A 57,572-nucleotide genomic window follows, 5' to 3' on the forward strand; every position below is an offset into this window, starting at 1 on the left:
ACTTCGGCGCGAAGTCCCGCTCGCGCTGGCCGACCAAGCACGACACGATCCTGGTCTACGTGAAGGACCCGGAGCGCTACTGGTTCGACTCCGAGGCGGTCGACCGCGAGCCGTACATGGCGCCCGGGCTCGTCACCCCCGAGAAGCGGGAGCGCGGGAAGCTGCCGACCGACGTGTGGTGGCACACGATCGTGTCGCCGACCGGCAGCGAGAAGACCGGCTACCCGACGCAGAAGCCCGAGGGGGTGCTGCGCCGCATGGTGCAGGCGTCGTCGCGCGAGGGCGACTGGGTGCTCGACTTCTTCGCGGGGAGCGGCACCCTCGGCGCGGTCGCCCGTGACCTCGGCCGGCGGTTCGTGCTCGTGGACGACAACCCGGTGGCGGTCGACGTGATGCGGCGCCGGTTGCCGCACGCGACGGTCGATGTCATCAGCTCACTGGCGAAGCAACGTTGTGACAGCGCGACCCGGAGCGGATCAATAGTGGATTCCGACGATGTGTTGCGCGTCGCCGACAGCGGGTAGTGTGAGAAATGTCCGTCGGCAGACGGGCGTGGATCATCTCGGGGGCGATGTGATGACAATCGAGTTCGACGACGGAGCAGCTGACCAGCTCGTAGCGGTGGCGTCGGAGGTCGACCTGCAGCTCGTGACTGGTGGATTCAGTCGACGTTCCGCTGCCGAGCAGGCGATGATCGACTTCTCTGGTTCGTACGCAGACCGCTTCGGCGACGCGGCGTCGGCGGAGGCCACGGACCGACTCACCCTCGCCGCGGCACTCGGTGACCTGGCCGATGCGGTGCGGACGGTGAAGGCCGAAGCGGCACGTGAGCGGGAGCGGCTCGCGGACCTCGCGGCGTGGCGCGATCGGGAGCAGGACCGACAGCGCGCTGCAGCCGACCAGTTCCTTGGTGGGCTCGGTTCGGCGGTCGCCCCGTTCCTCGATCCGCAGCCCTCGAGCGTAGCGATCCGGCCGACACCGATCTCGGCGTCGTTCTCAGCATCTGAGCGTCCACGGACTGCCGGTGGGTCGAGCGCGGGTACGAGTTCTGCGGACCCGGATCGACTCCGTGCTTTCACCGCGTCCGCGCGCTCGTCCGATGGGGGGTTCGCGGACGGCGCGACGCGCCTCCGAAACGCCTGGGCCGCCTTCCGGACCAGCTGCGCATGGGCCGACGTGTCCCGGTCGTCGCTATTCGGTGGCTTCGACCGGTACCTGCAGGAGAACGCTGCAGATGCCGACTGGATTGACCGCATCGCCGACGCCTTCGAACGCGCCGGCAGCGGGCACGCCCTGTCGGACGCGGTCATCGACATCTCTGCCGCCGAAGAGATCCCGTCGGAGTTCCGCGGACTGCTCGCCCCGGGCGTGGACCCTTCCCGCGCCGCCGAGCTGTGGGCGGGGCTCGACCTCGGTACCGCGGAGAACAACGAGCTGGCTGCGCTCCCGACCGACGTCCTCGCCGTGCTCGGCAACCTCGAGGGCATCCCGTACTGGGCCCGGCACGTCGCAAACCAACAGGTGCTCGAGGATCGCATCAAACGAGGCAATCTCGATCCGGTCGAAGACCGCGCGCTCCGGAGCATCAGGGCTTCGCTCGGCGAGGGGCGGTTCCTCATCTCGATGACGGCAGGCGTCCCACCACTCGCCGCATCTCGCTCGGCGACCTCGACACGGCCAAGAACGTCACGTGGGCCGTCCCTGGGATGACGTCGAGCAGTGAACGCATGGAGGGGTGGGTGCAGGCAGCGCAGAACATCAAGGACGAGCAGCGGACCGTCGCCGGTAAGGGGGACCGAGCGGTGATTGCATGGATGGGCTACGACGCTCCGCCCGCCCCGCCGGACCTCGGCGTGTTCAACCAGGAGGCGGCAGAGGCCGGCGCATCGAAGCTCGCGGCTTCCATCAGAGGTCTCGACGCGGTTCGAGCCGGGAACATGCCCCGGACCAATGTCCTGGCGCACTCCTACGGCACGACGACCGCATCGCTCGGTCTCACCCAGGCCGGAGTGCACGTCGACAACTTCGTGTCGATCGCCTCCGCTGGCATTCCGCAGAGCATTCCGACCGCCGACGAGATCCAGGCGGACCATGTCTACGCCGGGCAGGCTCGCGACACGTTGGTCGGGTTCCGCGGCTTCGGCGACCAGTACGCGTACATCGGCCGCGACTTCAGCGTTCCCTACCGCCTCGATCCCACGAACGACAGCTTCGGCGCAGAGACGTTCGGCGCCGACGGTGCGGTCGTCGACACTCCCGCCGGCCCGCAACAACTCAGAGGTGTCAAGGACCACGGCGTCTGGACCAAGCACCACGAGGGGTACCTCGACGTCGGCACGGAGTCGCTCCGAAACGTGGCGCTTGCGACGACGGGGAACGGCGATCGCGTAAGTCCGGCACGATGAACCGAGCCCGGAACAGTGAGACTGACCTGATGGAGCGCGATCGACCATGACCATGCGCAACAGCAAGATCGCGCTGGTCGCGACGACGACCGTCCTGGTCGGACTCGTGACCGGTGTAGTGGAGGAACCGTGGAGACTGAACCGACTCAGACGCCCGAGGACGCGAAGCGAGCGGTGCAGCAGCTCGTCGACGATTCGGCCAGTGCGCTCGGTGGGAACTGGACCGTGGAGGAGGGCCCGCGACTCGGGACGTGCACGGACGAACGCGGCAACGGCGAGGGCGTGAACTACACGATCCTGTCCTCGCGTGCGGAACGCGGTGATATCGAGACCGACGTCAGCACCCTCACGACCCTGTGGAAGCGCGCCGGCCTCGAGACCGAGCCCTTCACCAACGGGGACGGCAGCTACTCCGGTCTCAACGGCAGGGGATCCGGCATCGCGAACATCTCGTTCAACTCGTCCGATCTGGGCGGCGGCGACACGATCAGGGCGACCTCGGAATGCGCGGCCGGCGACTACGTCGAGCTCCGGGAGCAGGAGCGCGGGCAGCGCTGAGCTCGTCACGCCCAGGACGACGCAAGCGACATCGTCGACGTCGTACGACGTCGACGATGTCGCCTCGCAGCGGCGGCCTGCTACTCCGCCGTGTGCCGCCCGTGGTGCTCGGCCGGGGCAGCCGACTGCTCCGACGCGGCGTGCGCGGGATGCGTCCGGATCGTGGCCGTCGTTGCCGGAGGCTCGTCCACCGGCGCCGCTGCGGCGTGCGCACCGTGCGTGGTCGCGTCGGCGAGCGGTGCCCGCGTGCCGTCCTCGGGGTGGTGACCGGTGCGGTCGGCAGCACCCGCGTCGGAGGCGGGCTGTCCGGCGGAGGAGGCGGTGCGTCCAGACCGGTCCTGCGGCTGCTGCACCGTGACGTCCGGCGAGGTCGGGACCGCTCGCATCGACCCCGTGTCCGGGCTGACCAGCGAACCGGTGTTCGCCGCCGCCTGCTGCGCGTCAGCGGTCAGCCGGTCGGTGTCGCCCTTCGCCGCGTTCGCCTGCTCCTGCAGCGCCGAGACCTTGCGGAGCGGCGGGACCCGGAAGAACCACGTCAGCACGAAGGCGAGCAGGATCACGCCGAGGCCGACCCAGTACACGACGACGGCCGACTGGCTGAACCCGACCAGGAACGGACGGGTCAGACGCGCGTCGGCGCCGTTGAGGAACGACGTGTCACTCGTGGCCGAGCCGGCGGACGAGCTGGCCGCGGTGTCGCCGTCCTTCAGCTGGTCGACCAGCTTCGGCGCGACCTCGTCGACCACGGCCTTCCGCTGGTCGGCGTTGCTGTAGTCGATCTGCAGCGTGCCGTCGACGACCTCGGCGTTCGCCTTCGACGCGGCGGTCTCGAGGGCCTGCTGCTCGGCGGCGGACTTGTTCGCGGCGACCTGCTCGGCGATGACCGAGTCGGCGGAGGCAGCGGGGATCCGTCCGGCGGCGACCTGCTGCTGCACCTGCGCGGTGACCTGCTTCGTCACGGCTTCGTCCGCCGCCTGCTTCGCAGCCGCCGCGCCCTTGTCGAGCCCCTGCTGCACGTTCTGCTGCACCGGGTCGACGATCTTCGACCAGATCTGGTCCATGACGCCCTTGTTCTCGGAGGCACTGGCGACCGAGGGGGTGAGGGCTGCGTTGAGCGCCGGCTTCAGGGTGGCCTCGTTCTGCATCGCACCGGTGATGTTCGTCGGCATCAGCGTGAACAGGACCGACAGGAGCACCGCGGTGCCCATGGTGCCGCCGATCTGGCGGAAGAACGTCGCCGCGCTCGTGGCCACGCCGATGTCCCGCGGGGAGACCGAGTTCTGCGCGGCCAGGGTCAGCGTCTGCATGAGCTGCCCGAGCCCGAGGCCGATGCCGAACATGCCGAGCATGAGGAACCAGAGGAGGCTGTCGGCGGTCAGGAAGGTCAGGACCGTGAAGCCGATCGCCGTGAAGGCGATGCCCGTGACCGGGAACACGCCGTAGCGACCCGTGCGAGAGATGATCTGACCGGAGGCGATCGAGGAGATCATCAGGCCGAGCACCATCGGCAGCATCGCGAAGCCGGATTCGGTCGGGGTCACGCCCTTCACGATCTGCAGGTAGAGCGGGATCGTCAGCATCGCGCCGAACATCCCGAAGCCGACGAGCACCGACAGGACCGCGGCCATCGAGAACACCCGCGAGCTGAAGAGCTTGAGCGGCAGGATCGCGTCGTCACCCATCGAGCGCTCGACGATCACGAAGGCGACCAGGCCCAGCGCGCCGATCGCGTAGCAGGCGAACGCACCGGGGGAGTCCCAGCCCCACTCGCGGCCCTGCTCTGCGATGAGGAGCAGCGGGACGAGGGTGACGATGACGAGGGTGGCGCCCCACCAGTCGATGCGGGGCTTGCCGCGCTCGCCGAACTTCGGCAGGTGCAGGAACGTCGTGACCATGAGGAGGGCGATGACGCCGACCGGCACGTTGATCAGGAAGACCCAGCGCCATCCGCTGACGAAGAGGATCTCGGACGCGCCGGCGAACAGGCCGCCGACGAGCGGCCCGATCACCGAGGAGATGCCGAACACGGCGAGGAAGTAGCCCTGGTACTTGGCGCGCTCGCGCGGGGCGAGCATGTCGCCCATGATCGCGAGCGGGAGGGACATCAAACCGCCGGCACCGAGGCCCTGCAGCGCGCGGAAGCCGGCGAGCATGAGCATCGAGGTGGAGAACGACGCGGCGAACGATCCGACGATGAAGATGCCGATCGCGGTGAGGAACAGCGGGCGGCGGCCGAAGATGTCGGACAGCTTGCCGTAGATCGGCGTCGTGATCGTCGAGGCGATCAGGTAGGCCGTGGTCACCCAGGCCTGCTGGTCGAGGCCGTGCAGGTCGTCGCCGATGGTGCGGATGGCGGTGCCGACGATGGTCTGGTCGAGCGCGCCGAGGAACATGCCGGCCATCAGCCCGTAGATGACGAGCAGGATCTGCCGGTGGTTCATCACCGCGTTCGAGGACGTGGTGGGGGCCGCGGGTGCGGTCGCCGTCTGGGTCATGTGCGGGTCTCCCGTGCGTACTGGTGCTCGCGCAGGCGCTCCGACCCGGGCACGGGGAAGGCTTGTTGCGCGCACTGCAAAAATACAACGCGCGCAAACGGATTGTTCCCGTCCGCCTCGTTCCTGTGGACATCGGCAGGGTGGGGCGGAGGACGTGCAGGGACCGCGCCCCGCATACGGAGGAGGCGCCGCCGGACGGATCCGGTGACGCCTCCTGTCGGTCGCCGACGGTGTCAGGCGCCGAGCGCTGCGTCCACGATCTCCTTGGCCTCGCGCTGGACCTGCTCCAGGTGCTCCTGGCCGACGAAGCTCTCCGCGTAGATCTTGTAGACGTCCTCGGTGCCCGAGGGGCGGGCGGCGAACCACGCCTTGTCGGTCACGACCTTGACGCCGCCGACGGCCGCGTCGTTGCCGGGGGCCTTCGACAGCTTCGCGGAGATCGGGTCACCCGCGAGCGTGTCGGCGGAGATCGCGTCGCCGTCGAGCTTCGACAGGCGGGCCTTCTGCTCCTTGCTCGCCGCCGCGTCGACGCGCTGGTAGACCGGGGCGCCGAAGCGCTCGGTGAGCTCGGCGTAGAGCTGCGACGGGGTCTTGCCGGTGACGGCGACGATCTCCGACGCCAGGAGCGCCAGGATGATGCCGTCCTTGTCGGTCGTCCACGCCGTGCCGTCCTTGCGGAGGAACGACGCTCCGGCGGACTCCTCGCCACCGAAGGCCACGGAACCGTCGATGAGCCCCGGGACGAACCACTTGAAGCCGACCGGGACCTCCCACAGGCGGCGGCCGAGCGACTCCGCGACGCGGTCGATGATGCTCGACGACACCAGGGTCTTGCCGATCGCCGCGTCCTCGCGCCACTCGGGACGGTGCGCGTACAGGTACTCGATCGCGACCGCGAGGTAGTGGTTCGGGTTCATCAGGCCGCCGTCGGGCGTGACGATGCCGTGGCGGTCCGAGTCCGCGTCGTTGCCGGTCAGGACGTCGAAGTCGTCCTTCCGCGCCAGGACCGAGGCCATGGCCGACGGGCTCGACGGGTCCATGCGGATCTTGCCGTCCCAGTCGAGCGTCATGAACGCCCAGGTCGGGTCGACCTCGGGGTTCACCACGGTCAGGTCGAGCCCGTAGTGGTCGCGGATGCGCTCCCAGTACGGCAGCGATGCACCGCCCAGCGGGTCGGCGCCGATCTTCACCCCGGCGCGCTTGATCGCGTCGATGTCGATGATGTCCTCGAGGTCCGACACGTACGACCCGAGGTAGTCGTAGCCCTCGGCGGACGTGTCGTCCTGGCGACGGACGTCGGTGTTCCCGCCGGCGATGATCGCGTTCGCGCGGTCCGCGATCCACGACGTGGCGTCGCTGTCGGCCGGGCCGCCGTGCGGCGGGTTGTACTTGAAGCCGCCGTCGCGCGGCGGGTTGTGGCTCGGCGTGATGACGATGCCGTCGGCCGTGTCGCCGTGCTCCTCGCGGTTGTACTTGATGATCGCGTGGCTCAGCGCGGGCGTCGGGACGAAGCCGTCCTGTGCGTCGGCGAGGACGCGCACGCCGTTCGCGGCGAGGACCTGCAGGGCGGTCTGCTCGGCGGGCGCCGACAGGGCGTGGGTGTCGCGCCCGATGAACAGCGGACCGGTGGTGCCCTGCTCGGCGCGGTACTCGACGATCGCCTGCGTGATCGCTGCGATGTGGGTGTCGTTGAACGCGGTGTCGAGCGAGGAGCCGCGGTGGCCCGAGGTGCCGAACACCACCTTCTGCTCGGGGATCGACACGTCGGGGACGCGCTCGTGGTACGCGGCCAGGAGGGCGTCGAGGTCGACGAGGTCGTCTGCGGTCGCGGGTGTGCCGGCGCGGTCGTTCATGCGCCCATCCTGGCACCAGGACCCTCAGCGCGCCGTCACGTGTCGCGCGGGCGCACCGGACCTCCGCGTCGACCGGACCGCGGGTACGGCACGAGCGGCCGCCCGACCGGGGACGTGGGGGGAGTTCCCGGGTGGGCGACCGCTCGCGGTCTGTGGGTGGGGGAGGGGGAGCGGCTGCTCAGGCGGTCCGGAAGGACCCGGTCGCCGTCCGCAGCGAACCGGTGACGGTCCGCGTCGAGGACGTGGCCGTACCGGGACGTCGGAACTGGGTGTCCACGAACCGGCCGAGCGCACGCCCGACACCGGTGCCGGTGTAGCTGCCGACGGGGCGCCACGCGGCCTCGACCGCGTAGGCACCGAGTTCGTCGCGGGTCTCGAGTCCGGAGACGTAGGCGCCGCCGAAGGGGTTCTGTCGGTTGTGCACGGGTGCTCCTCGTCGTCGTGCCGAGGGTCGCCAGCCGTCGGACCGACGACCAGGACGCCGTCGGCTGATGGCCACCACGTTACCCCGTTGTCTTGAACTCTGCAAAACAACGGGGCCAGATCACGCGACGAGTGCGCAGAAGGTCCGCCCGGCCGTGGTCCAGCTCTGCCGAGCCTGCAGTCCCGCGGCCGCGGCGTGCCGCAGGAGTGCATCGACACCGACCTCTGCCCACGGGAACCCCTCGCTGCGGTTGCCGTCAGCGTCCACCACGTGCGCGGTGAAGGTCCGGTCCGCCGATCGGTCGACGTGCGTCTCGACGACGACACTGCCGCCGTCGCGCACGATCTCGCGGCACCGGGCGAGGAGCGCGACCGGGTCGCCGCCGATCCCGATGTTGCCGTCGATGACGAGCGCCGTGTCCCACCGGCCCTCGTCCGGGATGGGGTCGAAGACCGAGCCCTGCACCGCCGTGCCGCCGGAGCGCCGCGCGATGGCGACGGCCTCGTCCGAGACGTCCACGCCGAGCGCGGGGATCCCGAGCGCACGCGCGGCGACGAGCATCCGGCCCGGGCCGCACCCGATGTCGATGACGGGGCCGTCCGCGCCCTCGAGCAGGGAACGATCGACGCGGTCGGCGGCGGCGCTCCAGCGGCCGACGTCCATCGTGACCTCGACGTCGGGGCGCTCCGGGTCGGTCAGGCGGAGGCGGCCGTCGGTCCGGAGGGCACGGGCGTACGGTTCGCCGCCGCCGGCGCCGAACGTGACGGTGTCCTGCATCGTCATCGGGTCCCCCCGGTCGTCGTGGTGAGGGTCGCGTCGCGCTCGGCTCCGAAGGCCACGGCGAAGCGGGACGACGGCGCGAGGGCGGCCACCTGCTCGGCGTCCGCCACGGTGTCGACGTCGAGCAGTGCCGGCAGCGTGCCGACCGACAGCCCCGCGTCGGTGAGGCGCGCAAACTGCACGGCGCCGGTGTCGTCCTGCGACATCGGGACACCGCGGAGCAGGTCGCCGTCGGGCTGCCGCAGGTACAGGGACCAGAAGCCGCCGTCGTCCGCCGGACCGAACCACGCGTCGCGCGCCGGGTCCTCGAAGACGGGCACGAGGTGCTCCGGGGTCGCCTGCGGGGTGTCCATGCCGACGAGGAGCGTCGGGCCGGTCATCGCGTCGAACATGGCACCGAGCCGTTCGTCGAGCCCGCCGTCGACCTGGTGCAGCACCTCGAAGTCGTCGGTGCCGTCGGGCAGCACGACGCCGTCGTACAGCAGCACGCGGCGCGACGCGGGCAGCGCGCGCACCGTCTCGATCGTGTCGGCGAGCGCGGCCGAGGCCACCCGTGCGGCGCCCTCGGGGGTCAGCGCGGGCGTCAGTCGCGTCTTGACCTTGCCCGGCAGGCACTCCTTGGCCACGATGACCACCGTGACGTCCGTCATGAACGTGCTCCTTCCGTGGTGGACCCGGCCGTGTCACGGACCGGACCGGGTGCGACCACACGGGGTCGCGCCTCCCGGCCGTACTCGCGCAGCAGACGGGACATGTCGCGGACGGCGTTCACCGTGCCGCGGAGCGTGCCGGTGACCTTGCTGTCGCCGACACGCTGGGCGTAACCGATGTCGGACTCGTCGACCCGCCAGCCTGCGGCGTGCGCGGCCAGCACCATCTCGAGCGGGTAGCCGCTGCGGCGGTCCTGCAGGTCGAGTGCGACGAGGTCGGCGCGGCGCATGACGCGCATCGGGCCGAGGTCGCGGAGGCGGTAGCCGGTGGCGCGGCGCATGAGGACGGCGAGCACGCGGTTGGCGAAGCGGGCGTGCGGGGCCCAGGCGCCACGCGAGGTCGGGACGCGGCGGCCGAGCGCGAGGTCGGTCCGGCCCTCCGCGACGCGTGCCACGAGCGCGGGGAGTTCGGCCGGGTCCATCGATGCGTCGGCGTCGCAGAAGGCGACGTAGTCCGCGGTCGCCGCGGCCACGCCGGCGGCGCACGCGGAGCCGAACCCCTTGACGGGCTCGGTCACGACGGTCGCGCCGTGGGCTCGGGCGACGTCGGCCGAGCCGTCGGTCGAGCCGTTGTCGACGACGATGGCGCGGTACCCCTCCGGCAGGCGGCCGATGACGCGCGGGAGCGCGTCCGCCTCGTCCAGGCAGGGCAGGATCACGTCGACGGTCATGTGGTCCATTCGGTGCGGGTCGTCGGAACGACTGGCCTCCGCGTCGGTCGCGCGCGTCGCGTCGGCGACGGGCTCGTGGGCGTCGGCTGGCGTGCGGTCCATGGAGAAGACGTAACACGACGACACGGCGTGGGGTACAGGATCGGTGTCCCCCGTGGCGTGTCGAGCGCGGTGAACGGATCGTGTGCCCCGTGTCCGGGGGACGGCCGGGAGGCGCGGGTCGCCACCGCCACCCGGCGCACGCGGGGGCGGCGCCGGGTCGGTGACGGTGCGTCAGCGCTGCACGGCGGCCCGGAGCGGTGCGGTCGCGAAGTCGCGCATCCCCTGCACGAAGTCGACCTGCGCGTGCCAGCCGAGTTCCGACCGGATCCGCTCGGACGACGCCGTCACGTGGCGGACGTCGCCGAGCCGGTACTCACCCGTGACGACCGGCTGCGGTCCGTCGGGGCCGGCGATGGCCGCGGCCATGTCACCGATGGTGTGCACGACGCCGGACCCGACGTTGTAGGCCCGGAACGTCTCGGCGGGCAGGTCCGCCGTCGCGGCGATCGACGCGACGTTCGCGCCCGCGACGTCGTCCACGTGCACGAAGTCCCGGCGCTGGCGCCCGTCCTCGAAGACGCGGGGCGCCTCGCCGCGGGCGAGGGCCGAACGGAAGAGCGACGCCACCCCGGCGTACGGGGTGTTCGACGGCATGCCCGGGCCGTAGACGTTGTGGTAGCGCAGGGCGATCGCGGTGCCGCCGGTCGCGCGCGCCCACGACGACGCCAGGTGCTCCTGCGCGACCTTCGTCTGCGCGTACACGTTGCGCGGGTCGAGGGCGGCGGACTCGTCGATCAGCCCCGGCACGAGCGGTCGGCCGTCGGGACCGATCGGGTCGAAGCGGCCGCCGTCGAGGTCCTCGCGGCGACGGGCCGGCGGACGGGTCGGTTCGCCGTCCGCGGTCTCGTACGCGCCCTCGCCGTAGACGACCATCGAGCTCGCGACGACGAGTCGGCCGATGCCGTGGCGGTCCATGCCGGCGAGGACGTACGCGGTGCCCGCGTCGTTGGACGAGACGTAGTCCGGGGCGTCCTGGAAGTCGACGCCGAGGCCGACCTTCGCCGCCTGGTGGCAGACGACGTCGATGCCGTCGAGGGCGGCCTCGAGCGCGACGGGGTCGCGGACGTCGCCGTGCACGAAGGCCAGCCCCTGCTGCTCGTGCGCGCGGACGACCTCGGCGGGGTCGCCGTGCACGTCGTCGCGCAGGGAGTCGAGGACGCGGACCTCGTGCCCCTCGGCGAGGGCGCGACGGACGATCGCGGAGCCGATGAAGCCCGCGCCGCCGGTGACGAGCAGGCGGCTCATGCGTGGGCCGTCTTCCGCAGGACGCTCTCGCTGGCTGCGGTGGGGACCAGCTCGCGCGGGGTGTAGTCGTCGGGCAGGGCTGCGACCACGTCGCCGATGGCGCGGACGATCACCTCGTTCGCGCGGGCCAGGCGCTCCATGACTGCGCCGTGGGTGACGGGTGCCTCGGCCTCCGGCACCGTGCCGTCGGCTGCCGTCTCGTCCGCTGCGGGGGCGAGGCCCGCGTCGGCGTCCGTCACGAAGGACAGGTTGACCGTGCCGATGCCGAGCTCCGCCGCCAGCGGGACCTCCGGCGTCATCGTCATGTTGATCGTGTGGCCGCCGGCCTCGCGCATCCAGACGGACTCGGCGCGGGTCGAGAAGCGCGGGCCCTGGATGACGACGCACGTGCCCGTCGGGCGGAAGGGCACGTCGAGCGCGGCGATGGCGTCGATCGCGGCGCGGCGGAGCACCGGGTCGAAGGGGTCGGCGAAGGAAAGGTGCTGCACCTGGTCCTCGAAGAACGTGTCCGCCCGGCCCCAGGTGCGGTCGATGAGCTGGTCGGTCACGACGAAGGTGCCGGGCGCGTAGTCCGGGTGCAGGCCGCCCACCGCGCTGGACGAGACGATCGCGCGCACCCCGAGGGACCGGAGGGCCCAGACGTTCGCGCGGTGGTTGATGAGGTGCGGGGCGACCGAGTGCTCGCGGCCGTGGCGCGTGAGGAACGCGACGCGCTTGCCGGCCATCGTGCCGACGGTGATCGGGCTCGACGTCGGGCCGTAGGGCGTGTCCACGGTGATCTCGTCGGCGGTGCCCTCCTCGAAGAGGCGGTAGAGGCCGGAGCCCCCGATCACCCCGATGCGAGCGGTCGTTCCGTCCACAGGTGCGGTCGTGGTCACGTGGTCCTCCACAGGTCCTCCGGATGTCCTCGGCGCGTGGTGCGCCCTGGATACGCTACTGAGGCCCCTCCGGCAGCGACCGGGAACGGGGCGTCCCCACGAGGTTCGGAGGCATCCGTGCGCACGATCGGTCAGCACCGCGACGAGGTCGCCGCGCTCCTCGCGCCCGTGCTCGCCGGACGGGCGGAGGAGACCCTCCCGCTCGACGCGCTGGCGGACGGTGCCGGTGCCGGCCGCGGGTACCGGGTGCTCGCCCGGGCGGTGGCTGCCCCCGTCCCGCTGCCCGTGTTCGACAACAGCCAGATGGACGGGTTCGCCGTGCGGTCGACCGAGGCCGGCCGTGCCGTCCGCGTGGTCGACCCGATCCCCGCCGGTGCCGTACCGGTGCCGCTCGAGCCCGGCACGACTGCGCCGATCATGACCGGGGCCCGTATCCCCGAGGGCGCCGATGCCGTCGTGCCGGTCGAGGCGACACCGCCCGGTGCGTTCCCCGCGGCGCTGGGGCTCGACGGGCTGACCGTCCCCGCCGGGACGACCGCCGGAGCGTTCGTCCGCCGGATCGGCACCGACGTCGCCGTCGGCGCCGAGCTCGCCCCGGCCGGAGCCCCGGTGACCTCGGCGCTCCTCGGTGCCCTGGCGTCGGCAGGTGTCGGCGAGGTGTCCGTGGTCCGCCCGGTCCGGGTGCTCGTCGTGTCCACCGGCAGCGAACTCGCCGACGACGCTGCAGGCGACGGGCTGGACGGTGCGGGTGCGGTGATCCGCGACGCGAACGGTGTCGCGCTCCGTGCGGCCCTGGCCGAGGTCGGTGCGGTCGCCCGCGGTGTGCGGCTCAGCGATGCCCCGGACGCGTTCCTGCCGGGTCTCGAGTCGGCCGTCGGCGACGGGGTCGACCTGGTCCTGACCACCGGTGGGATCAGCGCCGGGGCGTACGAGGTCGTGCGGCAGGTGCTCGAGCCCCGCGGACTCGCCGTCACCCCGGTCGCGATGCAGCCCGGGGGGCCCCAGGCCCTCGGTCTCGTCGACCTGGCCGGTCGGCGGGTGCCGGTCGTGGCGTTCCCCGGCAACCCCGTGTCCGCTCTCGTGTCGTTCGAGGTGTTCCTGCGCCCGGTGCTCGCCGCCGTGGTCGGCGCACCGGACCGCCCGACCGCCGAGCTGCCGGCAGCCGAATCGACGAGCTCGCCCGTCGGCAAGCACCAGCTCCGCCGCGGTCGGGTCGCCGAGGGGCGCGTGCACTTCGTGGGCGGGCCGAGCTCGCACCTGCTCGGGCACCTCGCGGCCGCCACCCACCTCGTCCACGTCCCCCTCGGCACCGACACCGTCGAACCGGGAGACCCGCTGACCGTCTGGAGCCTCCGATGACCGACGACCACCAGAACGGTGCGCGTGACGCCGAGCTCTCGCACGTCCGCGCCGACGGCACCGCACACATGGTCGACGTCTCGGACAAGGACGTCACCGCCCGATCCGCCACGGCCACGGCCACGCTGGTGACCCGCACCGACGTGGTGGAGCGGATCCTCGACGGGTCGCTGCCCAAGGGCGAGGTGATCGGCACCGCCCGGATCGCGGCGCTCATGGCGGTCAAGAAGACGTCGGACCTGGTGCCGCTCTGCCACCCGCTGCCCATCGCCGGGGTCGAGGTGGACATCACCGGCGACGACGACCGCGTGCGGATCGAGGTCTCCGTCCGCACGACCTCGCGCACGGGCGTCGAGATGGAGGCCCTGACCGGTGCGAGCGTGGCGGCGCTGACCGTGTACGACATGGTGAAGGCCGTCGACCGCACGGCCGTGATCACCGATGTCCGGGTGCTCGAGAAGCACGGCGGGCGTTCGGGGGACTGGAGCAACCGATGACGTCCGAACCCACCAGGGGCCGCGCCGGCGTGGTGGTCGTCTCCACGCAGGCCTCGACCGACCCGACGCTCGACCGCACCGGGCCGGTCATCGCCGCGTGGCTGCGCGAGCGCGGGTTCGGCGTCGCCGAGCCGACGATCGTGCCGGACGGCGGCCCCATCGCCGAGACGGTGTCCGCCGAGCTCCTCGCCGATGCGGAGGTCGTGGTCACCACGGGCGGGACGGGCGTGACCCCGACCGACCGCACGCCCGAGGCCGTCGCACCCCTGATCGACCTCGAACTGCCGGGCATCACCGAGGAGATCCGCCGCCGCGGACTCGCCGGTGCTGGGCCGACCGCGCTGCTGACCCGCGGGGTCGCGGGCATCGCCGGTGGCCGGACCGTCGTGGTGACCCTGCCCGGGTCGCGCGGCGGTGTCGCCGACGGGCTCGCGGTGCTGGACGGCGTGCTCGACCACGTGCTCGCCCAGCTGCACGGCGAGGGGCACGCGCCTCGGAGTGCCTCGTGAGCGGCGACCGCGTCGTCGTGGCCGACGTGGTGGACCGGGTGATCACGGTCGACGAGGTCTCCGGCGCCGTCACGACCGACCGCGACGGTGCCGTCGTGACCTTCGCCGGGGTCGTCCGCGATCACGACGAGGGCAAGGGGGTCACAGCACTCGACTACGAACGGCACCCGAGCGCCGGTGACGTCATCGCCGAGGTCGCCCGCTCGGTCGCCGCCGACCATCCCGAGGTCCGCATCGCGGTGCTGCACCGCGTCGGTGCGCTCGGCATCGGGGACGTGGCGCTCGCCGCAGCCGTCTCGTCGCCGCACCGGGCCGAGGCGTTCGCCGCCTGCGCCGCACTGATCGACCTGGTCAAGGAGCGCACGCCGATCTGGAAGCGCCAGGAGTTCACCGACGGCACCGACGAGTGGGTCGCCGCGCTGTGACGGCCGAGGGGACGGCAGCCGGACACCGGTGGGCACTCGCACAGGAGCGCGCGGAGGCCGTCCTCGCGGTGGCCGAGTCCACCGACCGCCAGCGATCGATGGGCGCGGTCGCCTGGGTGCTCGGCGGGTCCGCGGCTGCCGTCGCCGTCCTGGTCGCACTGGGACTCACGTTGCCGCCCGAGGCGCCTGCGAGGTGGGCGGTGTCCGTCAGTGTCGCCGTCGGTGCGGTCGTCCTCCTGATCGTGCAGGTCGTCCGAGGGGCCGTGGCCCGTCGCCGCGACGGGCTGGCGCCAGCACCGGTGGTCGCGCTGCTGCAGACACGCGAGCGGCACGCGGTCCGGCAGGCGTTCCACGGCCGTCGCGCCGTCCCGGACGACCGTCGTGTGGTCGTGGACGCCGCGGCCGTGCAGGCAGCGTCGGGAGCGGAACTGGGTTCGTTGTGCGTCACAGCGGTGCTCTGGGCGAGTGCCGCTGCCGCCGGTGGCACACTCTGGCCGATGTACGTCGCGCTCGCCCTGGTGAACACCGCGGCCATCGTCGTTCCCGCTCTGGACACGCTGGCGGCGCGACGCTGGTTGTCGCAGCACCCGGCCGCGGGCGAGCAGGCCGGCGACGTCGAGACGGTGCGCCCCGACGTGGGCTCCTGAACGGACCCGCAGGAGACCGACGCGCGATCGTGACCGCGCCACCCGATCAGGGCATGGTCCGGCGCTCGGCCGATCCATAGACTCCGGAACCATGAGCGTTCTGCTGTACGGCGCGGGGATCGTGCTGCTCGTCTTCGCCCTGATCGACATCGTCACCCGGGGCGAGGACCAGGTCCGCGGACTCCCGAAGTTCGCGTGGATCCTCATCTGCATCTTCCTGCCCCTGGTCGGCAGCATCGTGTGGTTCGCCGTCGGGCACGACTGGAGCGCGAACGACCGGAACCACGGCCGCTACATCGAGCCGAACCGCCACGAGGACCGGTACGCCAGCCTCGGTCACGCCCGCGCGGCGCACGGCGACAAGCGCGTCACCGGTACCGAGCAGGAGCTCGCTGAGCTCGAGCGCGAGATCGAGTACTGGGAGGCCCAGGCCCGCCTCCGACGTGCCAAGGAGGCGGCTGGCGAGGGCGAGCCGACCCCGGGGAGCTGAGCCGCGCCTCCAGACCGGTGCGGTCCGACCACGCTCCCGCGCCGCCTACCCTTGTCGGGTGGCTCATCTCCTCGGCGCCGAGAACGTGCATCTCGAGTTCCCCACCCGTGTCGTCTTCGACCGGGTCACCCTCGGCCTCGACGAGGGCGACCGCATCGGCGTCGTCGGGCGCAACGGCGACGGCAAGTCGACGCTCCTCGCACTGCTGGCCCAGCGACTCGAGCCCGACGACGGTCGGGTCACCCACCGTCGCGGCCTGACGGTCGGGTACCTCGACCAGCGCGACGTCCTGCCGGCGGGGGCGACCGTCGGCAGCATCGTCGTCGGCGAACTCGCGGAGCACGAGTGGGCGGGCGACCCGAAGATCCGCGACATCATCGGCGGGCTCGTCTCCGACATCCCGTGGGACGCCGTCGTCGACGACCTCTCCGGAGGGCAGCGCCGCCGCATCGCGCTCGCGAAGCTGCTCGTCGGCGACTGGGACGTGCTGTTCCTCGACGAGCCGACAAACCACCTCGACGTCGAGGGCATCCAGTGGCTCGCCGACCACATCAATCGTCGCTGGTCGGCGAACCAGGGCGGCATGGTCGTCGTCACGCACGACCGGTGGTTCCTCGATGCGGTCTCGACCGACACGTGGGAGGTCCACGACGGCATCGTCGAGCCCTTCGAAGGCGGCTACGCGGCGTACATCCTGCAGCGCGTCGAGCGTGACCGGCAGGCCGCGGCGAGCGAGCAGCGGCGGCAGAACCTCGCCCGCAAGGAGCTCGCGTGGCTCCGTCGCGGCGCCCCGGCCCGCACGAGCAAGCCGAAGTTCCGCATCGACGCCGCGAACGCCCTGATCGACGACGTCCCGCCGATCCGCGACACCGTGGCGCTGTCGCAGATGGCGACCGCACGCCTCGGCAAGGACGTGGTCGACCTGCTCGACGTCGGCGTGTCCTTCGGCGACGACGTGATCCTGCGCGACGTCGAGTGGCGGATCGCGCCGGGGGAGCGCACGGGGATCCTCGGTCCGAACGGTGCCGGCAAGTCGACGCTCCTCAACCTGGTCGCCGGCAAGCTCCAGCCGACCACCGGACGTGTCAAGACCGGCAAGACGGTGCAGATCGCCGTGCTCGACCAGCAGCTCGCCGACCTGCAGCAGTTCGCCGACGACCGCGTCCGCGAGGTCGTCGCCCGCAAGAAGACCTCGTACGTGGCGGACGGCAAGGAGATGACGCCGTCGCAGCTGCTCGAGCGGCTCGGCTTCACCTCGGAGCAGCTCTCGACGCCCGTCAAGGACCTGTCCGGTGGGCAGAAGCGCCGCCTGCAGCTCATGCTCATCCTGCTCGACGAGCCGAACGTGCTCATCCTCGACGAGCCCACGAACGACCTCGACACCGACATGCTCGCCGCGATGGAGGACCTGCTCGACACCTGGCCGGGCACCCTGCTCGTCGTGTCCCACGACCGGTACCTGCTCGAACGCGTCACCGACCAGCAGTACGCCGTGCTCGGCGGACACCTGCGGCACCTGCCCGGCGGGGTCGACGAGTACATGCGGCTGCGCGCGTCGGGTTCCGTCCCGCAGACCGCTGCTGCGGCTGCCGCCGCCTCGGCCGGGAGGCCCGACACGGCTCCGGCAGGCGGATCCGGCGGCAGCGGGGCCGGGTCCGGAGCCGCGGCCGGGCCGTCCGGGTCGGTCGCGTCGGCTGCGCCCTCCTTGAGCGGCGCGGATCGTCGCGCGGCGGAGAAGGAGATGTCGGCGCTCGACCGGAAGATCGCGAAGGCGGGGCAGGACCGGCAGAAGCTGCTCGACGCGTTCGCGGCGCACGACCAGTCCGACTACGAGGGGCTCGGTGCCCTGCAGACGCGGCTCGGGGCGCTCGACGCCGAGGTCGAGCAGCTCGAGGAGCGGTGGCTCGAGGTCGCGGAGCAGCTCGGGGTGTAGTCGAGCCGGGTCGCGGGTCACGGGTCACGGGTCGTCGGCTGTCCCTGGTCGTTCCGGTTCTCGCTCGTCGATCGGTTGCTCGCTCGTTGGTCGGTTGCTCGCTCGTCGGTCCGGTTGCTCGCTCGTCGATGGAGCAGAAGACGTCGGGTCCGGCTCGTGGACCCGACAGCTACTGCTCCACGAAGCGAGACGTACGGGCGCGCCTCAGGGGCGAGGCGCCGGCGTCAGTCGCCGAGGCCGAGGATGAGCCGGCGGAGCAGCCCGGAGAGCTGCGCCTGCTCGTCGTCGGACACCCCGGACAGGATCGCGCGCTCGGCACGGAGCAGGTCCGCGATCGCTGCGTCCACCGCCGCACGACCGCTCGTCGTCAGCGACACGAGGATCCCCCGACCGTCTCGGGGGTCGGTGCGTCGGCTGACGAGCCCGCGCGCCGCGAGCCGGTCGACCCGGTTCGTCATCGTGCCACTCGACACGAGGGTCTGCTGCAGCAGCGACTTCGGGCTGAGCTCGTACGGCTCGCCCGCCCGCCGCAGCGCCGACAGCACGTCGAACTCCCACGGCTCGACGTCGCTCGCGTCGAACGCCGCCCGTCGTGCGCGGTCGAGGTGCCGGGCGAGCCGGTCGACGCGGGACAGGACCTCGAGCGGTCCGAAGTCGAGGTCGCCGCGCTCCCGACCCCACGCCGCGACGATCCGGTCGACCTCGTCCTGCTGCGGCATCCCTCCATCTTGGCCGAAGCCGTGGCGCGCGGCCAACGTCCGGGCCGTGGGAGGATGGACGCGCACCTGCTCGGGTGCGTTCCGCCTTGGTGTAACGGCAGCACGACGGCCTTTGGTGCCGTGAGGTCCGGGTTCGAATCCTGGAGGCGGAGCCGAGCCGACCCCTGATCGCTGCTGACGAGCGTCGGGACGGTGATCGTCGTCACGCCGCCGTCGGTCAGGGCGCAAGCGTCGTCGGGGTCGATCCGCTGTCCGTCCGAACGAACGCCTCCTGCGCCTCCGCCGGGGTCAGGACGGCACTGTGCCCACCGCGCCAAGTGCAGGCGCATCGACATGAGCGTTGACACGAGCATTCGCATTGTGTCATCCTCTCCACGCCCGACCATGTGACTTGTGTCATCCGGTCGGTGGGCGTGACGACGGCCGTCGCGTCCGAGGAAGGCGACGCGATGAAGCTCGAGAGCATCCTGCTGGGTGTCCTGGCTCGGCACCCGATGACCGGGTACGACCTGAAGAAGTACCTCGACACCCACGGACGGTTCGTCCGCTCGAACACCCAGATGAGCCAGGTCTACCGGTCGCTCTCCGCCATGGAGGACCGTGGCTGGGTCACCCACGCGGTCGAGGTCCGTCCGGGGGCCACCGACGCGAAGACCTACCGGGTCACGGACGAGGGCATCACGGTCTTCCTCGACTGGCTGACCAGCCCGTACCAACCGCCGACCCGCTTCCAGGACCCGGACTTCGCGGCCCGGCTCGCGTTCGCCGGCTTCATGCGCCGCGAGGAGCTGCTCCGCCTGGTCGACGTCGAGCTGGAGACCCGTCGCGACGAGGTGGCCCGGTACCGCTACCGTGACCGCCGCGAGTCCATCGAGACCTCGGCCCCCTTCGACGTCGAGCTCGCCGACTTCGTGGGCGAGTGGGCGCACGACACCGGTGCCGCCGCCATGGACGCGCACATCGCCTCGCTCGAGCGTCTGCGCGCCGCGGTCCTCGACGCACCGGAGGGTGCCGATGCGGCGGACCTCCGCGCACACCTCGGCACCGGGGAGGCGACCCGGTGAAGGCGATCATGGTCATGTTCGACAGCCTCAACCGTCACATGCTGTCGACGTACAAGGACACCGTCGTCGACGCGCCGAACTTCGCGCGGCTCGCGGAGCGCGCGGTCACGTTCGATGCGTTCTACGCCGGCTCGATGCCGTGCATGCCAGCCCGCCGCGAACTCCACACCGGCCGGCACAACTTCCTGCACCGCTCGTGGGGCCCGCTCGAGCCGTTCGATGACTCGATGCCGCAGATGCTGCGGGACGCGGGTGTCCACACGCACCTGGCGTCTGACCACCCGCACTACTGGGAGGACGGCGGCGCGACCTACCACACGCGCTACACGACCTGGGAGTTCTTCCGCGGGCAGGAGGGCGACCCCTGGAAGGGCGTCGTCGCACCGGGGAGCGCCGTCGGGGGAGCGGCCGGCATGAAACGGCAGGACCAGGTCAACCGGTCCTACATGCCGACCGAGGCCGAGCACACCCAGACCCGCACCGTCGACGCCGGGATCGAGTTCATCGACACGAACGCCGCGGCGGACGACTGGTTCCTGCAGCTCGAGCTCTTCGACCCGCACGAGCCGTTCTTCACGCACCAGCTCTACAAGGACAAGTACCCGCACGACTACGACGGTCCCGAATTCGACTGGCCCGGCTACCAGAAGGTCACCGAGCCGGAACAGCAGGTCGAGCACGCACGCCTGGAGTACGCGGCGCTGGTGTCGATGTGCGACAAGTCGCTCGGCCGGGTCCTCGACGCGATGGACGAGCACGGCCTGTGGGAGGACACGATGCTCATCGTGAACACCGACCACGGCTTCCTGCTCGGCGAGCACGGCTGGTGGGCGAAGTCGGTGCAGCCCTGGTTCAACGAGCTCGTGCACCTGCCGATGTTCATGTGGGACCCGCGGAACGCCGCGCGCGACACCCGTCGCGGCGACCTCGCACAGACGATCGACATCGCGCCGACCCTGCTGCGCTGGTTCGGGCAGGAGCCGACGGCCGACATGCAGGGTCACGACCTCGCGCTGCCGACGGCCGATGCGACGCACGCCGGGCACGACGGGGCGCTGTTCGGCATCCACGGCGGCCACGTCAACGTCACCGACGGCCGGTACGTGTACATGCGTGGCGCCGTCGACCGGTCGAACGCCCCGCTCGAGGAGTACACGCTCATGCCGACCCACATGCGGTCGCGCTTCGCGGTGTCCGAGCTCACCGAGTGGGAGCCGTCCGAACCGCTGCCCTTCACGAAGGGCATCCGCACGATGCGCATGCCGGCGACGCCGACCTGGATGAACCCGTGGCAGCACGGCACGCTGCTGTTCGACCTCGAGACCGACCCCGAGCAGGAGCAGCCGCTCCGTGACGACGACGTCGAACTGCGGATGCTGCGGCTGCTGGCGAAGCGGATGCACGAGTCCGACGCGCCCCGGAGCCAGTTCGACCGCCTCGGCATCCCGTTCGACGGCGAACCCACCACGGCCCACCTGCTCGTCGCGGAGCAGGCCGGCCGGGCCGCCGAGGTCGGCGAGCCGCTGCCGCGCCTCGAGGACCTGCCCGCCCAGGACCTCCTCACGATGCCGCTCCTGGAGCTGCTGCAGGTCGACGGCGTCCGCGCCGTCGTCGAGCGGCACCTGCCCGGGCTCGTGTCGACCGAGCTCGTCTCCGTCCCGTCGCAGGCCACGCTCCTCGGCCTCGCCTCGCTCGCCGTCGTGACCGCGGAGCAGCTCCGCGCACTCGCGACGGAGCTCGCCGGTCAGCCGGTCGCCTGACCGGCGCACGACACCCACCCACAACTTCACCGGACGGGAGGCGCGGCACCGACCCGCACCGCGCCTCCCGTCCGTCTCCTCACCCGACCCCACTGCCACCTGGCAACGACGACAGGAACCCACCATGAGCAGCACCCGGACCACACCGCCGACGGCGACGGAGGCCGTCGCCACGCAGAAAGCGGGCCGCGTCCCGCACCGTTGGCGCAACCTCGTCACCATCACCGGAGCGGAGGTGGTCGACAACACCGAGGCGGGCCTGCTCTCGACGCTCTTCCCGTCGATCGCAGCGGCGCTGAAGCTCGACAACGGGCACCTCGGCCTGCTCTCCGCACTCGGCAAGTTCGCGACGATCCCGCTCGGCCCGTTCTGGGTGTGGATCGCCGACCGCTTCGGCCGCAAGCAGGCCCTCGTCGCGAACAACATCGTCGGCGCGATCCTCGGCATCATGGCGGGCACGTCGCAGGACTTCGTGCAGCTGCTCATCTGGAACACGCTGCTCGCCGGTGTGGTCGCCTGCGGGCAGCCGATCACCAACTCGGTGATCGCGGACTCGTTCGACGACCGGAGCCGTGCCAAGGCGACGGGCGTCTACTACGGCATCCTCACCGCGGTCTCGTCCTTCATCGGCCCGCTCCTCGCGCTCTTCACGGGTACGGAGGACGGCTGGCGGTACGGCATGTGGGTCATCGGCGGGATCTGCTTCCTGTCGTCGTTCCTCATCACCGCCTTCTACGTCGACCCGGGCGTCGGCGCGTCGGAGCGTCAGCTCGCCGACCTCGACCAGGCGAAGCGGTCGAACCGCGTCACCGTCGCCGGTGTCGTCTCGCTCTTCAAGGTCCCGACGTTCTCGATCATGATGCTGTCGCGCCTCCTCTCGGGCCACCTGCTCATCACCGTCTTCGGGATCCAGTTCCTCGTCACGGAGCGCGGCTTCGACAACGCGGTCGCCGCGACCGTGCTCATCCCGTTCGGGCTCGGGTACGTCCTCGTCACCTTCGCCAGCGGGCTCGCCGTCGCGTGGTTGGACAAGGTGTGGCCGTTCCGCGGCCGCGTGACGTTCAACATGGCCGCGCAGCTGCTCTTCGGACTCGCCGCGTTCTTCGGGACGCAGTTCGACTACGACAACATCGGGATCTACATGGTGTTCTGGGCGCTGTTCGGCGCGTTCCAGGGCATGAACCCGCCGGTGAACCGTCCGATCCTCATGTCCGTCGTGCTGCCGGAACTCCGCGGACAGGCGTTCGCGATCTTCCTGACCTTCTTCCAGACGATCGGCTGGGCGGTGTTCTCGCTGACCGCCGGGTACCTCGCCGACCAGCTCGGGATCGAGGGCGTGTTCTTCTGGGTGCTCTTCGTCCTCATGATGGTCAACGGCCTCGTGCTCGCCGCGCTGTACGTCACCTACCCGAAGGACGTGCGGCGCGTCACCGAGGAGCTCGACGCGCGCCGCGCCGTCGCGAAGGGCCGCGCATGAGCCCGGCGGAGTCCGCACCGCGGCGTCCGAACATCCTCTGGATCACGACGCACGACATCAACCCGCACCTCGGCGCGTACGCCGGGGTCTACCCGGGGGCCGAGTACGCGGTCACGCCGAACCTCGACCGGCTCGCCGCCGAGGGCATCCGGTTCGACAACGCGTTCGCCGCCGCTCCCATCTGCGCGCCGTCCCGGTCGGCGATCATCACCGGCCGGTTCCCGACGTCCATCGGCACCATGCACATGCGGACCAAGGCGGTCCCGCCGTCCGACGTCCGGATGTTCACCGAGTACCTCCGCGAGGCGGGGTACTACGTCACGAACAACGTGTTCACGGACTTCCAGGTGCCGACCCCGATCAGCGCGTTCGACGACTGCAGCGACACCGCGCACTGGCGGAACCGCGACGACCCGGACCAGCCGTTCTTCGCGACGTTCCACGGGATGACGACGCACGAGTCGCAGATCGCGCTCGACGACGACGCCTTCGCGTCCCGTACCGCCCGCGTCACCCCCGAGCAGCGGCACGACCCCGCGGCGGCACCGCTGCCGCCGTACCACCCGGACACCGAGGTCTTCCGTACCGCGTGGGCGCGGTACAACGACCTCATCACCGAGATGGACCACTGGGTGGGTGACCTCCTGGCGCAGCTCGAGGAGGACGGGCTCGCCGAGGACACGATCGTCGTGTTCTGGAGCGACCACGGGCTCGGCATGCCGCGCGCCAAGCGGTGGACGAACGACTCCGGTCTCCACGAACCGCTCATCGTGCGGTGGCCGGGGAAGATCGCGCCGGGTTCGACGACGGACACGCTCGTGCACCTGATGGACCTCGCGCCGAGCATGTTGGCCGCCGCCGGTGTCCCGGTGCCGTCGCAGATGGACGCGGTCCCGTTCCTGACGGCCGACGGCACCGTCGTCGAGGACACGAACGAGTACGTCTTCGCCGGGCGGGACCGGCAGGGTGAGGTCGAGGACACGAGCCGCTCGGTCCGGGACCGGCGGTACCGGTACATCCGGCACTACCACCCGGACCGGTCCCCGATGCAGCACTCCGACTACCCCGACCACCTGCCGACGTGGGGCGAGTTCCGGCGGCTGGTCACCCAGGAGACCGGGCAGCGCGCGCGGGGGCTCCGCCGCTCCTTGCTGACCCCGGTGCAGCGGCAGGTGGTGGCGACCACCAAGCCCGCCGCCGAGCTCTACGACCTGCAGGAGGACCCGTACGAGGAACGGAACCTCGCGGCCGACCCTGCGTACGCCGACGTCGTCGCCCGCATGTCCGACGCGATCGACCGGTGGCAGGACCGGTACGGCGACCTCGGCCTGCTGGACGAGGACGACCTGCTCGAGCGGTGGCGACCGGGGGGAGAGTGGCAGACCACACCGACGCCCGCCGTCTCCCTGTCGCCTGACGGTGCCGTCCGTGTCGACGGCCCGACCGACGCGAGCCTGGTCTGGACGGCCGACCCGCCGGCACACGAGCAGGACGGCGTCGGCGTCGCGTCGATGGGGTCTCCCGGGCCCGCGATCGGCGCACCACCGCAGGACGGCCGCCGGTGGCGGCTGGTCTGCCCCGCGACGCCGGTGCCGTCCGACGTCGAGGTCTGGGTCCGCGCCGTGCGGTTGGGGTACCTGCCGAGCGAGGACGTGGTCCGCACACCCGACCCCGCCCGGGCCGCGACGTCCCGGCAGGTCGCTGACCACGACCAGGACGGAGCACGCCACCGTGGCTGAGTCCCCGGTGGAACCCGCCCGTGCCTGCTGCGCGCCGACCGGCCGGTCGGCCTTCGCCGCCGGTGCCCGTGTCCCGGTGGTGCCCGTGGGGTCCGCCGTCGTGCGGGAGCCCGGCGGTAACGGGACGGAGCAGTCGTCGGTGCCGGCCAGGACTACCCGCTGACGGCGGCGTCGGTGCGGTCGTCCGAACCGCCGAGTACGCGGCGGCAAAACAGATCGAGTTTCGGTTTCTGCTTCCGTTCAAACGTTTGAACTGGTTACGGTGCCGGTCCACCATCTCAACGAGGAGAACGATGACCTACACCAGCGCGACGGAATCCATCGAGGCCGTCCGTCCGTTCACGTGGCGGGATCGAGTCGGGTACCTCTTCGGTGACCTCGGCAACGACTCCGTCTTCATCTTCGCGTCCAGCTACCTGCTCGTCTTCTACACGAACGTCCTCGGCCTCAACGCCGCACACGTCGGGACCCTGTTCCTCGTGATCCGGTTCCTCGACGCCTTCACCGACGTCGGTTGGGGCCGGTTCCTCGACCGCCACGTCCCGTCGGCTGCCGGTCGGTTCCGCCCGTGGATCATCCGTGGCGCGGTCCCCCTCGTCGTGATGAGCGCGCTCCTGTACGTCCCGTTCGTCGCCGACTGGGCGTACGCCGCCAAGCTCGGGTGGGCGGCCGTCACCTACGTGCTCTGGGGATCCGTCTTCTACACGGTCGTGAACATCTCGTACGGTTCGCTCGCATCCGTCATGACCCAGGAACCGACCGAGCGCGCCTCGCTCTCGGTGTTCCGCGGCGTCGGAGCCAACGTCGCGGGCGTGCTCGTCGCCCTGCTCCCGCCGTTGTTCCTCTACGCGACCGTCGACGGTGTCTCCCAGGTGCTTCCGTCGGCGTTCTTCGCGACGGGCATCGTGTTCGCGGTCGCCGCGCTCCTCTTCTACGTCGCGTGCTACTCCCTGGTGCGCGAGCGCGTCCGGGCGATCCCGGGACGTGAGAAGCCCGGGTTCGCGAAGCTCGTCGGTTCCCTCGCGGGCAACCGGGCGCTGTTGTCCCTGATGTCCGCGAACCTCGTCCTGATCCTGTCCTCGCTGCTCACCGGTTCGGTCGGCGCGTACCTGTGGTTGAACTACTTCAACAACGGTGCCCTCTCGGGTGTTGCCGCTCTCGCGAACGTGCTCCCCGCGCTCATCGCAGCACCGTTCGCCGCTCGGCTCGGTCGTCGGTTCGGCAAGAAGGAGATGCTCGTCGTACTGCTGTTCGGCAGCGCAGCGATCTACATCCTGCTCTTCGTGCTCGGTGTGTCGTCGCCGTGGGTGTTCATCGCCCTGAGCGTCATCGCCGGGTTCGGCGTGGGGACGTTCAACCTGCTGGTCTGGGCGATCATCGGTGACGTCATCGACCACGAAGAGGTCCGCTCCGGCCAGCGCGACGACGGGACGGTCTACGCGATCAACACCTGGGCGCGGAAGCTCGGCCTCGCGCTCGCCGGCGGCCTCGGCGGCTACACACTCGCGATCATCGGCTACCAGTCGGGTTCTGCCACCCAGAGTGCGGGCACCATCGACGGCATCTACACGATCGCCACGATCGTGCCCGGCGTGCTCTACGCCGTCGTCGCGGTCATCCTGCTCTTCTGGTATCCGCTCGGTCGCCGTGTGGTCGAGGACAACAGCGGCGAACTCGAACGCCGTCGATCGGTCATGGTCTCGTAGCCCATGGCCCGCCCGACCCTCAAGGACATCGCGACCCGCGCCGGTGTGTCCATCTCGACCGTCTCGTACGCGCTGAACGACCAGAGCACGCTGCCGCTGGCCGCGAGCACCCGAGCGAAGATCCGCGCGCTCGCCCGGGAACTCGGGTACGTCCCGAACGGTGTCGCGCGTTCGTTGCAAGCGCGCTCGAGCCGCACCATCGGGGTCCTGCTCAACAAACCGCTGACGACGCCCCGCTACGCCGCCATCGCACAGGGTCTCAGCGAGGGACTCGCCGCGCAGGGCTACCACCCCGCACTGCTCGACGGCGCGTCCGCCGAGCGGTGCGTGGAGGATGCTCGCGGTGGACGTCTCGAGGGACTCGTCTTCATCGGCCACGACGACCACGAGGTGCCCTGTGCACTGGCCGAGCAGGTCAGCGACCACCACATCCCGTTCGTCGCGCTCGATTGCGGCCCGGCTGCGGCGCCCCACGCCTGGTCGAGCGTCGATTTCGACTACCGCACCGGCGCCGAGCAGGTGATCGCACACCTCGCTGCCACCGGTGTCGAGCGCATCGTGCACGTGCGGCCGGACGTGCGATCCCGCGCCGACCGCATCCGCAACGAGACCATCTCCCGGGCCTGCGCCGCGCTGGGCATCGCCGTGGGGACGATCTCGACCGGGATCGACGACTCCGTGCTCACACGTCTCGATCGGCACCCCGAGGAGAGTGGGAACTACGCCTCGGACGTCAGGACCCGCCTGGACACCGAGGCGGCGCTCCTCGACACGAGACCCTCGGCCAGCGCGATCGTCTGCTCCTGGGGAGCGGACGTCGAGCCGGTCTACCACTGGGCCGACCGCCGCGGCACGGGCCTCCGCGTGGCGGCGCTCGCCGCCGGCGTCCTCGACCCCGGAGTCTGGCGCGACCTCATCTACAGCCGTCTGCCGCTCGAGGATGCCGGCCGCGTCTGCGCTGACCGGATCGTCGAGGTCAGCACAGCGCGCGGCGCTCCTCGGCAGACGCTCCTCACCCCGACCCTCGACATCGGCTCCGGCCGGCACTGACCACCACACAGCGAAGGAACAGGATGTCCAAGACGAACATCATCTTCATCATGTCCGACGACCATGCGGCACATGCGATCTCGGCCTACGGCAGCCGGGTCAACCGGACTCCACACCTCGACCGCATCGCGGAGCAGGGCATGCGGATGGACGCCGTGTACTGCACGAACTCCATCTGCAGTCCCTCTCGCGCATCGATCCTCACCGGCACCTACAGCCACGTGAACGGCGTGTCCTCGATCTGGACCGAGATGGACTACCGGGTCCCGACGTTCGTGGAGGTCCTGCACGGAGCCGGGTACAAGACCGCGATGTTCGGCAAGTGGCACCTCGGTGAGCACGGCGTCTCCGCGCCGCGCGGCTTCGACGCCTGGAAGGTGTTCCCCGGTCAGGGTGACTACGTCGACCCCGAGATGATCGACGAGCACGGCACCGCGGTGGTCGAGGGGTACGCCACCGACATCGTCACCGACCTCTCCATCGACTGGCTCGACAGCCTGGGGGAGGAGGAACCGTTCTGCATGATGGTGCACCACAAGGCACCGCACCGCCCGTGGGTCCCCGACGAGAAGCACGCCCACCTCTACGCCGACGGCTCGATCCCCGAGCCGGAGACGTTCTTCGACGACAACGAGAGCCGCAGCAAGGCGGTCCGTGGTGTCCACATGACCATCGCCGATGACATGGGGGCCGACGACCTCAAGACCGAGGTGCCCGAGGAGCTCCGCGGCCCGGAGAACCGCGAAGCCCGGATGCGCTGGAAGTACCAGATCTACATGCGTGACTACCTGCAGTGCATCCAGTCGATCGACGACAACGTCGGACGACTGCTCGACCACCTCGAGGAGCGCGGGCTGGCCGAGGACACCCTCGTCGTCTACACCTCGGACCAGGGCTTCTTCCTCGGCGACCACGGCTGGTTCGACAAGCGGCTCATGTACGACCAGTCCCTGCAGATGCCGATGCTGATGCGATGGCCGGCCGCGATCGAGCCGGGCACCCGCTCCGAGGCGATCATCACGAACGTCGACTTCGCGGCCACGTTCCTCGACGTCTGTGGCATCGACGCGGCTGGAGCACTGCCGACGTCGCAGGGGCGGAGCTTCCTCCCGCTGCTCAAGGGTGAAGAGATCGCCGACTGGCCCGACGCGATGTACTACCGGTACTGGGAGCACGACGACCCGATCCACGCGGCACCCGCGCACTACGGCATCCGCACCGACTCGTACAAACTCCTCTACTTCTACGGTGCCGGGCTCGGCGTCCCCGGAGCATCGGAGGCGGAGTTCGAGCCGGAGTGGGAGCTCTACGACCTGAAGAGCGACCCCGAGGAGATGCGGAACGTCGCCGACGACCCGGCTTACGCCGACGTCAGGGTCGACCTCGAACGCAAGCTCGCCGAGTACCAGCGGCACTACCGTGACGAGCCCTACCGCGGCCCGGACACCCCGCGCCCGGATTGGGGACCGTACGACGAGGAGCTCTTCGCGCGCGTGCAGGAGTACGTGGCGGGGATCCGTTCGAGCAGTTGACGGAGCGCTGACGAGATGGAACGGAGACCGTCCGTCCGCGGACCGTACGCCCGCAGTGCGGGCACGCGGGCGCGAGCGTTGCGGGCAGCGAGACGGGCGGTGGCGGACCCCGGTGCGTCGACGACCCTCCGGGCGCTGGCGGCGGCCGCGGGCCTGACGGACAGTGGGCTCCTGCACCACTTCGGCAGCCGCGACGGTCTCCTCGTCGCAACCGCTGCCGCAGACCGTCGGGCGGACACCGACGACGACGCTGCGGAGGCCTCGCTCCTCCGGGAGCTCGTCAGGATCGCGTGTGACCGGACGAGCCCAGCCCGATCCGAGGCGCTCGACGTGCTCGCCCGTGAGCGGGCAGGGGGCGGTCGGGAGCGACTCGGTGTGATCCTCGACCGGGCGCTCCGGGCATCAGGACGGCGCGATCCGGAGGAACGCTGACTGCTGCAGGACAGGCAGCGCAGCTGGTGCCCTCCGATCGACGCGGCTGCTGATCCGCGGTGAGCGATCCGTCCGGCGAGCCCGTCTCGCGTCCAGCGGGAGACGGTCCACGTGGCGTTGGACCTCGTCGGCGTCGTGACTGGCTATGGTTACCCGGATGAGTGCAGACGGCAGACCGACCCGTCCACGCGGTGAGCAACGCCGCCGGCAGATCCTCGACGTGGCGCTCAGGCTCTTTGCCGAGCGGGGGTTCACCAACGTGAGCGTGGCGGAGGTCGCCAGCGAGGTGGGCATCACCACGGCCGGGCTCCTGCACCACTTCGGGACGAAGAACGCCCTCCTCATCGCCGTGCTGCAGGAGCGGGAGGCACGCAACCAGGAGATCGACCAACGGCTCGGTTCCGAGGGCAAGGACTGGTTGGAGACGTTCGTGGCGCGTCTGGCGCAGAACGAGGAGCATCCCGCGCTGATGCAGTTGTTCGCGCTCCTCTCAGCTGAGAGCATCGCGGACCAGCACCCCGCCCACGAGTGGTTCGTCGAGCGTTACCGGAGCCTCGCCGAGGTCGCTGCTCGTGAGATGACGGCGCTGCTCGACCCGGAGAAGCTGCCGGACGGGGTCACGGCGACGACCGTGAGTCAGTGGCTCGTCGGCCTCGCCGACGGACTCCGGTTGCAGCAGCTCCTCAACCCGGGCTCGGTCGACCGGCACGAGTCCGTACGGGCCTTCGTGTCGATGCTCGCTCCGTACCGCCGGGAGTGAGCGCACCGCAAACCTCGTGCTGGCCGAAGTTGACTTACTAAGCACTTAGTAGGTTAGAGTCGCGGCATGCGAGCCGTGATGGTGCTGTTCGACAGCCTCAACCGAAAGTTCCTCCCGCCCTACGGTGCGGACTGGGTGCATGCGCCGAACTTCGAGCGCCTCGCGCGCCACACCGTGCGGTTCGAGAACTGCTACGCGGGCAGCATGCCGTGCATGCCCGCGCGCCGGGAACTGCACACCGGCCGTCCGAACTTCCTGCACCGCTCGTGGGGACCCCTCGAGCCGTTCGACGACTCGGTCCCCGAGATGCTCTCCGGCGCGGGCGTCTACACCCACCTCGTCACCGATCACCCGCACTACTGGGAGGACGGCGGCGCCACCTACCACAACCGGTTCGACACCTACGAGTTCTTCCGCGGCCAGGAGGGCGACGCCTGGAAGGGACACGTCGCCGACCCCGACGTGCCCGAGGCGACCCGCCGCATCCGCCACGGGCTCTGGCGGCAGGACCTCGTCAACCGGCAGTACCTCCAGGACGAGGCGGACCACCCGCAGACCCTGACGGTCGACGCGGGGCTGGAGTTCATGGCGACGAACCAGGACGAGGACTCCTGGATGGTGCAGATCGAGTGCTTCGACCCGCACGAGCCGTACTTCTCCCACAAGGAGTACCGCCGCCACTACGCCACGCTCGACCAAGCCGGGACGCCGAACAGTGACTGGCCGGACTACAAGCGGGTCGAGGAGGCGCCGGAAGCCATCGAGCGCACCCGCGAGGAGTACGCGGCCCTGTTGAGCATGTGCGACGCCTCCCTCGGTCGGATCCTCGACCGGTTCGACGAGGAAGGACTGTGGGAGGACACGCTGCTCATGGTGTGCACCGACCACGGCTTCCTGCTCGGCGAGCACGGCTGGTGGGGGAAGAACATCCAGCCCTGGTACGACGAGAACATCCACACGCCACTGTTCCTCTGGGACCCGGTGTCCCGGGCGGCAGGCACGACGAGCGACGCGCTCGTGCAGACGATCGACCTCGGGCCGACGCTGCTCGACCTGTTCGGCGTCGCACCGACCGAGCGCATGCAGGGTCGGTCGGTCCTCCCGCTGATCCGGAGCGCCGGGCCGGGGCGCGACAGTGCGATGTTCGGTTCGTTCGGCGGGCACGTGAACGTCACCGACGGCCGGTACGTGTACATGCGTGCCGCCGCCGGCGAGCAGAACGCGCCGCTGTACGAGCACACGTTGATGCCGACGCACATGAACTCGCGGTTCACGCCGGAGGAGCTCCGGGACGCGGAACTCGTGCCACCGTTCGAGTTCACACAGGGCGTCCCGCTGCTCCGTGTGCCGGGTACGGCGTTCGGGGATCCCTCGTCCTTCGGCACCGTGCTGTTCGACCTCGAGACGGATCCGGAGCAGGAGCACCCGCTGCTGGACGACGCGGTCGAGCTGCGGATGATCGGGCTCCTGCTCGACGCCATGCGCGCCAACGAAGCGCCTGCGACGCAGTTCGCGCGCCTGGGACTGCCGCAGTCCGGACCAGCCGATGCGCGTCATCTACTCGCACGCGCGCAGCACGACCGCTACCTCGCGGCGCTCGAGCCGATCCCGTCGGCGGACGACTTCCCGACGGACCGGCCGAGCGTCCGCACCCCCATCACCGCCCTGCTCGAGCGCCCGGCGACGCGCGCGGTACTCGAGGGTGCCCTCGGCCCGGTCGTGGAGCAGCTCGCCGCGCAGACGGGATCGTCGACCCTGCTCGACCTCGCCCCGTTCACCCCGGCGCTCCGCGCGGCGGCACTGCGCCGTATCGACGACGCACTCGCGTCAGCCGCGTGACCAGCACCATCGCCACCCCGGCAACGCCAGGCATCTCAACGAGGAGTACCCATGTCCCAGCAACCCCCGATCACCGCCCCTGAAGCGTCCGGGTCGAACAGCGTCATCGTCCCCAAGCGGTGGCGGCGGCTCGCCGCGGTCGTCGCGCCGTTGTGGGCCGACAACAATGAAGCGAGCATCCTCAGCACCCTCGCACCGGTCATCATCGCTGCGATCTCGCTCCCGCTCGCGGCCGTCGGTGTCCTGACGTCGATCGCGAAGTTCGTCAGCATCGTCTTCGGGCCGATCTGGGCCTTCGTGGCCCGCAAGACGAACCGGAAGATGACGTTCGTCGTCGCGACCGCGATGACCGGCATCCTGACGGCCCTGACCGGGCTGTCACAGGACTACACCCACATCATCATCTTCTACGGCCTGTCCGCAGTGTTCATCGCGGCCGCGCTGCCGATCGTCAGCGAGATCACGACCGACCTGTTCGACGAGAAGAGCCGCGGGCGGGCGTCCGGCTACACCTGGGGTGCGATCTCCCTGCTCGGGTCGATCGCCGGTCCGCTCATCGGGCAGCTCGCGAACGTCGAGGACGGTTGGCGGTACGGCTTCTTCATCTGGGGCGCGCTGACCTTCGTCACCGCACTCGTCCTGCTGTTCTTCTTCAAGGACCCGGGCCTGGGCGCGAGCGAACCGACCACCAGCATGATGACGGCCGAGCAGCGTGCCGAGAACGAGCGCATCACCGGCGCCAAGCTCCGGCAGATGTTCGCCATCCCGACCTTCACCCTCATGCTCATCCAGCGCCTGATCTCGGGCCACCTGCTCATCGCGTCGTTCGGCATCGTGTTCCTCGTGCAGGAGTACGGCTTCAACACCGCCGTGGCGGCGATCGTCACCCTGCCCTTCGGTATCGGCTACGTCGTGGGCACGTTCGGCGGTGGCCTCGTCACCGACGCACTGCAGCGTCGCTTCCCCCGCGCGGGACGGATCGGGGTCCTCCAGTTCGCCCAGCTCGGCTTCGGTGTCGTCGCCCTCGTCGCCACCCAGTTCGACTGGGGCACCATCTGGGTCTTCGCCGGCTTCTGGGCCGTCATGGGGTTCATGCAGGGACTGAACCCGGGTGTCAACCGGCCGATCGTCGCGGCGGTCGTCCCGCCGGAGCTGCGCGGCGCGGCGTTCGCACTCATGCTGTCGGTCTTCGAGGGACTCGCCTACGCCCTGTTCAACCTGGTCGCCGGTCTCCTCGCAGAAGCGATCGGCCTCAAGCAGGTCATGTTCTGGATCCCCGGCATCCTCATGCTCGTCAACGCCGCGTTCGTCACGCTGCTCTACCGCACCTACCCGCGCGACGTCGAGCGGCTCGAGTCGCTGCTGCTCGCCCGGACCGACTCGGTGCCCACCACCACTCGCTGACGATCGACCTGGAGGACGCCATCGCGAACGGGGGCGCGGGGGACCTGCTCCAGCGAGCGATCGTCAGCGCGACCGGCGATGCGGCGACTGGGTTCCTCGCTGCCCGTGTCATCACGAGCCGGTTCGCTACGATCCGACCATGCCCCGCGTGACACTCGCCGACGTCGCCCGTCATGCAGGTGTCTCGAGGGCCGCGGCCTCGCTCGTCGTCCGGGGCGAGGGGCGGCTCAGTGATGCGACCCGTGATCGGGTCCGTGCATCGATGCGAGAGCTGGGCTACGTGTACCACCGGGGAGCCGCGGCCCTGCGGATGCAGAGCACCTCCACGTTCGGGCTCATCGTGACCGACCTCACCAACCCGTTCTTCGCGGAGATGACCGTCGGGTTCGAGGAACGGCTCGGGCGTGACGACGTCCTCGCGTTCGTGACGAACACGTTCGACCGCCCTGCTCGCCAGGACGCGCTCGTCCGCAGCATGGTGGAGCGGGGTGTCGACGCGCTCGTCGTCGTGCCCGTCCAGACCGAATCCGGCTCCGTGCCGATCGACGCCGGTGGGCTCCCCGTGCTCGCGGTGACGCGACGCCCGCAGCCCGGGACGGCCTACCTCGGCCCGGACGACCGGGCGGGCGGACGCCTCGCGGCGCGTCACCTCATCGATCACGGCCACCGGCGGCTGGTCTACCTCGGGGGACCGCGTCACGGTTCCGCTCGCCAGGAACGCATCGCGTCGGTCCGCGCGGAGCTCGCGGGCGCGGGCGGTTCCCTCGTCGCCGATCTCGAGGGTCGGACGTCCGTCGAGACCGGGCAGGACGCCGGTCGCCGGCTCCTGGAGAGCGGTACCGCCTTCGACGCGGTGATCTGCCACAGCGACGAGATCGCGTTCGGGTTCGCTGCCGCCTTGCGGGCAGCCGGCCGCGCCCCGTCCAGCGTGCCGATGATCGGGTTCGACGGACTCGCCGTCGGTTCGGTGATGGACCCGCCCCTGACGAGCGTGTCCGTCGGTCCGGGGCGTCTCGGTGCGCACGCGGTCGACGTGCTCACGGCGCTCCGGGCTGGAGCTGAGCCGGCCGTGGAGCTGCTGCAGCCACAGCTGCTGCTGCGGTCCTCCTGCGGGTGTTCCGGGGGGATCCGCTCCTGACTCGATCCGACGGATCTCCCGTCGGGCTTCCCCTCCGCCTCCTCATCGGCTAGGTTGTGCTAGATCGATCTACTGGATCGATCCATCACGCTCGATCCCCCCTTCGAGCGCATCGCCGACGTCGTCGAGAGGACCCGATCGTGGCAGCAGTCCGAGGAACCCGACCAGACATCGTGCTCGTGCACGGCCACGACCTGGGCCGGTGGCTCACCGTCTACGGCATGCCGTCCGTCCCGAGCCCGCAGATCCAGGCATTCGCCGACCGGAGCGTCGTGTTCGACAACGCGCACGCCGCCGCACCCCTGTGCTCGCCGGCCCGGGCGTCGCTGTTCACCGGCCTGGTGCCGCACCGGCACGGCGTGCAGGGTCTCGCGCACCACCAGTGGCGCTACCGCCACGGGGTCCTCACGGCGCCGGAACACCTCCGCCCGCTCGGCTACCGGTCCACCCTCATCGGCCTGCAGCACGAGAACGCCGACTCCTCGGTGCTCGGGTTCGACGAGGTGGGCGGCGTCGGGTTCCTGCCCCGCGCACACCAGGTCGTCGACGCCTCGTCGGCGTGGCTCGACAGCGTGACGCCGCGATCCGAGCGCGAGCCGCTGTTCCTGACGGTCGGGGTGTGGGAAGTGCACCGCCCGTGGCCCGCCGAGGACTACACGCCCGCCGATCCCGCCGAGGTGCACGTTCCGGACTACCTCCCGGACAACGCCGACACCCGCGAGGACATCGCCGCCTTCCACGGGTCGATCGCACAGTTCGACGACGCGATGGGGGCGCTGTTCCGCCGGATCGACGAGGCACTCGACCCCGCGACGACGATGATCGTGTTCACCACGGACCACGGCGCTGCCTTCCCCCGAGCCAAGAGCACCCTCTACGACGCCGGTACCGGTGTCGCGTTCATCGTCCGACCGCCGACGTCGTGGGGCGTTGCGCCGGGCCGCCGTCAGCAGCTCGTCAGCCATCTGGACATCGTCCCGACCCTGCTCGAGCTCGCGGGTGGCGACGTCGACGCCGGACTCGAGGGCGAGAGCCTGCTCCCGGTGCTCACCGAGGGTGCCGAGGACGACGCCCGTGCGCTCGTGACGGTGAAGAGCCACCACGACGCCTACGACCCGATGCGTGCCGTCCGCACCCGTGAGTACGCGTACATCCGCAACTTCGCCGCGGGCCCGAAGCTGACCCTGTCGCTCGACCTCGAGAACAGTCCGACCAGGCGGGGCATGGGCGACGCGCACCTCGAACCCCGCCCGCGCGAGGAGCTGTACGACCGCCGCACCGATCCGGACGAGACCACGAACGTCGCCGACCGCCCCGAGTACGGCGCGGTGCTCGCGGCCTTCGCGGACACGCTCGACCACTGGATGGACGACACCGACGACCCGGTCCGCCGTGACGAGGTCGAGGTACCCGTCCACCGTGACCGCGAGGTCGACGCGCTGCCTGCCGTCGCCCCGGTCGCAGCACCCCACCCCACCATCTCCCTGACCGGAACGAACTGAGGCCCCACTGTGACCACCACGTCTGCGACGAAGCAGCGCACCCCCTGGCTCATCTACACGTTCGGCGCCCTCGCCGAACTCCTCTTCGGCTACGACACCGGCATCATCGGCGTCGCCATGCTGTCGATCCACGGCGAGTTCGACCTCACCCCGGCCGAGCAGGGCTTCGTCGTGAGTTCCCTGCTGCTCGGCGCCGCCATCGGCGTCGGGACCGCGGGGCGGCTCGCCGACCGGCTCGGACGGAAGCCGGTCATCCTCATCACGGGCATCGTCTTCGCCGTCGGCGGCCTGGTCGCGGCGCTCGCACCCACCGTCGCCGTCCTCGTCCTCGCCCGCCTCGTCATGGGCCTCGGCGTCGGAGCATCGGCGGTCGTGGTCTCCGTGTACCTCGTCGAGATCGCGCCCACGCGGCACCGCGGCAAGATCGGCTCGCTCGGTCAGCTCGCCGTGGTCACGGGCGTCCTCGTCGCCTACCTCGTCGGCTACGCCCTCCAGCCCTCCGGAGACTGGCGGCTCATGCTGGGTCTCTCCGTCGCGCCGGCGCTCGTCCTCGTGATCGGACTCGCGCTCATGCCCGAGACGCCCCGGTGGCTCGTCGCCCACGGGCGGTCCGACGACGCCCGCTCCTCCCTCGGCCGCCTCGGCCGACCGGACACGGCGAGCATCGAGGTCGCCGACCTCGAGCGGGCGCACGCCGCGGAGACGCGCTCCGGGCTCACCGCCACCGAGGTGGTCCGCCGGATGTTCGCCCCGCAGATCCGCGCCCGCACCTGGGCCGCGATCGGGCTGGCCGTCCTCGTGCAGTTCGTCGGCACCAACTCGATCCTCTACTTCGCGCCCACCACCCTCGTGCACGCCGGGTTCGGCGAGACCGCTGCAGTGACCGCCAACCTGTCCGTCGGGGTCGCCAACGTCCTGTTCACGCTCCTCGGCATGGCCCTGGTCGACCGGATCCCCCGTCGTCGGCTCCTCACGATCGGCACCATCGGGATGGTCGTCGCGATGGGAGCACTGTCGATCTACACCGCCGTCGAACCGGAACCGTCGCCGACCGGCGCCTGGGTCACGCTCGTGAGCATGATCGTCTTCCTCTCGTCGTTCGCCCTCTCCTGGGGTGTATGCGTGCGCGTCGTCGTCTCCGAGTTGTTCCCGTCCGCGATCCGCGGCACCGCCGCCGGCCTCGTGTTGGTGCTGAACTGGCTCGCGAACTTCGTCGTCGGGCAGACCTTCCCGACACTCCTGGCGTTCAGCGGTGCACTGAGCTTCGCGATCTTCGCCGTCGTGGGCGTCCTGGCGCTCGTCTTCATCGGCAAGGTGCTGCCGGAGACCGGCGGCGGCCGAAGCCTCGAAGAGGTCGAGGCGCGGGCATGACCCAGCGGCGGCGAGGCCCTGCCGCAGCATCGTCGCCGCTCAGCCGGATCACGGAGAATGAGGACATGCCGGAACACGAGGACCATGGCCACGACTGCTGCGCGCCGACGGGCCGGGCGGCGTTCGCATCGGGCTTCCGCTCGCCGGTGCTGCCGGCCCACGGCGCCGGACCGGCTACGGAGCACGGGATCGAGCAGGCATCGGTGCCGGCGCAGACGTTCCTGATGGGGGACGGGCAGGGCGACGGGAAGTGGGGTGACGGCGAGACGCCGGTGCACCCGGTGACGGTGTCCGCGTTCGAGATCGACGTCACGAGCGTCACGAACGACGACTTCGCCCGGTTCGTGGCTGCGACGGGGTACCGGACCGAAGCGGAGGTGTTCGGGTACTCGGCGGTGTTCCACCTCGCCCTCGACGCTGACGACGGTGACGTCGTGGGGCAGCCGCCGCAGACGCCGTGGTGGTTCGGGGTCCGCGGTGCGGACTGGGCGCACCCGGGCGGCCCGCGGTCCTCGATCGAGGGGCTGGGCGACCACCCGGTGGTCCACGTATCGTGGAACGACGCGCAGGCGTACTGCGGATGGGCGGGGCGCGCCTTGCCGACGGAGGCGCAGTGGGAGGCAGCCTCCCGTGGCGGGCTCGAGCAGACCCGGTACCCGTGGGGCGACGACCTCGGTGCTGCGGACGGCGACGGCCGGCCGTGGCGGGTGAACATCTTCCAGGGCACGTTCCCGACGGAGAACACCACGGACGACGGGTTCCTGACGACGGCGCCGGTGCGGTCGTTCCAGGCGAACGGGTACGGGGTGTGGCAGACGGTCGGCAACGTGTGGGAGTGGTGCCAGGACGTGTTCGACGTGGGCACGTACGCCCGTGACGCCGCGGAGGGCACCGTCACCGACCCGACCGGTCCTGCCGTGGTCACGCCGGACGCGCCGCGGGTGATGCGGGGCGGGTCGTACCTGTGCCACGACTCGTACTGCAACCGCTACCGGAACGCCGCGCGCTCGCAGAACACGCCGGACTCGTCGATGGGCAACGCCGGCTTCCGCACCGTGTCGCGTCCCGCGGGCGTCGCGGCTGCCGCGTCGTCGGCCCGGTCGGGAGGCGCGGCGTGACCGGTGGGGACGGCGCGCGTCCGGCGGATCGTCGCTTCCCACGCAACGTCTACCGGCACGGGACGGAACCGGACGCCCGGTTCAGTCTCGCGAACGAGCGCACGTTCCTGGCGTGGATCCGGACCGCGCTGGCGTTGCTGGCCGGCGGTGTCGCGCTCGAGGCGCTCGGGTTGGGCATCCATGCCGGGTTCCGGCTCGCGGCGTCGCTCGTGCTCATCGCCACCGGGATCGTGACGCCGCTGCAGGCGTGGTTCGGCTGGGTGCACGCGGAACGGTCGCTGCGACGGGGCGCCCCGTTGCCGTCCGCGGTGCTCGCGCTGCCGATCGGGGTCGCCGTGATCGTCGTCGGGGTGCTCGTGTTCCTCGGGGTGCTGTACCGGTGACCCAGCGGCAGCTGTTCGACCCCGGACTGCAGCCGGAGCGCACCGCCCTGGCGTGGCGTCGCACCGCGTTGGCGCTCGTGGTCGCGGCGCTCGTGGCGGTGCGGATCCTGCCCGAGGTCCTCGGTGCCTGGGCGGTCCTGCCCGCCGGGCTCGGCCTGGTAGCAGCGGTCGCCGTCCTCGTCGCCGCGCACCGCCGACACCGGGTCGTGCACCGCACACTGCTCCGATCGGACACGGACCGCGTGCCACTGCCGTCCGGGCGGCTGCCCCTGGCGGTCACGGTCCTCGCCGTCGCGGGTGCCGTCGCCGCGGCAGCCGTCGTCGTCACCACCGCGGCCCACCACTAGGAGGCCGGCGGGGGACCACCCGGGGCCCGGGCCGTACCGAACAGCTCGAGGCGGGTCCCCGTGGACCGGCCGGTCATGCGGCCGTCGACCTCGAACACGTCCGCCAGCAGGGCCGGGGTCAGGACGTCGGAGGGCGCACCGGCCGCCACCACCCGGCCGCGGTCGAGGACGACCACCTGGTCGCAGGCCCTCGCGGCCAGGTCGAGGTCGTGCAGCACGACGAGCACCGTCCACGGGCGGGACCGCAGCAGATCGAGGACGTCGAACTGGTGGCGGACGTCGAGGTGGTTCAGCGGCTCGTCGAGGACCAGCACGTCCGGCTCCTGTGCCAGCGCGCGTGCGATCTGGACGCGCTTGCGCTCACCACCGGACAGGGTGTTCCACCGTCGGTCGGCGAGGTGCACCAGACCCACCGCCTCGAGGGCTCCACGGCAGACCGCGTCGTCGGCAGCGGTGGTGCCGGCGAAGCGCGGGCGGTGCGGCAGGCGTCCGAGCCTGACCACCTCGAGCACCGAGTGGTCGATGTCGGTGTGGCCGTCCTGCTCCACGAACGCGAGCCGTCGGGCGACGGTCCGACCGTCCTGGCGGTGGATGTCCGCGCCGTCGAGCAGCACCGTGCCGGAGTCCGGGCGTCCGAGTCGCGCGAGGGCGCGGACCAGGGTGGACTTCCCGGAGCCGTTGGGTCCGACGACACCGGTGACCTGCCCGTCCGGGACGACGAGGTCGACGCCGGTGAGGACGTGCACGCCGCCGATGACCTGGCCCAGGCCCCTGGCCTCGAGGGCCGCGGGGCGTCCGGGACCGACGGTGCCGTTCACGATCGTCGTCCCCGGCGGAGGACGACCAGGAAGGCCGGGACGCCCACGAGCGCCGTGACCACGCCCACGGGGATCTGCGCGGGCGCGAACACCACCCGTCCGAGCAGGTCCGCGACCACGAGGAACACCGCGCCGCCCAACGCTGCGACGGGGAGCAGCCTGCGGTGCCCCGCCCCGACGAGCGCCCGTGCCGCGTGCGGCACGACGAGGCCGACGAACCCGATGGCTCCCACGGCCGCCACCACGGCGGCCGTCGTCGTCGCGGCGCCGACGAGCGCGGTGACGCGCAGCGCGCGGACGTCGACCCCGAGCGAGCGGGCTGCGTCGTGTCCGAAGGCGAAGGCGTCGAGGGTCGGTGCCACGAGGACGAACACGGCCGTCGTCACCACGACCACGACCGTGCAGACGACGACGGAGGACCACCTGGCCGCGGCGAGGGACCCGAGCAGCCAGTAGGTGATGCCGCGGGTCGAGTCGGCGTCGCCCCACGCCGTCACGACGAGCGAGGTCACCGCCGAGAAGAGCTGCCCCACCACCACGCCGGTCAGCACGAGCCGGCTCGTCCCCGACGTGTCCCGACCCATCAGGGCGAACACGAGCGCGAACGAGACGAGCCCGCCGACCAGGGCACCGCCGGCGAGCGTCACCGATCCCGCGCCCAGACCGAGCACGAGGACCAGGACCGCGCCGGTGGATGCCCCCGACGAGACGCCGAGCAGGTACGGCTCGGCCAGGACGTTCCGGGTGACGGCCTGCAGGACGCAGCCGCTCACGGCGAGCCCCGCGCCCGCCACCGCCGCGAGCAGCACGCGGGGGAGCCGGAGCTGCCAGACGACCGAGTCGACCAGTGGTGGCAGCGGCGCGACCGGGAGGCCCAGGTGGCTCCCGACCGACCGCAGCGTCTCCGACCAGCCGATCGCCCCACCCGCCGCGGTGACGCCGGCGACCGCCGCGAGGGCCAACACGACGACGAGAGCGGGCACGACCGCCGCGCGGGCGGCGAGTGGTCTCACCGGCGGGCGAGCACGACGTAGTCGTCGAGGTACTGCCAGACCGGTCCGACCTCGGCGAAGCCGGCGACCTCGAGTGCCGCGACGTGGAACCGCAGGCTGAGCTCCGGGTTCGGCGGGCGGTGCTCGAACCGCCGCTCCCGCTCGGCGGCCAGGCGCCCGTACCGCTCCACGGCGACGACCTCGGCGAACCACTGGTCCCAGTCGAGCGCCCCGGCCGCACGGTCGTCGCGCTGCGTGCGCTCGTCGTCGCGGGCGCTGAGCTCGGCGAACAGGGTCCGCCCGTCGAGGTGCCGGAGGTGGTCCGCGTTCATGACGACGCCTCCGGGACGGAGCAGCCGACCGAGGTCGTTGTAGACGCGGCTCAGGACGTCGGAGGGCAGCCAGTGCAGTGCGGTGGAGCTGAGGACGGCGTCGGGGACCGCGCCGTGCAGCAGGTCGGTCCACGCCGGGTCCCAGAGGTCGCCGTCGACGAACTCGACCGGCTGACCGGCGAGCGCGGTCCGGCCCAGCTCGAGCAGGACCGGGTCGTGGTCGAGTGCGATGCACGTCAGGTCGGGGCGCCGGGCGACCACACGCTGGCTGATCGAGCCGGGGCCGCTGGCGAGGTCGAGGACGACGCCGCCCTGCGGGACGACGTGGTCGACCACGTCCAGCATCACGTCGAAGCGTGCCTCCCGGTTCGTGATGTAGGCGGCCTGCTGGGCGTCCCAGGCGGCCAGGAGCTGCAGCGCCGCGGCGCTCTCGGTGGTGGTGGTCATCGCTGGTCCTCCGTGTGGTCCTGCAGTGCGTCGGAGACGGTCTCCAACGCGTCGATGCTCCGTACGGACGGGTCGAGCTCGGTCGCCGGGACGGCGACGAGCCGGTCGCGCTCGACGGCGCTGAGTGCCTGCGTGACGGCGTCGTCACGCAGCTGGTCGGCCTTGTCCTCGGCGCTGTCGCCGGGGAGGCCGCGGGACAGGTCGGCGAGGACGATCACGTCCGGGTCGCGCTGGGCGATCTCGTCCCAGCTGGTCTCGCCCCACTGCCCGTCGAGGTCCTCGAAGACGTTCGTCGCGCCGGCGACGTCGCTCATGGTCTGCGCGAGCCCGTCGGCGCCGGCGACGACGGGAGCGCCGTCGATGGACGAGTACAGCCACATGATCGAGGGGTTGCCGGTGGCGGCGGCGTCCGCGGTGACGGCGTCGAGCGTGCTGCGCTGCTCGGCCACCAGCTCGCGCCCGCGCTCCTCGACCCCGAACACCTCGGCGATGTCCGCGACCTCGTCGAGGATCGCGTCGAACCCGACCTCGTCCGGGATGAGCGAGGGGTCCTCGCAGTCGTTGGCCGACAGGTAGGCGGGGACGCCGAGGTCGACGAGCTCGCGGCGGTCGCCGGCCGCATCGGAGGCGAAGGCGGAGGCCCGCATCGAGTAGACGAAGTCGGGCGCCGCTCCGCGGAGCTGCTCGGTCGACGGGTACTGGTCGGCCAGGACCGGGATCTCCTCGTACGCGTCGCGGTACTCGGGCGCGACGGCGTCCGTCAGGTAGCTCGTCCCGATCATGCGGTCCTGCAGCCCGAGCGCGAGCATCACCTCGGTCGCGCCCTGCTCGAGCGTCACGGCTCGCTCGGGCGTGCCGTCGACCGTGAGGTCGACCCCGCAACTCGTCAGCTCGACGGCGCCGTCGTCGCCGGCGGTCTCCGCGCGGTCGTCCGCCGGCCCGGCGCACCCGACGAGCGTCACGGCCACGGTGGCAGCCAGCGTCGTTGTGTGAATGAGTCTCGTTATCACGAACAGTACCGTACAGGCCCGCGGGCGACATACCGAATCGCCTCTCCGGCGTCGCTGGCGTGCTGCCGCTCCGGACGACGGCAGGCGGGCGACCAAACCGATCATGCCGCCGGCCCCGAACGACTCGAGGTGGCCGAGGTCCGGCTGCTGACAGTCGACGAGGAGTTCCCGTGAAGAAGAACACCCGCATCCTGAGCACCGCGACCGTCGCCGTGGCGCTGACGCTCGGCGGCCTGGCCACCAACGCGACCGCCGCGAACGCAGCAGAGAGCACGACCACGAACGTGACGGCGTCCCCGACGCTCATCCAGGGCCCGCTCATCGACGGCCCGCTCGTCGATGTCGGCGGGATCCTCGACTCCCTGCAGATCGGGCAGTTCCAGTAGGACCCGCGGTTCGGGGAGATCCCGGACGACCGACCGCGCCGGAACCGGCGGAACCGCGGAGCGGCCGAGCAGCGGCCGCGTCCCCACAGGAGGAGTGTCCCGTGACGAGCAAGCACCACCAGCACGACCGGAGCGAGCGGGGAGCGGAGGTCCGCGTCCCCCTGACGTCCGCCCAGCGGCGCATCTGGTACGCCCAGGAGCTCGACCCGTCGAACCCGACCTACCAGATCGGGCAGTACCTCGACCTGCGGGGCGAGCTCGACCCACGCCTCGTGCGGGTCGCCCTCACGAAGGCGGTCGCCGACCTGGACGCGCTGAGCACCCGCCTCCGATCGGACGCCGACGGGCCGTACGGCATCGTGGAGCGTCCGCGCCCGACCGACGAGGTCGTCCAGGTCGTCGACCTCCGTCACCTCGACGAGGACGTGGCACTGGCAGAGGCACGCGCCGCCATGGAGCGCGAGATGGGCACCCCGCGCGACGTGCAGGGTGACGACCTCTTCGCCGCCGTCCTGTTCCGGATCACCACGACGCGCGCGCTGCTGTTCCAGCGGGTGCACCACATCCTGCTCGACGGCTACTCGGCGGTCATCGCGCTGCGGTACATGGCCGAGGTGTACACGCGGCTGGCGGAGCACGCCCCGTCGGGACGCCTGCTCGACCTCGCCGCCCGGCCGCTCGCACACCTCGCCGCGCGGGTCCCGTCGCCCCTCCCCGGCCTCAACGAGCTCCACCGCGACCTCGCCGAGTACGAGGCGTCCGGACAGTGGGAACTCGACGAGGCGCACTGGCGGGGCGTGCTCGCCGAGGAGACGCCCGTCGTCGGGCTCGAGGGCACCACCGCCTCCGCGGCCCGCCGGGTGGTCCGGGTCGCCGTGCCGCTCGACGCGGAGCGCACCGCTCGGCTCGCGGCGCTCGGCCGTGACCTGCCGAAGACCGTCGTCGCGGTCGTGGCCCTCTACACCGCGAAGATCACGGGGGAGGAGCGCGTCGCGCTCGGTCTGCCGGTCACCGCCCGCCGTGGTCGGGTGGCGAAGTCCACCCCCTCCATGCTCTCCACCATCCTGCCGCTGCGGATCGACGTGCCGGCGAGCGCGACCGTCGCGGACGTGGTGGCCCACGCCGGCGACGTGGTCCGAGGAGCCGTCGCGCACCAGCGCTTCCCGGTCGAGTCCCTCGACGGTGCCCCCCGTTACGCAGGCCCGTCGGTGAACCTCCTCCCGGTGATCGACGAGATCCGGTTCGGCGCGGCCGTCGGCGCGGTCAACATCCTCTCGACCGGGCCGGTCCACGACCTGTCGATCGTGCTGTCGGGCCTGACGAGCGACGCCGCGGAGCCGACACTGCAACTCGAGGGCGACGCCGACCTGCACACGTCCGAGAGCCTCGCCGAGCACGCGCACCGGCTGCTCGCGTTCGTGGACCGGGTCGTCGACGACCCGGAGGGACTGACGGTCACGGACGCTGCCGTGGTGCGGGACGCCGAGGTCGCGACGCTCCTCGAGCAGGGCACCGGCGAGACCGTCGATCTCGAGCCCCAGCGCGTCCTCGAGGCGTTCGCCGACGTCGCCCGTCGACGTCCGGACGAGGTCGCGGTCGTCGCCGACGACGGCACCACGACCTTCGCGTCGCTCGACGCGGACGCGACACGACTCGCGCACCACCTGGTCCGCGAGGGCGTCGTCCCCGGGAGCCGGGTCGCCGTGCGCATCGAGCGCAGCTCGCTCCTGCCGATGCTCGTCCTCGCCGTCCTGCGCGCCGGTGGCGTCTACGTCCCCCTCGACCCGGAGTACCCGACCGACCGTGTCGCCGGGATGATCGAGGACTCCGAGCCGACGATGCTCCTGACGAGCAGCGGACAGCTCGCCCGTGACCGTGCCGCCGGGGCCTCCTGGCGGGTGCCCTCGCTCGCGGTCGACGCCGACACCGCCGTCTGGCGCCGGCGGACCGACGACCCGAGCACGCTCCCGGTCGTCGCCGACGACGCACTCGCCTACATCGTCTTCACGTCCGGCAGCACCGGACGCCCCAAGGGCGTCGGCGTCGACCGGACGGCGCTCCGGAACCTCTTCCAGCACCACCGTGCCGAGATGTTCGAGCCCGCTGCTCGGCGGCTCGGTCGTCCGCTGCGCGTCGCGCACACCGCCGGGCTGTCGTTCGACGCTGCGTGGGACCCGCTGTTGTGGCTCTTCGCGGGTCACGAACTGCACGTGATCGCCGATGACGTCCGCCGCGACCCCGAGCGACTGGTCGAGGAGTTCGCCCGCCGCCGCATCGACGCGATCGAGACCACGCCGTCCTTCGCCGAGGCGCTGCTCGCCGCGGGCATGCTCGACGCGGAGGTCCACCCCACCGAGATCGCCATCGGCGGGGAAGCGGTGGGTCCAGCGCTGTGGGACGCACTCGCGCACCGCGACGACGTCCACGCCGTCAACCTGTACGGTCCCACCGAGGCGACGGTCGACAGCCTCACCGCTGTGGTGGAGCCGGGCCGGGAGCCGCACATCGGCTCGTCCGTCCGCAACAGCCGGCACTACATCCTCGACGCCAGCCTCACACCCGTGCCCGACCGCGCCGTGGGGGAGCTCTACCTCGCCGGCACGAACGTGGCCCGCGGCTACGTGGGGCAGCCCGGCCTCAGCGCCGAACGCTTCGTCGCGGATCCGTTCGCCGCCGACGGGTCCCGCATGTACCGCACGGGCGACGTCGTGCGTCGTCGTCGCGACGGCTCGCTGCGCTTCGTCGGGCGCATCGACGACCAGGTGAAGATCCGCGGCTACCGTGTCGAGCTCGCCGAGGTCGAGGCGGCGATGTCGCGGCAGCCCGGGGTCACCCGTGCCGCCGCCGTCGTGCGGGGCGAGGGGCCGACCAGCCGGATCATCGGCTACGTGGAGTCCGACGGCGACCTGGATCACCTGCCCGTGGTCGTCAGGGACGGCATGCGCTCCGAGGTCCCCGACTACATGGTGCCGTCGACCATCGTCGCGTTGGACGACCTGCCCGTGACACCGAACGGCAAGCTCGACCGTCGTGCCCTGCCGGTGCCGGAGCCGTCGGGTGCCGGGCCGGTCAAGCAGCCGCGGACCGAGCGCGAACGCATCACGGCCGAGGCGTTCGCGGAGGTGCTCGAGGTCGGATCGGTCGGGATCGACGACGACTTCTTCGCGGCCGGTGGGCACTCCCTGCTCGCCACCCGCCTCGCAGCGCGGCTGTCCGAACGACTCGACCGGACCGTGACCGTGCGCGACGTCTTCGAACGTCCGACCGTGGCCGGGCTCGCCGGCGGGACCGACGAGGGCCCGGCGAGCGATCGTCCGACCCGTCTGGCGCGGACGACGCGACCGGACCCGCTGCCCGTCTCGCTCACGCAGCGCCGCCTGTGGTTCCTCAACCGGCTCGAGCCGGACTCGGCCGCCTACAACATCCCGGTCGTCCTCCGCCTGGACGGGCCGCTCGTCGTCCCGGCGCTCCGCGCGGCCTTCACGGACGTCGCGATGCGGCACGAACCACTCCGCACGACCGTTCCGTTCGCGGGCGACCAGCCGGTGCAGCAGGTCCTCGACGGCGCAGCCGCCGAGCCGTCGTTCCTGACGGTCACCGTCCCCGAGCACCGGGTCGACGACGTCGTCCGCGACGAGGCGACGCGGCCGTTCGACGTCACGACCGAGACGCCGCTGCGCGCGGTGCTCCTGCGCGTCGACGACGACCACCACGTGCTCGTCGCGACGATGCACCACATCGCGTCCGACGGGTGGTCGCTCGCACCCTTCGCCCGTGACCTCGGGACGGCGTACGCGGCGCGCGCCGCCGGTACCGCGCCCGCATGGGAACCGCTCCCGGTCGACTACGCCGACTTCACGCTGTGGCAGCGGGAGCAGCTCGGCGACCCGGACGACCCGTCGAGCGAGCTCGCGCAGCAGCTGTCGTTCTGGCGAGGGGCGCTCGAGGGTGCACCCGACGAGATCACGCTGCCCCGCGATCGAGCGCGCTCCGTCGACGGCGACGTCCGGCGGGGCACCGGCCAGGTCACGCTGGACCTCGACGACCAGCGGCACGCCGAGCTCCGCCGGTTCGCCGGCGAACACCGGACCAGCCTGTTCATCGTCCTGCACGCCGCCGTCGCCGCCACCCTGCAGCAGCACGGCGCCGGCGAGGACATCGTGCTCGGCACACCCGTCGCCGGCCGTGCGGACCCGCTCCTCGACGAGCTCGTCGGCTTCTTCGTCAACACGGTCGCCCTCCGGACATCCCTCGTCGGGGACCCGAGCATCGAGGACCTGCTCGAGCGGGTCCGCGCGAGCAACTCCGCCGCGTACGCCCACCAGGACGTGCCGTTCGACGCGGTCGTCGACGCGGTCCGGCCGCCGCGGTCGGCGGGGCGTCACCCGCTGTTCCAGGTGATGCTGACCCTGCAGAACACCGAGCCGGCGGCACTCGACCTCGGCGACGTCGCGGTGACCGTCCCCGCACAGACGACGAGCGCCGGCGTGAAGACCGACCTGCTCATCGACGTCACGACCCCCGCCGGCGACGACGGCGGGCTCGTGATCACGGTCGGCTACGACCGTGCGCTCTTCGACGAACCGACCGCCGCGCGCGTCCGCGATGCACTCGACCGTGTGCTCGGGGCCTTCGTCGCCGCACCGCACCGTCGGCTCTCCGACATCCCGAACGTCGACGCGGAGACCGCCCTGGTGCTCGACCGCCAGGCGCGCGGACGAGCGCTCGCCGCGGAGGGGACCGTCCTCGACCGCCTCGACGCCACGGTCCTGCGCACCCCTGAGGTCGGCGCGCTCGTCGACACCGCCGGGACGACGTCCTTCGCGGGACTCGGACGCCGGGTCACCGCGATCGCGACCCGCCTGGCCGGACTCGGGGTGGCGAGCGGTGACCGCGTCGCCGTCGCGCTCCCGCGCAGCGCCGATGCGATCGCGGTCGTGCTCGGTGTCCTGCGTGCCGGCGCCGTCGCGGTACCCGTCGACGTCGCACACCCCGACGCGCGGATCGGTCAGATCCTCGACGGGGCAGCGCCCGCCGTCGTCGTCACCGACGACGCGGGACGCGCCGGGCGGATCACCGCTGCGATCGACGCGACCCCGCTGATCGTCCCGCCGGCCGACCTCGAGGTCGAGGACGGCGACGCCCCGTCTCCGTCGGCACCGACACCCGAGGACGTCGCGTACCTCGTCTACACGTCGGGGACCACCGGGACACCGAAGGGCGTCCAGGTGTCCCACGCGGCGCTGGCGAACGTGCTCGCGCAGCACGAGGCAGCGATGATGGGGCCGGTGCGTGACCGTGTCGGCGACCGTGCGCCGCGCATGCTGCACCTCTCCGGCCTCGGCTTCGACGCGGCGTGGGACCCGATCCTGTGGCTCGTCGCGGGGACGACGCTGGAGATGGCGGACGACGCGACGCGGACCAACGCCGAGGCGGTCGTGCGGAGCATCACCGAGCACGGCGTCGACGTCGTCGAGACGACCCCGTCGTACGCCCGCCAGCTCGCCGCGGTCGGACTGTTCGAGGCCGTCGCCGCGCGTGGTGCCCGCCTGACGGTCGCCGTCGGCGGCGAGCCCGTCCCGGCCGAGCTGTGGGACCGCATCGCCGAGGCGGAGCACATCGACGGGTGGAACCTCTACGGGCCCAGCGAGAGCACGGTCGACGCGGTCGTCGCGCGGATCGAGCCCGGGCCGGTCACCATCGGCTGGCCGGTGGCGAACGTGACCGCACGTGTCCTGGACGACTTCCTGCAGCCGGTGCCACCCGGGGTCGACGGCGAGCTCTACCTGTCGGGCGGCTCCCTGGCGCACGGGTACCGCGGGCGGGCAGCGGAGACGGCCGGTCGGTTCGTCGCCGATCCGCAGGGCGACGGCACCCGGATGTACCGCACCGGCGACGTCGTGCGCCGCCGTGCCACCGGCGAGCTCGAGTTCCTCCGCCGTGACGACGACCAGGTGAAGCTCCGTGGCTACCGGATCGAGCTCGACGACGTCGCACGGGCACTCGAGCGCGTCGACGGGGTGGACTCCGCCGTCGCGCGGATCGTCGCGCCCGGCGGCCCGGACACCGCCCGGCTCGTCGCGTGGATCGTCGGCTCGGTCGACGACCAGACCGCCCGTCGTGCAGTGGCAGCCGACCTGCCGGACTACATGGTGCCGACGGCGATCGCGCTCGTCGACGCGATCCCGCTCACGCCGAACGGCAAGGTCGACGTCGCCGCGCTGCCGGAGCCCACATCGTCCGGCGCCTCCGCCGAGCCCGTGACCGACGACGAGCGGACCATGAGCCGCGTGTTCGGTGAGGTGCTCGGCGCCCACGACGTCGGGATGCACGACGACTTCTTCGCGCTCGGCGGACACTCGCTGCTCGCCGTGGGGCTGATGGGACGGATCCGCGACGAGCTCGGCGCGTCACTGCCCCTCCGCAGCATCTTCGACGCGCCCACCCCCGCCGGCCTGCTCGCGGCCGTCGGGCCGGCAGCGACGGCACCGGCACAGGGGACGCGTCCGAGCACGTCCGCGCTGGGGGCCTGGACCGCCGAGCACCCGCGCCGGGACGGCGAGCAGCTGCCGCTGTCGCCGAACCAGGCACGCCTGTGGTTCCTCAACCGGCTCGACCCGACCTCCACGGACTACTCGGTGCTGCTGCAGGCGACGTTCCGCGGTGACCTCGACACCGACGCCTTCGCGCACGCCGTCGACGACGTGATCGAGCGACACGAGGTGCTGCGCACGACCTACCCGGAGGTCGACGGGCGGCCGGTCCAGCGGATCCACGCGCCCGAGCCCGGTGTCGTCGCCGACACGGCGGTCGACACCAGGGTGGGCTTCGACCTCACGGTCGACCTCCCGGTCCGTGCCGCGCTCGTCCGTACCGGGGACCAGCAGTGGCGTCTCGACCTGCTGATCCACCACATCGCCACGGACGGTGCCTCGCTGGCCCCGCTCGCACGCGACATCGCCACCGCCTACGCCGCCCGGACCGGGAGCACGGCGCGCGCGCAGCGCCCGCTCGAGGTCCAGTACGCGGACTTCGCCCGGATGCAGCGGGCGCTCGAGGAGGCCGACGGCGGGCGCCACGACGACTCGTTGTCCGCCTGGACCGAGCGCCTCGCCGGCATCCCGGACGAGCTCGACCTGCCGGCGGACAGCCGTCGGCCCGAGTCGGCCACCCGTGCCGCCCGCCAGGTCCGGTTCACCGTGCCGGAGGGCGTCGTGTCGGCGATGCACGCTGCGGCCGGCCAGGCGCAGGCCAGCGGGTTCCACGCCTGGCTCGGCGGACTCGCCGGGTACCTGCACCGGATCGGTGCCGGCGACGACGTGGTGGTCGGATCGCCGTCCGCCGGACGGTCGGACCCGGACACCGCAGACCTCGTCGGCTTCTTCGTCAACACGCTGCCGCTGCGCGTCGGCATGGCCGACGCGCCGGACCTGATCGCGACGATCGAGCGGGCCCGTGCCGCCACGCTGCACGCCATCGAGCACGAGTCGGTGCCGTTCGAGCGCATCGTGGAGGCGATGGCACCCGAGCGCCGGCTCGGTCGACACCCCCTGTTCCAGACGATGCTCTCGGTGGAGGAGGAGAGCGGGGTCGCGATCGCGCTGCCCGGCGTCACCACCGAGCGGCTCGAGCCCGACACCACCGGGTCGGCGAAGGTCGACCTGTCGTTCACCCTGCGACCCCGGTCGTCGGGGGAGGTCGACGGGGTGCTCGAGTACGACGCGTCCATGTTCAGCGACCGGGCCGCGGAGGGCATCGTCGACCGGTGGGTGTCCTTCCTGTCCGCCGCCTCCGGAGCGCCGCGTCAGCCGCTGCGGGACGTACCGCTCGACCCGGGCACCGTCCGGCTCGCCGCCTGGTCGTCGACGCCGGACCAGCACCAGGAGTCCGTCCTCGAGGCGTTCGCCGCGTCCGTCGCCGCGCGACCCACGGCGCCCGCGATCGTCGCCGGGGACCGCCGCCTGAGCACCGCTGCGCTCGACGCCCGTGTCGACGAGCTGTGCGCGACCGTGGTCGCGAACGGCGTGCGACCGGGTGAGGTCGTCGCGCTGCCCCTGGAACGCGGTGTCGACACGGTTGCTGCGCTCCTCGCGGTGTGGCGTGCCGGCGCGGTCGCCGCACCCGTCGACGTGGAGCTGCCGCGCGAGCGGATCGCGACCATGCTCCGGACCGCCGACGTGCGCCTGGTGCTGCACCACGGCCTCCAGGACGGAGCGGACGGAGCGGACGGCGCGACCGGTGCCGACGTCGTCGTCCTCGCGGCGACCGACGCCGGCCTGTCGACGGACCGGGTGGTCCGGCTCGACGCGCCGACGCCGTCGACGTCCACCGCACCGGCGCGTGCGACGGCAGGCGCTCCCGGACCCGACGACCCGGCGTACCTCGTGTTCACGTCGGGGACGACGGGCGAGCCGAAGGCGGTGCAGGTGCCGCACCGCGCGCTCGCCGCACTGCTGTCGAGCCACCGCGCCACCCTGCTGCCCGACCCGGACGAGCGCCGCCTGCGGATGGCGCACACCACGGGTGTCGGCTTCGACGCCGCGATGGACCCCGTCGTCTGGCTGGCCGCCGGCCACGAGCTGCACATGGTCGACGACGCGACCCGGCGGGACCCGCAGGCGCTCGTCGCACTGTTCGCCGAACGCGGCATCGGCGCGTGGGAGACCACGCCGAGCTACGTCACCGCGCTCACGGGCCAGACGGACCTCGAGGCGCTCTTCGACCGGCGCGACGACGGGGACCCCTTCGTCCTGTTGCTGGGCGGCGAGCCCCTCGACGCGGGCCTGTGGACCTGGCTGCGCGGACGACCGGCGGTCGACGCCTGGAACCTGTACGGACCGACCGAGGTCGGTGTGGACTCCATGGTCGCCCGGGTGGCGGACAGCACCGTCCCGGAACTCGGCGCCACGACCGTCGCCACCATCGGCTACGTGCTCGACGCCCGGCTCCGTCCGACCCCGGTCGGCAGCGTCGGCGAGCTGTACCTCGCCGGCGAGCAGCTGGCGCACGGGTACCTCGGTCGACCGGACCTGTCGGCCGAGCGGTTCGTGGCGGACCCCTTCGCGGCGGACGGCACCCGGATGTACCGGACCGGCGACCTCGTCGTCCGGCGCGACGCCGAGGCGGGTGCACGACCGGGCATCGTCTCCCTCGGGCGCAGCGACGGCCAGGTGAAGATCCGCGGGCACCGCGTCGAGCCCGGTGAGGTGGAGGCGGTCCTCCGCGCGGCCGAGGACGTCGCGCAGGCCGTGGTCCGGCCGGTCGACACCCCACGTGGCACCGAACTCGGAGCCTGGGTGGTGACCGACGGCCCGGCGTCCGACGAGGTCCTGGGCCGCCTGTCGGACCTGGTGCGCTCCCGCGTGCCCGACTACATGGTGCCGGCCGCGATCACCGCGATCGACACCGTCCCGCTGACCCCGAACGGCAAGGTCGATGTCCGGGCGCTGCCGGAGCCCCGCCTCGGCGGTGGTGCGGGTGCCGCCCCGGACGGCCCCGCGGAACGGGCGGTGGCGGCGGCGTTCGCCGAGACGCTCGGGGTGGACGACGTCCGCGCTGACGACTCCTTCTTCGCGCTCGGCGGTCACTCCTTCGTGGCGCAGCCGACGATCCAGCGGGTGAACGACGCGCTCGGCGCCGACCTGCCGGTGCAGGCGCTCTTCCAGGCGCCGACGGTCGCCGGTCTCGCCGCACTGGTCGAGTCCGGCGGCGCCGACGTCGCCGAGTCCCTCCGCACGATCCTGCCGCTCCGTCGGACCGGCGAGGACGCACCGGTGTTCGCCGTGCACCCCGCGAGCGGCGTCGCGTGGAAGTTCTCCACCTTCGTGTCGCGGCTCGCCACGACCCGTCCGGTGCTCGGGGTGCAGATGCCGGGCATCGCACCGGACCAGCCCGAGCCGCCGACCGCCGGGACGCTCGACGAGCTGCTCACCGAGTACGTGGCGGCGATCCGCGCCGAGCAGCCGCACGGCCCGTACCTGCTCACCGGGTACTCGTTCGGTGGCCGCCTCGCCCACCACATCGCGGCACGGCTGCAGTCGGAGGGGGAGCAGGTCGCGCTCCTCGCGGTGCTCGACGCCTACCCGACGGACGCCTCGGCGTTCGAGGGTGTCGCGGAAACCGACGACATGTGGCGCGGCTTCCTCGACGCGAACGGCGTGGTCCCCCCGGACGGCGCCCTCGACGCCGAGCGGGTGCTCGCCCTCCTCGCCGAGGCCGGCAACCCGTTGGCCGACGTGCCGGGTCACGTGGTCGACCGCATGGTGCGGCGGTTCCGTCGACTCGGCGCGCTCCTGGACGCCGCGCCGGTCCCCGTCGTCGACGGCGACCTCCACGTGTTCGAGGCGACCGAGGACGTCCCTGCCGGCCGTCCGGCGCCCGACGCCTGGGAGCGCTTCGCCCGGGGTACGGTGACGTCGAGCAGCGTGGGCGTGCGCCACCAGGACATGCTCGTCGACCGGGCGCTCGACGACATCGCCCCGGTGCTCGACCGGCTGCTCGAGGACGCCCGACACGCCGACGCCCGACACGCCGACGACCGGGCATCGAACCGATCCGGCGCCCGCTCCGAAGAACCCTGTGAGACGACACCTGCCGCCGACGCAGAGGAGGATCGACCATGACGAACCCGTTCGATGACCAGGACGGCGCCTTCCGGGTGCTGGTGAACGAAGCCGGACAGCACTCGCTGTGGCCCGAGTTCGCCGACGTCCCCCGGGGCTGGGTGGCCGTGTTCGGACCTGCCGTGAAGGCTGCGTGCACCGAGTACGTCTCGGAGCACTGGCATGACATCACGCCGTCCGTCGAGAGCGACCGCGTCGCCTCGTGATCTCCATCCGCGGCATCACCAAGCGCTTCGGGAGCCACCAGGCCCTGGACGGCGTCGACCTCGAGGTGCCGGAGGGCACGGTCCAGGGGCTGCTCGGGCCGAACGGCGCGGGGAAGACGACCACCGTGCGGGTGCTCACGACACTGCTGCGGCCGGACTCGGGTGACGCCTGGGTCGCGGGTCGGTCGGTGACCACCGACGGACACGCGGTCCGCGCGTGCCTCGGCGTCTCGGGCCAGTACGCGGCGGTCGACGAGAAACTGACCGGGTTCGAGAACCTCACCATGGTCGGCGAGCTGTACGGCATGCGCCGGAAGGCCGCGAAGGCCAGGGCTCGCGAGTTGCTGCGGGACTTCCGGCTCGACGACGTCCCGGACGACAAGCGTGCGGGGGCGTACTCGGGCGGCATGCGTCGTCGGTTGGACCTGGCGGGCGCGATCGTCGCCCGGCCCCCGGTCGTCATCCTCGACGAACCGACCACCGGGCTCGACCCCCGCGGACGCCGGGACACGTGGGACGCGATCGAGTCACTCGCGTCCGGCGGTACGACCGTGCTCCTCACCACGCAGTACCTCGAGGAGGCCGACCAGCTCGCGGACTCGATCGCGGTGATCGACGGGGGGCGCATCATCGCGGAGGGCACCGCCGCAGGGCTGAAGTCCCAGACGGGCGGAGCACGGGTCGACGTCCTCCTCGTCCCCGGCAGCGACGTCCCGCGGGCGGTGGACGCCGTCCGGCGGGCGGGCCACGAGGTCACCGTCGACGGTCGGTCCGGACGGTTGACGGTCGGCGCCGGCAACGGCAGCCGGGACCTGCTCGACATCGTCGGCGCCCTGCACGCCGCCGGCCTGGACACGACCGAGGCCGCCCTCCGACAGCCGACGCTGGACGAGGTCTTCCTGCAGCTCACCGGCACACCGGCCGATGCCGACGCCGCCGAGCCCGACGGGTCCGACCCCCCGGACACGGGACCTGAAGCCCCCGGACCGGCGATCGTCACGGCCGGACGACCCGCGGGGGCGACCCGATGAGCGTCGCGAGCGTCCTCCGCGACGGTCGCGTCATCGCCCGTCGGAACATGCTCGGCGTCCGCCGGACCCCCGGCGCGCTGGTGACCGGGGTCGCGCAGCCCGTCATCTTCGTGCTCATCCTGGGGTACGTGTTCGCGGGAGCGCTCGGTGGCGACGCCTACCGGGAGTTCCTCATCGGGGGTGTGCTGGCGCAGACGCTCACGTTCAACTCGTCCTTCACCGCCGTCTACCTGGCGAAGGACCTCCAGACCGGGTTGATCGACCGCTTCCGCGCGCTGCCGATGTCGCGGGTGGGCGTCATCCTCGGGCGTACGACCTCCGACCTGCTGACCAACGCCATCTCGATCATCGTCGTGATCGCCTGCGGCCTGGCGATCGGGTGGCGTGTGCACTCCGACGTCTGGTCCGCGCTGCTGACCTGCGGCCTCCTGCTGCTCTTCGCCTTCGCGACGTCGTGGATCGGTGCGTTCATCGCCCTGACCGCCCGCAGCGTCGAGGTCGCGCAGAGCCTCGGCCTGCTCTGGCTGTTCCCGGTCTGCTTCGTCTCCGGCGCGTTCGTGTCGGCCGACATGCTCCCGGGGCCCCTCCGGGTGGTCGCCGAGTGGAACCCGGTCACCGCCGTCGCGACCGCCGTGCGACGCGGCTTCGGCAACGAGCCGCCGAGCGGCTTCGCCGTGGGCCAGGGGTGGCCGGCCGACAACGCACTCCTGTACGCGTTCCTCTGCTGCATCGCGATCATCGCCGTGTTCGCACCGATCGCCGTCGTGCAGTACCGGCGGATCAGCAAGCGGTGATCCACCTCCTGCAGGCCACCGTCGACGACGTCCTGGACGCGGGCGACCGACTGCTCGGGCGGGTCGACGGTGCGGGAGCGGAGCAGCTCGTGGACGTGGCCGACCGCGACGCCGCCGACCGCAGACGAGCGGACGCCGACAGGCGCCGCACCCTCGCCGGACGGCTCGCCCTCCGGCTGCTCGCCTGCGCGGTCGGGGGCCGCCCGCCGTCGGCGGCGGCGTCGCTGACGGTCGACCGCACGTGCGATCGCTGCGGCGCGCCGCACGGACGTCCGCGGCTGGCGGGCGCCTCGGCGTCCACCTCGACCTCGGGAGACCTCGTGCTCGTGGCCGTCGCCGACCCGGCGGCGCGCGTCGGCGTCGACGTCGAGCGGCTCCCCGAGGCACTGTGGGACGGCTTCGACGAGTACGCACTGCACCCTGCCGAACGGGCCGGGGAGGGTGCGTCGTCGCCCGGCGACGCGGACATCGCCCGCCGTCTGCAGATCTGGACCGACAAGGAGGCCGTGCTCAAGTCCGTCGGCGTCGGCCTGCGGACCGCGCCGGCGAGCTTCCGCGTCGCCGCCACCGCCGTCGCCGGTGGCGGCCCGTCGGCAGACGGCTCCGGGTGGCGACCCGTCGCGGAGTGTGACGATCCCGCCCTGCGGACCGTGTGGACGGCCACCGTCGACGTCGGGCGTGCCGCCGCGGGCTCGGTCGCAGCCGCCGGTCCCTCGCCGGTCCGGTCCTGGACGATCGGCGACGTCTCCGGGCAGGGCTGAGCCGGCTCCGGCGCACCTGCCCTGCCGGAGCGCTCGGGCGTACGGTGACGCATGGCCCGAACCGTGTTCCTCGACGTCAACGAGACCCTGTCCGACCCGTCGTCCCTGTCGCCGCTCTTCACCTCGCTCGGCGTCCGCGGCGAGACTCCGTCGACCTGGCTCGCCGCGACCCTGCGCGACGGGTTCGCGCTCAGCCTCAGCACGGGCGCCCGGTCGTTCGCCGAGGTCGCGCGGGCGACCCTGACCACGCTCCTGTCCGCGCAGGAGCACCGTGCCGGCACCGTGCAGGACGGGGTGGAGCGGATCATGTCGGGCTTCTCCTCGTTGCCCGTGCACGACGACGTGGTCGAGGGCGTCCGACGGCTCCGGAGTGCTGGCCACCGCCTGGTCGCCCTGTCCAACGGGACCGCGGAGTACGCGGAGGCCCTGCTGGGACGAGCGGGTGTCGTGGACGCGTTCGACGCCTGCACCAGCGTCGACGCGCTCGGCGTCTGGAAGCCGGACCGGCGCACCTACGAGCACGCGCTGTCGAGCACCGACACCGCGGCCGCGGACGCGACGCTCGTCGCCGCACACCCCTGGGACCTGCACGGCGCACGTGCGGTCGGGTTCCGGACGGTCCACGTCGACCGGCGCGGCACGTCCTGGCCGGCGGTGTTCGACGCGCCCGACGTCCGGGTGCGGTCCCTCACCGACCTGGAGCTGTAGGGCGGCCGGGTGCGCGCCCTGCCGTCGCGTCCGGCTCGCAGGTTGCTCCGGATGACGCGGCACCGGAAATACGAGGGCCGTCTCTGCGATTGTCTTCCGGGTGAGCACCGCCGAGTCCGCCCCGACCCCCACCGCACAGGCCC

At 71.8% G+C, this 57,572-nt stretch carries 48 protein-coding genes, 1 tRNA gene and 1 pseudogene (1 of these 50 only partly in view); 37 read left to right on the plus strand and 13 right to left on the minus strand.

What is annotated here, in order from left to right:
* The 4 genes from DEJ23_RS06750 to DEJ23_RS06760 all read left to right on the plus strand — a co-directional run.
* Positions 1–524, plus strand: partial view of a site-specific DNA-methyltransferase gene (locus DEJ23_RS06750; protein ID WP_111239505.1) — the 3' portion only. It extends 424 nt beyond the left edge of the window; only the last 524 of its 948 coding nucleotides appear in the window; its start codon lies beyond the left edge, outside the window; it ends in the stop codon at positions 522–524.
* A gap of 52 nt (positions 525–576) precedes the next feature.
* On the plus strand, positions 577–1,710 hold the full coding sequence (locus tag DEJ23_RS15895; protein ID WP_258375303.1) for a hypothetical protein: 1,134 nt from the start codon (positions 577–579) through the stop codon (positions 1,708–1,710).
* On the plus strand, positions 1,707–2,405 hold the full coding sequence (locus tag DEJ23_RS06755) for an alpha/beta hydrolase family protein (protein WP_258375304.1): 699 nt from the start codon (positions 1,707–1,709) through the stop codon (positions 2,403–2,405). Before DEJ23_RS15895 ends, DEJ23_RS06755 begins: the two co-directional genes overlap by 4 nt.
* Before the next feature lie 129 nt (positions 2,406–2,534).
* A complete protein-coding gene (locus DEJ23_RS06760; RefSeq protein WP_146240211.1) occupies positions 2,535–2,963 on the plus strand; it encodes a hypothetical protein in 429 nt (142 codons plus the stop codon).
* 80 nt (positions 2,964–3,043) lie between these two features.
* Here the strand turns inward: DEJ23_RS06760 and DEJ23_RS06765 are convergent, their stop codons facing one another.
* The 8 genes from DEJ23_RS06765 to DEJ23_RS06800 form a co-directional block, all read right to left on the minus strand.
* Complete coding sequence (locus tag DEJ23_RS06765) at positions 3,044–5,458, minus strand: DHA2 family efflux MFS transporter permease subunit (protein WP_111239508.1); 2,415 nt, start codon at positions 5,456–5,458, stop codon at positions 3,044–3,046.
* A 233-nt stretch (positions 5,459–5,691) separates the two neighbouring features.
* A complete protein-coding gene (gene pgm / locus DEJ23_RS06770; protein WP_111239509.1) occupies positions 5,692–7,311 on the minus strand; it encodes a phosphoglucomutase (alpha-D-glucose-1,6-bisphosphate-dependent) in 1,620 nt (539 codons plus the stop codon).
* A 178-nt stretch (positions 7,312–7,489) separates the two neighbouring features.
* Positions 7,490–7,735 (minus strand): hypothetical protein, encoded by a 246-nt coding sequence (locus DEJ23_RS06775; protein ID WP_111239510.1) that lies wholly within the window; start codon positions 7,733–7,735, stop codon positions 7,490–7,492.
* Between the two features lie 120 nt (positions 7,736–7,855).
* On the minus strand, positions 7,856–8,518 hold the full coding sequence (locus DEJ23_RS06780) for a bifunctional 2-polyprenyl-6-hydroxyphenol methylase/3-demethylubiquinol 3-O-methyltransferase UbiG (RefSeq protein ID WP_111239511.1): 663 nt from the start codon (positions 8,516–8,518) through the stop codon (positions 7,856–7,858).
* Entirely contained in the window at positions 8,515–9,165 is a 651-nt protein-coding gene (locus DEJ23_RS06785; RefSeq protein WP_111239512.1) for a DUF2064 domain-containing protein, read from the minus strand. The genes DEJ23_RS06780 and DEJ23_RS06785 overlap by 4 nt, the downstream gene beginning before the upstream one ends.
* Positions 9,162–9,905: a glycosyltransferase family 2 protein gene (locus tag DEJ23_RS06790; RefSeq protein ID WP_111239565.1), complete on the minus strand. Its 744-nt coding sequence runs from the start codon at positions 9,903–9,905 to the stop codon at positions 9,162–9,164. The genes DEJ23_RS06785 and DEJ23_RS06790 overlap by 4 nt, the downstream gene beginning before the upstream one ends.
* A gap of 264 nt (positions 9,906–10,169) precedes the next feature.
* Positions 10,170–11,243, minus strand: coding sequence for an NAD(P)-dependent oxidoreductase (locus tag DEJ23_RS06795; protein ID WP_111239513.1), 1,074 nt, complete (start codon positions 11,241–11,243; stop codon positions 10,170–10,172).
* Positions 11,240–12,121 (minus strand): MTAP family purine nucleoside phosphorylase, encoded by an 882-nt coding sequence (locus tag DEJ23_RS06800; protein ID WP_258375305.1) that lies wholly within the window; start codon positions 12,119–12,121, stop codon positions 11,240–11,242. Before DEJ23_RS06800 ends, DEJ23_RS06795 begins: the two co-directional genes overlap by 4 nt.
* 117 nt (positions 12,122–12,238) lie before the next feature.
* Between DEJ23_RS06800 and DEJ23_RS06805 the strand changes: the two genes are divergently transcribed.
* From DEJ23_RS06805 to DEJ23_RS06835, 8 genes and pseudogenes are all read left to right on the plus strand, one after another.
* Positions 12,239–13,480 (plus strand): molybdopterin molybdotransferase MoeA, encoded by a 1,242-nt coding sequence (locus tag DEJ23_RS06805; protein WP_111239566.1) that lies wholly within the window; start codon positions 12,239–12,241, stop codon positions 13,478–13,480.
* The gene (gene moaC / locus DEJ23_RS06810) at positions 13,477–13,977 is read left to right on the plus strand and encodes a cyclic pyranopterin monophosphate synthase MoaC (RefSeq protein WP_111239515.1); all 501 of its coding nucleotides are present in this window, start codon (positions 13,477–13,479) and stop codon (positions 13,975–13,977) included. Before DEJ23_RS06805 ends, moaC begins: the two co-directional genes overlap by 4 nt.
* Positions 13,974–14,486, plus strand: a complete 513-nt coding sequence (locus DEJ23_RS15900; RefSeq protein WP_111239516.1) for a molybdenum cofactor biosynthesis protein B — start codon at positions 13,974–13,976, stop codon at positions 14,484–14,486. The genes moaC and DEJ23_RS15900 overlap by 4 nt, the downstream gene beginning before the upstream one ends.
* Complete coding sequence (locus DEJ23_RS15905) at positions 14,483–14,911, plus strand: molybdenum cofactor biosynthesis protein MoaE (RefSeq protein ID WP_111239517.1); 429 nt, start codon at positions 14,483–14,485, stop codon at positions 14,909–14,911. The genes DEJ23_RS15900 and DEJ23_RS15905 overlap by 4 nt, the downstream gene beginning before the upstream one ends.
* The gene (locus DEJ23_RS06825; RefSeq protein ID WP_111239518.1) at positions 14,908–15,558 is read left to right on the plus strand and encodes a hypothetical protein; all 651 of its coding nucleotides are present in this window, start codon (positions 14,908–14,910) and stop codon (positions 15,556–15,558) included. Before DEJ23_RS15905 ends, DEJ23_RS06825 begins: the two co-directional genes overlap by 4 nt.
* Positions 15,559–15,649: 91 nt before the next feature.
* On the plus strand, positions 15,650–16,048 hold the full coding sequence (locus DEJ23_RS06830; RefSeq protein WP_111239519.1) for a PLD nuclease N-terminal domain-containing protein: 399 nt from the start codon (positions 15,650–15,652) through the stop codon (positions 16,046–16,048).
* An 85-nt stretch (positions 16,049–16,133) separates the two neighbouring features.
* Positions 16,134–16,575, plus strand: a pseudogene (locus DEJ23_RS16065) (ATP-binding cassette domain-containing protein); the annotation flags it as partial.
* Positions 16,576–16,598: 23 nt separating this feature from the next.
* The gene (locus DEJ23_RS06835) at positions 16,599–17,981 is read left to right on the plus strand and encodes an ABC-F family ATP-binding cassette domain-containing protein (protein ID WP_375342264.1); all 1,383 of its coding nucleotides are present in this window, start codon (positions 16,599–16,601) and stop codon (positions 17,979–17,981) included.
* Positions 17,982–18,205: 224 nt separating this feature from the next.
* Here the strand turns inward: DEJ23_RS06835 and DEJ23_RS06840 are convergent, their stop codons facing one another.
* Positions 18,206–18,700 (minus strand): MarR family winged helix-turn-helix transcriptional regulator, encoded by a 495-nt coding sequence (locus tag DEJ23_RS06840; protein WP_111239521.1) that lies wholly within the window; start codon positions 18,698–18,700, stop codon positions 18,206–18,208.
* An 80-nt stretch (positions 18,701–18,780) separates the two neighbouring features.
* Between DEJ23_RS06840 and DEJ23_RS06845 the strand changes: the two genes are divergently transcribed.
* From DEJ23_RS06845 to DEJ23_RS06930, 18 genes are all read left to right on the plus strand, one after another.
* Positions 18,781–18,852: transfer RNA gene (locus DEJ23_RS06845), tRNA-Gln, on the plus strand.
* 261 nt (positions 18,853–19,113) lie between these two features.
* Positions 19,114–19,764, plus strand: coding sequence for a PadR family transcriptional regulator (locus DEJ23_RS06850; RefSeq protein ID WP_258375308.1), 651 nt, complete (start codon positions 19,114–19,116; stop codon positions 19,762–19,764).
* Positions 19,761–21,524, plus strand: a complete 1,764-nt coding sequence (locus DEJ23_RS06855) for a sulfatase (protein WP_111239522.1) — start codon at positions 19,761–19,763, stop codon at positions 21,522–21,524. The genes DEJ23_RS06850 and DEJ23_RS06855 overlap by 4 nt, the downstream gene beginning before the upstream one ends.
* Positions 21,525–21,648: 124 nt before the next feature.
* Positions 21,649–23,001: an MFS transporter gene (locus DEJ23_RS06860; RefSeq protein ID WP_111239523.1), complete on the plus strand. Its 1,353-nt coding sequence runs from the start codon at positions 21,649–21,651 to the stop codon at positions 22,999–23,001.
* Entirely contained in the window at positions 22,998–24,740 is a 1,743-nt protein-coding gene (locus DEJ23_RS06865; protein ID WP_111239524.1) for a sulfatase, read from the plus strand. Before DEJ23_RS06860 ends, DEJ23_RS06865 begins: the two co-directional genes overlap by 4 nt.
* A 293-nt stretch (positions 24,741–25,033) precedes the next feature.
* Positions 25,034–26,446, plus strand: coding sequence for an MFS transporter (locus DEJ23_RS06870; protein ID WP_111239525.1), 1,413 nt, complete (start codon positions 25,034–25,036; stop codon positions 26,444–26,446).
* 3 nt (positions 26,447–26,449) lie between these two features.
* A complete protein-coding gene (locus DEJ23_RS06875; protein ID WP_111239526.1) occupies positions 26,450–27,496 on the plus strand; it encodes a LacI family DNA-binding transcriptional regulator in 1,047 nt (348 codons plus the stop codon).
* A gap of 23 nt (positions 27,497–27,519) precedes the next feature.
* Positions 27,520–29,028 carry a sulfatase gene (locus tag DEJ23_RS06880; RefSeq protein WP_111239527.1) on the plus strand — a complete coding sequence of 503 codons (1,509 nt, stop codon included), beginning with the start codon at positions 27,520–27,522 and terminating at the stop codon, positions 29,026–29,028.
* A 15-nt stretch (positions 29,029–29,043) separates the two neighbouring features.
* Positions 29,044–29,460 carry a TetR family transcriptional regulator gene (locus DEJ23_RS06885; RefSeq protein WP_111239528.1) on the plus strand — a complete coding sequence of 139 codons (417 nt, stop codon included), beginning with the start codon at positions 29,044–29,046 and terminating at the stop codon, positions 29,458–29,460.
* Between the two features lie 157 nt (positions 29,461–29,617).
* Positions 29,618–30,220, plus strand: a complete 603-nt coding sequence (locus DEJ23_RS06890; protein ID WP_181429159.1) for a TetR/AcrR family transcriptional regulator — start codon at positions 29,618–29,620, stop codon at positions 30,218–30,220.
* A 66-nt stretch (positions 30,221–30,286) separates the two neighbouring features.
* Positions 30,287–32,059 (plus strand): sulfatase, encoded by a 1,773-nt coding sequence (locus DEJ23_RS06895; RefSeq protein WP_111239530.1) that lies wholly within the window; start codon positions 30,287–30,289, stop codon positions 32,057–32,059.
* Between the two features lie 51 nt (positions 32,060–32,110).
* Positions 32,111–33,463 carry an MFS transporter gene (locus tag DEJ23_RS06900; protein WP_111239531.1) on the plus strand — a complete coding sequence of 451 codons (1,353 nt, stop codon included), beginning with the start codon at positions 32,111–32,113 and terminating at the stop codon, positions 33,461–33,463.
* Positions 33,464–33,602: 139 nt separating this feature from the next.
* Positions 33,603–34,601, plus strand: a complete 999-nt coding sequence (locus tag DEJ23_RS06905) for a LacI family DNA-binding transcriptional regulator (protein ID WP_111239532.1) — start codon at positions 33,603–33,605, stop codon at positions 34,599–34,601.
* Positions 34,602–34,741: 140 nt separating this feature from the next.
* Positions 34,742–36,103 carry a sulfatase gene (locus DEJ23_RS06910; RefSeq protein ID WP_181429160.1) on the plus strand — a complete coding sequence of 454 codons (1,362 nt, stop codon included), beginning with the start codon at positions 34,742–34,744 and terminating at the stop codon, positions 36,101–36,103.
* 9 nt (positions 36,104–36,112) lie between these two features.
* Positions 36,113–37,474, plus strand: a complete 1,362-nt coding sequence (locus DEJ23_RS06915) for a sugar porter family MFS transporter (RefSeq protein WP_111239534.1) — start codon at positions 36,113–36,115, stop codon at positions 37,472–37,474.
* Between the two features lie 65 nt (positions 37,475–37,539).
* A complete protein-coding gene (locus tag DEJ23_RS06920) occupies positions 37,540–38,592 on the plus strand; it encodes a formylglycine-generating enzyme family protein (RefSeq protein WP_111239535.1) in 1,053 nt (350 codons plus the stop codon).
* Positions 38,589–38,975, plus strand: coding sequence for a YidH family protein (locus tag DEJ23_RS06925; protein ID WP_111239536.1), 387 nt, complete (start codon positions 38,589–38,591; stop codon positions 38,973–38,975). The genes DEJ23_RS06920 and DEJ23_RS06925 overlap by 4 nt, the downstream gene beginning before the upstream one ends.
* Positions 38,972–39,322 carry a DUF202 domain-containing protein gene (locus DEJ23_RS06930; RefSeq protein ID WP_111239537.1) on the plus strand — a complete coding sequence of 117 codons (351 nt, stop codon included), beginning with the start codon at positions 38,972–38,974 and terminating at the stop codon, positions 39,320–39,322. The genes DEJ23_RS06925 and DEJ23_RS06930 overlap by 4 nt, the downstream gene beginning before the upstream one ends.
* Here the strand turns inward: DEJ23_RS06930 and DEJ23_RS06935 are convergent.
* From DEJ23_RS06935 to DEJ23_RS06950, 4 genes are read right to left on the minus strand one after another with little or no spacing between them, the layout of a single operon-like run.
* Entirely contained in the window at positions 39,319–40,140 is an 822-nt protein-coding gene (locus tag DEJ23_RS06935; protein WP_258375311.1) for an ABC transporter ATP-binding protein, read from the minus strand. The genes DEJ23_RS06930 and DEJ23_RS06935 overlap by 4 nt on opposite strands.
* Positions 40,137–41,123 carry an iron ABC transporter permease gene (locus DEJ23_RS06940; protein WP_258375313.1) on the minus strand — a complete coding sequence of 329 codons (987 nt, stop codon included), beginning with the start codon at positions 41,121–41,123 and terminating at the stop codon, positions 40,137–40,139. The genes DEJ23_RS06935 and DEJ23_RS06940 overlap by 4 nt, the downstream gene beginning before the upstream one ends.
* A 26-nt stretch (positions 41,124–41,149) precedes the next feature.
* On the minus strand, positions 41,150–41,911 hold the full coding sequence (locus DEJ23_RS06945) for a trans-aconitate 2-methyltransferase (RefSeq protein ID WP_111239538.1): 762 nt from the start codon (positions 41,909–41,911) through the stop codon (positions 41,150–41,152).
* Positions 41,908–42,921 (minus strand): ABC transporter substrate-binding protein, encoded by a 1,014-nt coding sequence (locus tag DEJ23_RS06950; protein WP_146240212.1) that lies wholly within the window; start codon positions 42,919–42,921, stop codon positions 41,908–41,910. The genes DEJ23_RS06945 and DEJ23_RS06950 overlap by 4 nt, the downstream gene beginning before the upstream one ends.
* 170 nt (positions 42,922–43,091) lie before the next feature.
* Here DEJ23_RS06950 and DEJ23_RS06955 point away from each other — a divergent pair, with 170 nt between their 5' ends.
* The 7 genes from DEJ23_RS06955 (at position 43,092) to DEJ23_RS06985 (ending at position 57,429) form a co-directional block, all read left to right on the plus strand.
* A complete protein-coding gene (locus DEJ23_RS06955; protein WP_111239540.1) occupies positions 43,092–43,307 on the plus strand; it encodes a hypothetical protein in 216 nt (71 codons plus the stop codon).
* A 101-nt stretch (positions 43,308–43,408) separates the two neighbouring features.
* On the plus strand, positions 43,409–53,929 hold the full coding sequence (locus tag DEJ23_RS06960) for a non-ribosomal peptide synthetase (RefSeq protein WP_111239541.1): 10,521 nt from the start codon (positions 43,409–43,411) through the stop codon (positions 53,927–53,929).
* A complete protein-coding gene (locus DEJ23_RS06965; RefSeq protein ID WP_111239542.1) occupies positions 53,926–54,135 on the plus strand; it encodes an MbtH family protein in 210 nt (69 codons plus the stop codon). The genes DEJ23_RS06960 and DEJ23_RS06965 overlap by 4 nt, the downstream gene beginning before the upstream one ends.
* The gene (locus DEJ23_RS06970; protein WP_111239543.1) at positions 54,132–55,166 is read left to right on the plus strand and encodes an ATP-binding cassette domain-containing protein; all 1,035 of its coding nucleotides are present in this window, start codon (positions 54,132–54,134) and stop codon (positions 55,164–55,166) included. The genes DEJ23_RS06965 and DEJ23_RS06970 overlap by 4 nt, the downstream gene beginning before the upstream one ends.
* On the plus strand, positions 55,163–55,960 hold the full coding sequence (locus DEJ23_RS06975; RefSeq protein WP_111239544.1) for an ABC transporter permease: 798 nt from the start codon (positions 55,163–55,165) through the stop codon (positions 55,958–55,960). Before DEJ23_RS06970 ends, DEJ23_RS06975 begins: the two co-directional genes overlap by 4 nt.
* Positions 55,957–56,721, plus strand: a complete 765-nt coding sequence (locus tag DEJ23_RS06980) for a 4'-phosphopantetheinyl transferase superfamily protein (protein ID WP_181429161.1) — start codon at positions 55,957–55,959, stop codon at positions 56,719–56,721. The genes DEJ23_RS06975 and DEJ23_RS06980 overlap by 4 nt, the downstream gene beginning before the upstream one ends.
* A 51-nt stretch (positions 56,722–56,772) precedes the next feature.
* Positions 56,773–57,429 carry a haloacid dehalogenase type II gene (locus DEJ23_RS06985; RefSeq protein WP_111239546.1) on the plus strand — a complete coding sequence of 219 codons (657 nt, stop codon included), beginning with the start codon at positions 56,773–56,775 and terminating at the stop codon, positions 57,427–57,429.
* The last annotated feature ends 143 nt before the right edge of the window (positions 57,430–57,572 follow it).

Source organism: Curtobacterium sp. MCSS17_008 (assembly GCF_003234185.1).
Classification (GTDB): Bacteria; Actinomycetota; Actinomycetes; order Actinomycetales; family Microbacteriaceae; genus Curtobacterium.

Bases quoted from the DNA above. Each gene is read 5' to 3' on its own strand.
- DEJ23_RS06905 (WP_111239532.1), top strand. From the start codon at position 33,603: ATGCCCCGCGTGACACTCGCCGACGTCGCCCGTCATGCAGGTGTCTCG.
- DEJ23_RS06880 (WP_111239527.1), top strand. From the start codon at position 27,520: ATGTCCAAGACGAACATCATCTTCATCATGTCCGACGACCATGCGGCA.
- DEJ23_RS06840 (WP_111239521.1), bottom strand. From the start codon at position 18,700: ATGCCGCAGCAGGACGAGGTCGACCGGATCGTCGCGGCGTGGGGTCGG.
- DEJ23_RS06945 (WP_111239538.1), bottom strand. From the start codon at position 41,911: ATGACCACCACCACCGAGAGCGCCGCGGCGCTGCAGCTCCTGGCCGCC.
- DEJ23_RS06860 (WP_111239523.1), top strand. From the start codon at position 21,649: ATGAGCAGCACCCGGACCACACCGCCGACGGCGACGGAGGCCGTCGCC.
- DEJ23_RS06885 (WP_111239528.1), top strand. From the start codon at position 29,044: ATGGAACGGAGACCGTCCGTCCGCGGACCGTACGCCCGCAGTGCGGGC.
- DEJ23_RS06875 (WP_111239526.1), top strand. From the start codon at position 26,450: ATGGCCCGCCCGACCCTCAAGGACATCGCGACCCGCGCCGGTGTGTCC.
- DEJ23_RS06790 (WP_111239565.1), bottom strand. From the start codon at position 9,905: ATGGACCACATGACCGTCGACGTGATCCTGCCCTGCCTGGACGAGGCG.
- DEJ23_RS06965 (WP_111239542.1), top strand. From the start codon at position 53,926: ATGACGAACCCGTTCGATGACCAGGACGGCGCCTTCCGGGTGCTGGTG.
- DEJ23_RS15900 (WP_111239516.1), top strand. From the start codon at position 13,974: ATGACGTCCGAACCCACCAGGGGCCGCGCCGGCGTGGTGGTCGTCTCC.
- pgm (WP_111239509.1), bottom strand. From the start codon at position 7,311: ATGAACGACCGCGCCGGCACACCCGCGACCGCAGACGACCTCGTCGAC.
- DEJ23_RS06795 (WP_111239513.1), bottom strand. From the start codon at position 11,243: ATGAGCCGCCTGCTCGTCACCGGCGGCGCGGGCTTCATCGGCTCCGCG.
- DEJ23_RS15895 (WP_258375303.1), top strand. From the start codon at position 577: ATGACAATCGAGTTCGACGACGGAGCAGCTGACCAGCTCGTAGCGGTG.
- DEJ23_RS06780 (WP_111239511.1), bottom strand. From the start codon at position 8,518: ATGACGATGCAGGACACCGTCACGTTCGGCGCCGGCGGCGGCGAACCG.
- DEJ23_RS06865 (WP_111239524.1), top strand. From the start codon at position 22,998: ATGAGCCCGGCGGAGTCCGCACCGCGGCGTCCGAACATCCTCTGGATC.
- DEJ23_RS06895 (WP_111239530.1), top strand. From the start codon at position 30,287: ATGCGAGCCGTGATGGTGCTGTTCGACAGCCTCAACCGAAAGTTCCTC.
- DEJ23_RS06890 (WP_181429159.1), top strand. From the start codon at position 29,618: ATGAGTGCAGACGGCAGACCGACCCGTCCACGCGGTGAGCAACGCCGC.
- DEJ23_RS06765 (WP_111239508.1), bottom strand. From the start codon at position 5,458: ATGACCCAGACGGCGACCGCACCCGCGGCCCCCACCACGTCCTCGAAC.
- DEJ23_RS06755 (WP_258375304.1), top strand. From the start codon at position 1,707: ATGACGTCGAGCAGTGAACGCATGGAGGGGTGGGTGCAGGCAGCGCAG.
- moaC (WP_111239515.1), top strand. From the start codon at position 13,477: ATGACCGACGACCACCAGAACGGTGCGCGTGACGCCGAGCTCTCGCAC.
- DEJ23_RS06830 (WP_111239519.1), top strand. From the start codon at position 15,650: ATGAGCGTTCTGCTGTACGGCGCGGGGATCGTGCTGCTCGTCTTCGCC.
- DEJ23_RS06975 (WP_111239544.1), top strand. From the start codon at position 55,163: ATGAGCGTCGCGAGCGTCCTCCGCGACGGTCGCGTCATCGCCCGTCGG.
- DEJ23_RS06870 (WP_111239525.1), top strand. From the start codon at position 25,034: ATGACCTACACCAGCGCGACGGAATCCATCGAGGCCGTCCGTCCGTTC.
- DEJ23_RS06785 (WP_111239512.1), bottom strand. From the start codon at position 9,165: ATGACGGACGTCACGGTGGTCATCGTGGCCAAGGAGTGCCTGCCGGGC.
- DEJ23_RS06900 (WP_111239531.1), top strand. From the start codon at position 32,111: ATGTCCCAGCAACCCCCGATCACCGCCCCTGAAGCGTCCGGGTCGAAC.
- DEJ23_RS06920 (WP_111239535.1), top strand. From the start codon at position 37,540: ATGCCGGAACACGAGGACCATGGCCACGACTGCTGCGCGCCGACGGGC.
- DEJ23_RS06985 (WP_111239546.1), top strand. From the start codon at position 56,773: ATGGCCCGAACCGTGTTCCTCGACGTCAACGAGACCCTGTCCGACCCG.